44 protein-coding genes and 1 rRNA gene (1 of these 45 running past the window's edge) are annotated in these 57,671 nt (G+C 40.2%); 22 read left to right on the plus strand and 23 right to left on the minus strand.

Annotated elements, in window-relative coordinates; genetic code table 11:
- Positions 1-5 precede the first annotated feature (5 nt).
- Positions 6-123 (plus strand): 5S ribosomal RNA (rrf, locus tag ACE1CC_RS00355).
- A gap of 68 nt (positions 124-191) precedes the next feature.
- Here rrf and ACE1CC_RS00360 read toward each other — a convergent pair.
- The gene (locus ACE1CC_RS00360; protein WP_413268487.1) at positions 192-1,685 is read right to left on the minus strand and encodes a glycosyltransferase family 39 protein; all 1,494 of its coding nucleotides are present in this window, start codon (positions 1,683-1,685) and stop codon (positions 192-194) included.
- A 123-nt stretch (positions 1,686-1,808) separates the two neighbouring features.
- Here ACE1CC_RS00360 and ACE1CC_RS00365 point away from each other — a divergent pair, with 123 nt between their 5' ends.
- Together ACE1CC_RS00365 and ACE1CC_RS00370 are read left to right on the plus strand one after the other, a co-directional pair.
- Positions 1,809-3,665, plus strand: a complete 1,857-nt coding sequence (locus ACE1CC_RS00365; RefSeq protein ID WP_413268488.1) for an ABC transporter substrate-binding protein — start codon at positions 1,809-1,811, stop codon at positions 3,663-3,665.
- Between the two features lie 103 nt (positions 3,666-3,768).
- Complete coding sequence (locus ACE1CC_RS00370) at positions 3,769-7,539, plus strand: hydantoinase B/oxoprolinase family protein (protein ID WP_413268489.1); 3,771 nt, start codon at positions 3,769-3,771, stop codon at positions 7,537-7,539.
- A gap of 154 nt (positions 7,540-7,693) precedes the next feature.
- Here ACE1CC_RS00370 and ACE1CC_RS00375 read toward each other — a convergent pair whose 3' ends face one another.
- The 5 genes from ACE1CC_RS00375 to ACE1CC_RS00395 all read right to left on the minus strand — a co-directional run bounded on the left by ACE1CC_RS00375 (position 7,694) and on the right by ACE1CC_RS00395 (position 16,942).
- Complete coding sequence (locus tag ACE1CC_RS00375) at positions 7,694-9,145, minus strand: mechanosensitive ion channel domain-containing protein (protein WP_413268490.1); 1,452 nt, start codon at positions 9,143-9,145, stop codon at positions 7,694-7,696.
- Between the two features lie 82 nt (positions 9,146-9,227).
- Positions 9,228-11,321 carry an adenylate/guanylate cyclase domain-containing protein gene (locus ACE1CC_RS00380; protein WP_413268491.1) on the minus strand — a complete coding sequence of 698 codons (2,094 nt, stop codon included), beginning with the start codon at positions 11,319-11,321 and terminating at the stop codon, positions 9,228-9,230.
- 205 nt (positions 11,322-11,526) lie between these two features.
- Positions 11,527-13,476 (minus strand): response regulator, encoded by a 1,950-nt coding sequence (locus tag ACE1CC_RS00385; protein WP_413268492.1) that lies wholly within the window; start codon positions 13,474-13,476, stop codon positions 11,527-11,529.
- Positions 13,473-16,121, minus strand: a complete 2,649-nt coding sequence (locus ACE1CC_RS00390; protein WP_413268493.1) for an ATP-binding protein — start codon at positions 16,119-16,121, stop codon at positions 13,473-13,475. Before ACE1CC_RS00390 ends, ACE1CC_RS00385 begins: the two co-directional genes overlap by 4 nt.
- A gap of 14 nt (positions 16,122-16,135) precedes the next feature.
- The gene (locus tag ACE1CC_RS00395) at positions 16,136-16,942 is read right to left on the minus strand and encodes an alpha/beta fold hydrolase (protein WP_413268494.1); all 807 of its coding nucleotides are present in this window, start codon (positions 16,940-16,942) and stop codon (positions 16,136-16,138) included.
- 238 nt (positions 16,943-17,180) lie between these two features.
- Between ACE1CC_RS00395 and ACE1CC_RS00400 the strand changes: the two genes are divergently transcribed.
- Entirely contained in the window at positions 17,181-18,134 is a 954-nt protein-coding gene (locus ACE1CC_RS00400; protein WP_413268495.1) for a GDP-mannose 4,6-dehydratase, read from the plus strand.
- A gap of 146 nt (positions 18,135-18,280) precedes the next feature.
- On the opposite strand, the gene ACE1CC_RS00405 is transcribed toward ACE1CC_RS00400, so the two are convergent.
- Both ACE1CC_RS00405 and ACE1CC_RS00410 read right to left on the minus strand, forming a co-directional pair.
- On the minus strand, positions 18,281-18,874 hold the full coding sequence (locus ACE1CC_RS00405) for a cytochrome b (RefSeq protein ID WP_413268496.1): 594 nt from the start codon (positions 18,872-18,874) through the stop codon (positions 18,281-18,283).
- A 118-nt stretch (positions 18,875-18,992) separates the two neighbouring features.
- Entirely contained in the window at positions 18,993-19,253 is a 261-nt protein-coding gene (locus ACE1CC_RS00410; protein ID WP_413268497.1) for a hypothetical protein, read from the minus strand.
- 29 nt (positions 19,254-19,282) lie between these two features.
- Here ACE1CC_RS00410 and ACE1CC_RS00415 point away from each other — a divergent pair, with 29 nt between their 5' ends.
- Positions 19,283-20,149 (plus strand): CPBP family intramembrane glutamic endopeptidase, encoded by an 867-nt coding sequence (locus tag ACE1CC_RS00415; protein ID WP_413268498.1) that lies wholly within the window; start codon positions 19,283-19,285, stop codon positions 20,147-20,149.
- 55 nt (positions 20,150-20,204) lie between these two features.
- Here the strand turns inward: ACE1CC_RS00415 and ACE1CC_RS00420 are convergent, their stop codons facing one another.
- From ACE1CC_RS00420 to ACE1CC_RS00430, 3 genes are all read right to left on the minus strand, one after another.
- Positions 20,205-21,734, minus strand: coding sequence for an ArnT family glycosyltransferase (locus ACE1CC_RS00420; RefSeq protein WP_413268499.1), 1,530 nt, complete (start codon positions 21,732-21,734; stop codon positions 20,205-20,207).
- 89 nt (positions 21,735-21,823) lie between these two features.
- Positions 21,824-23,509, minus strand: a complete 1,686-nt coding sequence (locus tag ACE1CC_RS00425; RefSeq protein WP_413268500.1) for an alpha/beta hydrolase — start codon at positions 23,507-23,509, stop codon at positions 21,824-21,826.
- 197 nt (positions 23,510-23,706) lie between these two features.
- The gene (locus ACE1CC_RS00430; protein ID WP_413268501.1) at positions 23,707-24,234 is read right to left on the minus strand and encodes a DUF3124 domain-containing protein; all 528 of its coding nucleotides are present in this window, start codon (positions 24,232-24,234) and stop codon (positions 23,707-23,709) included.
- A 144-nt stretch (positions 24,235-24,378) separates the two neighbouring features.
- On the opposite strand from ACE1CC_RS00430, the gene ACE1CC_RS00435 reads away from it, so the two are divergent.
- Both ACE1CC_RS00435 and ACE1CC_RS00440 read left to right on the plus strand, forming a co-directional pair.
- Entirely contained in the window at positions 24,379-25,260 is an 882-nt protein-coding gene (locus ACE1CC_RS00435; protein ID WP_413268502.1) for an SMP-30/gluconolactonase/LRE family protein, read from the plus strand.
- A gap of 3 nt (positions 25,261-25,263) precedes the next feature.
- Positions 25,264-25,761 (plus strand): META domain-containing protein, encoded by a 498-nt coding sequence (locus tag ACE1CC_RS00440; RefSeq protein ID WP_413268503.1) that lies wholly within the window; start codon positions 25,264-25,266, stop codon positions 25,759-25,761.
- A gap of 77 nt (positions 25,762-25,838) precedes the next feature.
- Here ACE1CC_RS00440 and ACE1CC_RS00445 read toward each other — a convergent pair whose 3' ends face one another.
- Together ACE1CC_RS00445 and ACE1CC_RS00450 are read right to left on the minus strand one after the other, a co-directional pair.
- Positions 25,839-27,035 (minus strand): bifunctional sterol desaturase/short chain dehydrogenase, encoded by a 1,197-nt coding sequence (locus ACE1CC_RS00445; RefSeq protein WP_413268504.1) that lies wholly within the window; start codon positions 27,033-27,035, stop codon positions 25,839-25,841.
- A 63-nt stretch (positions 27,036-27,098) separates the two neighbouring features.
- Complete coding sequence (locus tag ACE1CC_RS00450) at positions 27,099-31,058, minus strand: AAA-like domain-containing protein (RefSeq protein ID WP_413268505.1); 3,960 nt, start codon at positions 31,056-31,058, stop codon at positions 27,099-27,101.
- A gap of 439 nt (positions 31,059-31,497) precedes the next feature.
- On the opposite strand from ACE1CC_RS00450, the gene ACE1CC_RS00455 reads away from it, so the two are divergent.
- The gene (locus ACE1CC_RS00455; protein ID WP_413268506.1) at positions 31,498-32,130 is read left to right on the plus strand and encodes a hypothetical protein; all 633 of its coding nucleotides are present in this window, start codon (positions 31,498-31,500) and stop codon (positions 32,128-32,130) included.
- On the opposite strand, the gene ACE1CC_RS00460 is transcribed toward ACE1CC_RS00455, so the two are convergent.
- Entirely contained in the window at positions 32,127-33,479 is a 1,353-nt protein-coding gene (locus tag ACE1CC_RS00460; RefSeq protein WP_413268507.1) for an AAA-like domain-containing protein, read from the minus strand. The genes ACE1CC_RS00455 and ACE1CC_RS00460 overlap by 4 nt on opposite strands.
- Positions 33,480-33,906: 427 nt before the next feature.
- Here ACE1CC_RS00460 and ACE1CC_RS00465 point away from each other — a divergent pair, with 427 nt between their 5' ends.
- The 6 genes from ACE1CC_RS00465 to ACE1CC_RS00490 all read left to right on the plus strand — a co-directional run bounded on the left by ACE1CC_RS00465 (position 33,907) and on the right by ACE1CC_RS00490 (position 42,012).
- Positions 33,907-34,032 carry a hypothetical protein gene (locus tag ACE1CC_RS00465; protein ID WP_413268508.1) on the plus strand — a complete coding sequence of 42 codons (126 nt, stop codon included), beginning with the start codon at positions 33,907-33,909 and terminating at the stop codon, positions 34,030-34,032.
- Positions 34,033-34,056: 24 nt separating this feature from the next.
- Entirely contained in the window at positions 34,057-35,322 is a 1,266-nt protein-coding gene (locus ACE1CC_RS00470) for a PrsW family intramembrane metalloprotease (protein ID WP_413268509.1), read from the plus strand.
- A 169-nt stretch (positions 35,323-35,491) separates the two neighbouring features.
- Positions 35,492-36,304: a hypothetical protein gene (locus tag ACE1CC_RS00475; protein ID WP_413268510.1), complete on the plus strand. Its 813-nt coding sequence runs from the start codon at positions 35,492-35,494 to the stop codon at positions 36,302-36,304.
- Between the two features lie 317 nt (positions 36,305-36,621).
- Positions 36,622-37,254, plus strand: coding sequence for a hypothetical protein (locus ACE1CC_RS00480; protein WP_413268511.1), 633 nt, complete (start codon positions 36,622-36,624; stop codon positions 37,252-37,254).
- Between the two features lie 147 nt (positions 37,255-37,401).
- Positions 37,402-41,667: a beta strand repeat-containing protein gene (locus tag ACE1CC_RS00485; protein WP_413268512.1), complete on the plus strand. Its 4,266-nt coding sequence runs from the start codon at positions 37,402-37,404 to the stop codon at positions 41,665-41,667.
- A 108-nt stretch (positions 41,668-41,775) separates the two neighbouring features.
- Entirely contained in the window at positions 41,776-42,012 is a 237-nt protein-coding gene (locus tag ACE1CC_RS00490; RefSeq protein ID WP_413268513.1) for a CsbD family protein, read from the plus strand.
- A 174-nt stretch (positions 42,013-42,186) separates the two neighbouring features.
- Here the strand turns inward: ACE1CC_RS00490 and ACE1CC_RS00495 are convergent, their stop codons facing one another.
- Entirely contained in the window at positions 42,187-42,354 is a 168-nt protein-coding gene (locus ACE1CC_RS00495) for a hypothetical protein (RefSeq protein ID WP_413268514.1), read from the minus strand.
- A 245-nt stretch (positions 42,355-42,599) separates the two neighbouring features.
- Between ACE1CC_RS00495 and ACE1CC_RS00500 the strand changes: the two genes are divergently transcribed.
- The 6 genes from ACE1CC_RS00500 (at position 42,600) to gvpF (ending at position 47,652) form a co-directional block, all read left to right on the plus strand.
- Positions 42,600-44,762, plus strand: coding sequence for an ATP-binding protein (locus tag ACE1CC_RS00500; RefSeq protein ID WP_413268515.1), 2,163 nt, complete (start codon positions 42,600-42,602; stop codon positions 44,760-44,762).
- A gap of 359 nt (positions 44,763-45,121) precedes the next feature.
- Positions 45,122-45,367: a hypothetical protein gene (locus tag ACE1CC_RS00505; RefSeq protein ID WP_413268516.1), complete on the plus strand. Its 246-nt coding sequence runs from the start codon at positions 45,122-45,124 to the stop codon at positions 45,365-45,367.
- A 24-nt stretch (positions 45,368-45,391) separates the two neighbouring features.
- A complete protein-coding gene (locus ACE1CC_RS00510) occupies positions 45,392-45,586 on the plus strand; it encodes a hypothetical protein (RefSeq protein WP_413268517.1) in 195 nt (64 codons plus the stop codon).
- A gap of 337 nt (positions 45,587-45,923) precedes the next feature.
- Positions 45,924-46,376 carry a gas vesicle protein gene (locus tag ACE1CC_RS00515; RefSeq protein WP_459563774.1) on the plus strand — a complete coding sequence of 151 codons (453 nt, stop codon included), beginning with the start codon at positions 45,924-45,926 and terminating at the stop codon, positions 46,374-46,376.
- A gap of 41 nt (positions 46,377-46,417) precedes the next feature.
- A complete protein-coding gene (locus ACE1CC_RS00520; protein WP_413268518.1) occupies positions 46,418-46,891 on the plus strand; it encodes a gas vesicle protein K in 474 nt (157 codons plus the stop codon).
- Positions 46,892-46,917: 26 nt separating this feature from the next.
- Positions 46,918-47,652, plus strand: coding sequence for a gas vesicle protein GvpF (gvpF, locus tag ACE1CC_RS00525; RefSeq protein ID WP_413268519.1), 735 nt, complete (start codon positions 46,918-46,920; stop codon positions 47,650-47,652).
- An 89-nt stretch (positions 47,653-47,741) separates the two neighbouring features.
- Here gvpF and ACE1CC_RS00530 read toward each other — a convergent pair whose 3' ends face one another.
- The gene (locus ACE1CC_RS00530; protein ID WP_413268520.1) at positions 47,742-47,867 is read right to left on the minus strand and encodes a hypothetical protein; all 126 of its coding nucleotides are present in this window, start codon (positions 47,865-47,867) and stop codon (positions 47,742-47,744) included.
- Between the two features lie 246 nt (positions 47,868-48,113).
- Here ACE1CC_RS00530 and ACE1CC_RS00535 point away from each other — a divergent pair, with 246 nt between their 5' ends.
- Positions 48,114-48,797, plus strand: coding sequence for a GvpL/GvpF family gas vesicle protein (locus ACE1CC_RS00535; RefSeq protein WP_413268521.1), 684 nt, complete (start codon positions 48,114-48,116; stop codon positions 48,795-48,797).
- An 82-nt stretch (positions 48,798-48,879) separates the two neighbouring features.
- Positions 48,880-49,110 (plus strand): hypothetical protein, encoded by a 231-nt coding sequence (locus ACE1CC_RS00540; RefSeq protein ID WP_413268522.1) that lies wholly within the window; start codon positions 48,880-48,882, stop codon positions 49,108-49,110.
- A 207-nt stretch (positions 49,111-49,317) separates the two neighbouring features.
- Here ACE1CC_RS00540 and ACE1CC_RS00545 read toward each other — a convergent pair whose 3' ends face one another.
- The 7 genes from ACE1CC_RS00545 to ACE1CC_RS00575 all read right to left on the minus strand — a co-directional run.
- Entirely contained in the window at positions 49,318-51,141 is a 1,824-nt protein-coding gene (locus tag ACE1CC_RS00545) for an ABC transporter ATP-binding protein/permease (protein WP_413268523.1), read from the minus strand.
- Between the two features lie 186 nt (positions 51,142-51,327).
- Positions 51,328-52,320, minus strand: a complete 993-nt coding sequence (locus ACE1CC_RS00550; RefSeq protein WP_413268524.1) for an MvdD family ATP-grasp ribosomal peptide maturase — start codon at positions 52,318-52,320, stop codon at positions 51,328-51,330.
- Positions 52,321-52,374: 54 nt separating this feature from the next.
- The gene (locus ACE1CC_RS00555) at positions 52,375-53,352 is read right to left on the minus strand and encodes an MvdC family ATP-grasp ribosomal peptide maturase (RefSeq protein ID WP_413268525.1); all 978 of its coding nucleotides are present in this window, start codon (positions 53,350-53,352) and stop codon (positions 52,375-52,377) included.
- 258 nt (positions 53,353-53,610) lie between these two features.
- Entirely contained in the window at positions 53,611-53,751 is a 141-nt protein-coding gene (locus ACE1CC_RS00560; RefSeq protein ID WP_413268526.1) for a microviridin/marinostatin family tricyclic proteinase inhibitor, read from the minus strand.
- Between the two features lie 662 nt (positions 53,752-54,413).
- On the minus strand, positions 54,414-54,917 hold the full coding sequence (locus ACE1CC_RS00565) for a GNAT family N-acetyltransferase (protein ID WP_413268527.1): 504 nt from the start codon (positions 54,915-54,917) through the stop codon (positions 54,414-54,416).
- 277 nt (positions 54,918-55,194) lie between these two features.
- Positions 55,195-55,383, minus strand: a complete 189-nt coding sequence (locus ACE1CC_RS00570) for a microviridin/marinostatin family tricyclic proteinase inhibitor (protein WP_413268528.1) — start codon at positions 55,381-55,383, stop codon at positions 55,195-55,197.
- A 240-nt stretch (positions 55,384-55,623) separates the two neighbouring features.
- Positions 55,624-57,671, minus strand: the end of a protein-coding gene (locus tag ACE1CC_RS00575) for an amino acid adenylation domain-containing protein (protein WP_413268529.1). It continues 3,340 nt past the right edge of the window; 2,048 of the gene's 5,388 nt are visible here — the last part of the coding sequence; its start codon lies beyond the right edge, outside the window — the gene reads right to left on this strand; the stop codon is at positions 55,624-55,626.

Here is a 57,671-nt window from a genome sequence, read left to right on the forward strand (position 1 = left end):
GTTTTCCTGGTGCTGTTGGCGCAATGGAACCACACCGATTCCATCCCGAACTCGGTGGTGAAACGTTGCGGCGGCGAAGATACTTGGCGGGTTGCTGCCAGGGACAATAGCAAGGTGCCAGGGTTTTCTTGATAAACAAAAGCCTCTTTGACATAATCAAGGAGGCTTTTGTTTATGACGATGAATAAAACTTATTTTAGCTGGTAAAGATAAGTCAGCGATTCTGGCTTGCTGAAATAATCAAGTTTTTGCCCAAGACGATCGAGGCTAGGCTTAACTAGAACTTTCCTGGCTCTCCTTAATCCAGAAACTACAAACCAAACCCGCTGTTTATTTTGTAATTGTGGTGTTGTACGTTTAATTTCTTCCCAAGTCTGCTCAGAAAATGTTTCTGGATTAAAAAAATCGTCATAAGGAAGAATATAATACATAGACTTTGAATAACCATATTTTGCTGCATAATATTGAAATTGATCTGGCGATCCTCCAGCAAGAAAAATAGCATCATCAGGTTTTTGATTAGTTTTTATATATTCAAGTATAGGTCTAATTTCGTGTCTAGTTTCGGGACGAAAGAAATATATACTTGATTGGATGACTGGAGGAAAGATTAATAAAATAGCAATTATTAATCCGGTAGCTCTTTTTACCTTTTGAGCATTGGTAAAATGGGAAAATAAGAATGCTGTTCCTTCAGCAATAATTAAGATGAAAAAAGGAGTTAAAAATAAAATTAAGCGAGAACGAAAAGGATATTTATGAAGATATGCAGCTACTAAAGTTACTAGTAATTGAGACATTAAAATTAAGAATATCTGTTTCTTTTTTCTTAATAAAACGATGCTACCTATGATAAATACCACAATAGCAACTTCGTCCATAATCTGAAATCCTAATGGCTGCTCGAAGAACCTTCTAAAGGAATGTATTAGCCAAATAAAATCAAATATAGATTGGGGATATTCAGGTAGCCAAGCATTATGCAAATTTTGATTTTTTGCTATATTTGTCAAGGTTATAAAATACAAAAAAATTAAACCAATCATCCAAATTAAATAGAGTGATAATCGGTTAATTAAAATTTCTTTTCTTCTCAGCGCAGGAGTCAATATAAGATTGGCGATTTCAATTCCTGCCAAGACAAAAATAGCTGGATGAGATAGCCACAAGGCTACTATTCCCAAACCACCAATTAAAATTATTTTGCTTGTTCCCAAAATTTTATTTTGTAAGGATATCAGAAGCAAACAAATCAACAGTGCTACCATGACATCACTAGAATATTGCTTAACTTCAGTAGCATAATAAAGTGGTTCTTTGAGGGAAGCAAATAAAATTAATGCGATCGGTATAGCAATGACAGATACAGTCTTTTTCGCTAATTCGTAGAGAGCAAATAAAGAAATAATTCCGGCAATCAATGGAAACAAGCGAAGAGCATATTCATTGTTTCCAAATAGCTGAACTGCTAACTTTTCAATCCAAAGAAAGCCAGGGGGTGCGGCTTGATTATAATCTAAGGGATGAAGTAGTTCTAGATAAGAGCGATCGACAATATTTAATGCTATACTTGCTTCGTCTCCCCATAAAGAGCGATTGCTCAAATATTGTACACAGCGGATTATAATCCCAAATAAGATGGCTAATAAAGCTAAATAGTTAAGGAGTTTAGGTTTTAATAACATTGCTCACACCTTGGTAGTTGCTATACAAGTCAATATTATCCATGATGAGCTTCCGAAATTCAAGAAAATTTTCTTTTTGTTGTACTCAGTAGGTGTTTAAGAGAGGTAAAGGTATTTACTCTTATGCGTGAAGAATATCAGCAAATTATCGATCGACTTAACATTAACATTGAGTTGTTTTTGGAAAGATTAGCAGCAGTTTCAACTAAAAAGCAACTCAGCGAACTTGATAAAAGAATTATTTGTCAATCTTTATTGGGGCGCAATCCTAAACGTATAGCTGAAATATGTAACGAAGATAAACAAACTATTAGAGATAGACTTTACAGATATATTTATCCGAAAATTGAGGAGATAATTCCACCGGAACAGCCAACTAAAGAAGGTTATTGGACTTTAATTCTTAACTTTTTACTGAATTCGGCTAATGGCTATAAATTGAATCAGACTTTTCAATTAAATAGCGATAATTTTCAGGGAAGTTTTGGTAGGCAAACTTTTCTCCATCCTCCTAATCAAGAGGTGGCGCGATCGCAGATTGCTGGCACAAAACTTTATCAACAAGGACTTTATTATCAAGCATTAATATGCTTTGTAGAAGCTTGGGAAAAAGAAAAGGAAACCTCGGCAACAGGTAATCCAGAGATTCTAATTTATTTAAATAACTGCTTAATTGAATGTCAACAAAACCGCATCAAAGAAAACAATATTAAAGTTTATAAACTAGCTGTAGTTGTTCCATTTTATCATAATCAAGGTCGAGTTGCTGCGGAAATTTTGCGAGGAATAGCTCAAATTCAATTTCAGGTAAATTTACAAAGTCTTGGCGCGGATTATTTGAAAAAATCCCAGTTATTAGGTGATATTATTCCCAGTTCATTCTCTCCTTTAAAAAATTTACGTAGTCAAATAGTATGGCAAATATTAATTGTGAATGACCCTAATAATTTGTACGATCCCTATAATCAAACAGCAGAAGGTTTAGAAAATTTGGCATCTCAACTAAATTTAGTTGCTGTTATCGGTCATTACTCAAGTGAAATGACTAAAAAGGCATTAAACTTTTATGCTAAAAAAGGTTTGCTTTTAGTTAATTCTAGTAGTACTTCTGATGAATTTTCTACTTTACCTATAGAACAAAAGTTGTCCTTTTTTAGGTTGACAACTCCTGATAGGATTAATGCGAAACAATTGGTTAACTACTTAAGCCATAACTGTTTAAATGGTAATCCAGCTAAAGCAGCAATAATTTACAACAAAAATAGTAGTTATAGTACTTCTTATAAAATTGCTGTCGAACAGCAGATTGTTGAACACAAAGGGAAGTTTAAGCTTTTACAAGAATGCAGATGTTTGAGCGAAGATTATTATAAGATTAGAGATTACATGGAAGAGATAAAGCAACAAAATGTTGATATTATTATTCTGATTCCTGATGGAGGAATAGAACCAAATTCTCTCAATAATACAGCTTCAATTAGTCGGCTTAGTTTGCAGAATTGTTTAATTGCTGGTTCAGCTACATTTTACCAAGAAAATGTTTTGCATTGGCAAGATGGGTTGGTTAATTTTAATCAAAGTCAGATAATTGCCTGTATTCCCTGGCATTGGAATAGTCAAAATAATGGTTGTAATAGTTCTAATTCTTTAGCTCAATATTTTTGTCAGATTGGTACTGAGTTATGGGGAGAGGAAAATTTAACTTGGCGCAGTGCAACAGCTTTTGATTCAGTATTTATTATCCTCAGAGTTTTAGAATTACATCATTTGCAAAATCATCAATTATTAATAAATAGCCAGTCTTTGCTTGAGCAAATGGATCGGTATTTTAAAAGACAGAAAAATGTGGAAATGGGAGTAACGGGAAGAATAGAATTTGCTGAAAATGGCGATCGCATTAACCCCCCAGCAGAAATCGTCTCTGTTAAATGGAACGAACAAAAGCGACGCTGGAAATGGGAACATTTAAAATCAATGTAAAAATTTGACTTGGCTACACTTGTCGCAAAAGTCGCTACAACAGTAGTAGATATTTTCTGAATTCCGTTAGTAAACTGCATCTATCCAATTGAGGAAATGCGTCATGTTAAACAAAAATATTACTGGAGGTTGGCAGTTTTGGATCGATCGCGGTGGCACTTTTACCGATATAGTAGCTCGTAGTCCAGAAGGTGAAATCATCACTCACAAATTACTTTCGGAAAATCCAGAACGCTATGCTGATGCAGCTATTCAGGGGATTCGAGATATTTTAGGAATTGAGAATAATCAATCGATTCCGGCAGCAGAAATTGCTGTGGTTAAGATGGGAACAACTGTGGCGACAAATGCGTTATTGGAGAGAAAAGGCGATCGCACCATCCTCTTAATTACTAAAGGTTTCCGCGATGCTTTGCGAATCGGTTATCAAAATCGTCCCCAAATTTTTGCCCGTCAAATTGTACTTCCTGAAATTCTTTATGAGCGAGTTATTGAAGTAGAAGAACGCTACACGGCACAGGGAGAAGAACTGTTACCTGTGCAAATTAATGATGAATTAATTGAGTCATTACAAACAGCATACAATGATGGGATTCGAGGTTGTGCGATCGCCTTTTTACACGGATACCGCTACCCCAAACATGAACAACAAATTGCTACTTTAGCTCAACAAATTGGCTTTACTCAAATTTCAGTTTCTCACCAAGTCAGCCCTTTGATGAAACTAGTTAGCCGAGGCGATACTACAGTTGTTGATGCTTACCTTTCTCCTATTTTACGCAGGTATGTCGATCGCGTCGCCGCAGAGTTGGAAGGCAGGGGAGCAGAGGGGCAAAAAAACTCTGTAGGGGCGGGTTTTGCTGTTAATTCTTCTGCTATGACTACAGACTTATCTGCTAAACCCGCCCCTACAACCTCAAAAAACGAAGCTAAGAACTCCCCTAAACTGATGTTCATGCAGTCCAATGGCGGACTTACTGATGCGCGAATGTTTCAGGGGAAAGATAGCATTTTGTCTGGGCCTGCTGGGGGGATTGTGGGTGCGGTCAAAACTAGCACTATGGCTGGATTTGATAAAATTATTGGTTTTGATATGGGTGGCACTTCTACCGATGTTTCTCACTTTAAAGGCGAGTATGAACGCACATATCAAACCGAAGTTGCGGGGGTAAGATTGCGTGCGCCGATGATGTCTATTCACACGGTTGCGGCTGGGGGCGGCTCAATTTTAGCATTCGATGGTTCCCGTTATCGGGTTGGCCCGGAATCTGCGGGAGCTTATCCTGGCCCTGCTTGCTATCGTCGGGGTGGGCCGTTAACGGTGACTGATTGTAATGTGATGGTGGGTAAATTGCAAGCCCAATTTTTTCCGGCTGTGTTTGGTACAGAAGGAAATTTGCCCTTGGATGAAGAGATTGTGCGTCAAAAGTTTGCTCAGTTAGCAACAGAAATTAGCGAAAAAACGGGAAGTTTTAGTACTTCAGAACAGGTGGCAGCGGGATTTTTAGCGATCGCAATTGATAAAATGGCAACCGCAATTAAAAAGATTTCTGTGCAACGAGGATATGATGTTACAGAATACACGCTTTGTTGCTTTGGTGGTGCGGGAGGACAACACGCTTGTTTAATTGCGGAAGCTTTAGGGATGACACAAATTTTTATTCATCCTTATGCGGGGGTTTTGTCTGCTTATGGAATTGGTTTGGCGGATTTGCGATCGCTCAAAGAACAGGCTGTGGAATTACAATTAAATGATGATGCAATTCCTACATTAACGGAAATTTTAGACAGATTGATTGCAGAAAGTCAAGGGGAAATTATTGCTCAAGGAGTCGATAATTCTTCAATTCAAGTTTTGTGTAAAACTCATCTTCGCTACGAAGGTACAGATTCCGCAATCATTGTGGATTTTAGCAATGTAGAAGTGATGCGCGAACAATTTGAACAGGAATATAAACAGCGATATGGCTTTATTATGCCTGATAAAAACCTGATTGTAGAAGCGGTTTCTGTGGAAGCGATCGGACAAACAACCACTCATCAAGAACCGACTTTTTCAACAGTTAGAAACGCACCTTTAGAACCTGTTGCCCTAGTGCAAATTTACACTAAAGGTAATTGGCATAAAACTCCAGTTTATCGACGCGAGGATTTAGTTCCGGGCGCTCGAATTTCCGGTGCAGCTTTAATAATTGAACCAACAGGAACTAACGTAATTGAACCTGGATGGAACGCAGAATTAACTACCAAAAATCACTTGATTCTCAGACAGCAAAAGGGCAGAGGAGACGATCGCTCGAAAATGGAAAATGTCCCAATCCCCAGTCCCCAATCCCCAGTCCCCGATCCCATTCTTCTTGAAATATTCAACAACTTATTTAGAGCTATTGCTGAAGAAATGGGAATTACTTTGCAAAACACTAGTTACTCGGTGAATATTAAAGAAAGGTTGGATTTTTCTTGCGCTATTTTCGATCGCCAAGGTCAATTAGTCGCCAACGCTCCCCACATTCCCGTACACTTAGGTTCAATGAGTGAAAGTGTTCGCAGTCTCATCGAATCCAAAGGTGATACTTTAAAACCAGGCGATGTTTACATCTCCAACAATCCCTACAATGGAGGCACTCATCTCCCAGATATAACAGCAATTACGCCCGTATTTAGGCAAAAATCTGCCAATCCTCTCTTCTACGTTGCTTCTCGCGGACATCACGCCGATATAGGGGGTATTACTCCTGGTTCTATGCCTCCGCACAGTACATCAGTTGAAGAGGAAGGTGTATTAATCGACAATTTCTTATTAGTTGATGGCGGAGAGTTTCGGGAAAAAAAATTACTAGAACTTCTTACTTACGGTAGTTATCCAGTCCGTAATTCTCAACAAAATATTGCTGATTTACAGGCACAAATTGCTGCCAATGAACGGGGGGCAAAAGAATTGCTTCGCATGGTGAATCATTATGGTTTGGAAACTGTTCAAGCTTATATGCAGCACGTTCAAGATAATGCTGAAGAATCTGTAAGACGAGTGATTGATGTTTTAAAAGATGGCAGTTTCACATATCAAATGGATGATGGTTGTGAGATTGTGGTTCAGGTTTCTATTAATCATGAAAAGCGATCGGCAAAAATCGACTTTACCGGAACTTCCCCGCAACAACCAAGCAACTTAAATGCACCATTAGCAATTTGTAAAGCTGCGGTTCTTTATGTTTTCCGCACCTTAGTTGAAGATGACATTCCTTTAAATGCTGGATGTCTCAAACCTTTAGAAATTGTTGTTCCTCAAGGTTGTATGTTGAATCCAAGTTATCCAGCCGCAGTTGTAGCAGGTAATGTGGAAACTTCACAAGCGATCGCAAATGCCCTTTATGGTGCTTTGGGTGTGATGGCAGCTTCTCAAGGAACAATGAACAATTTTACTTTTGGCAATCAACAATATCAATATTATGAAACTATTTGTGGAGGTTCGGGCGCTGGAATTGATTTTGATGGAACTGATGCTGTGCAAACTCAAATGACTAACTCGCGTCTCACAGATCCAGAAGTTTTAGAATGGCGTTTTCCCGTTCTTGTAGAAGAGTTTTCGATTCGTTCTAACAGTGGCGGAAAAGGAAAATTTCATGGGGGAAATGGTGTGATTCGTCGCATTCGTTTTCGGGAAAAGATGACCGCTGCTATTTTATCAGGTCATCGGATTATTCCGCCTTTTGGGTTAGAAGGTGGGGAATCAGGTGCAGTAGGTCGTAATTATGTTGAGCGCGATCGAGGTAACATTGAATCCTTAGAAAGTAAAGCCGAAATTCTCATTCATCCCGGTGATATTTTTGCTATTGAAACACCTGGAGGCGGTGGATTTGGTCAAGTTACCTGAACAGAGTACGTTGTTGCGCTTTAGCGCTCTACTAGTATAGTAATCACAGCCTTAGATCCCCCCTAACCCCCCTTACTCAAGGGGGGAACTCCGAAAGAATTGATAACTAGCAACTTGCGTTAGTAGCGCTGAAGCGCAACAACGTACCTATCAATTATTGTTGTTTTACTACTTGAATTGCCCTTCTCCGAATTTCGAGAATTTGACCAATTTCACGGGCAAAACTTGGTTGGCGTTCTATCATTTGGTTGACTATAGTTGCAGAAATAATCATTACTTCAAGGTCGTTGACAGCAGTTACCGAAACGGCGCTTGGTTCACCGGAAAAGAGTGCCATTTCTCCAAAAAATTCTCCGGCTTTTAGGGGTAGCACTTCATGTTCTGTTCCCCATTCATCTGTAGTTGTTAATAATGCTTGTCCTGAAACAATGATATATAAATCGTTGCCGGGATAGCCTTGCTGAACTACTTTTTCTCCGGCTCCAAAGTGGTGTAATACTATTCCTTGAGATAGGTTATCTAGGTTTGCTTGTTCTTTGTTAAGCGGTACAAATGCGGGAATAGATTGCAGACTTTCAGCGAATTTTTTCGAGGTGCCTTGTGATTGATAAGTCGGGCCGTGAAAATGATATAAAGTCCGAATGGGAAAGGGAATGGTGAGATTATTTCGTTGTGCTGCGTACCAGATTCTCGTCATAAAGCGATCGCGAATTTCCTCCAACTCGCTATAGCTATCAATAAAAAATTTCACTTCATAAGTTACACTCGAATCGTCGTAGGAAAGAGTAAAAATCTGCGGTTCTGGCTCGCTAAGAATGCCTTGGGTTGATAATGCTGTGCTTTTTAAAACTTGCTTGGCTAAATTAGGCGGATCGCTATAAGAAAACCCGATTTGAATTCGTTGTGCTTGAAGATATAAAGACTGGCTAAAATTACGAATGGTTTCTCCGCTAATTACTTTATGGGGAATGATAATCATTTCGCGATCGAACGTTTGTAACCGCACTGCACGCCAGTTAATATCAATAACTTGTCCAACAGTGTCTCCTACTTTTAACCAATCTCCAACGGAAAATGGACGTTCAAATAATAGCGCAATGCCTGACATAACGCTACCCAAAGTATCTTGCAGTGCTAAACCAATGACGATCGAACTTACACCCAACGCGGTAACTAAACCTGCCAAATCTGCATTCCACACGCTTGCTAGGACGATCGCAGTTCCCAACAAAATTAACAATAACCGTGAAAGATCGACCAATAGTTTAGGAAATCTTGCCCGCCAAGTATTAGCTTCTGCTTGTTCAAATAATATGACATTTAGCAAAGAAAGTGCAGCATGAATCACACAAATCCATAGCAAAGTTTGCACTGCTTTAATTAAATTATCGTTAGGATTCAGCTTGAGAACTTGCTGCATGAATAGCATGAATACTAGAACGGGTAAAATCAAATTTCGCACAACTAACAAAGTTGCTGCGAGGGGTTTACCGCGCCGCTTCAGTCGATGGATTACTTCGCCCAGAACAATTATTGCGAAGGGGAACCCAACTACAAGAGCGATCGACCAAATTAATAAAATACTTTCAATTGTTGTATTGTTCATTTTTTTTGAACCGCGAAGACGCGAAGGACACGAAGGAAACGAAGGAAAGAAAAAGAGAAAGAGACCAGATATTTTTAACTGGTTAATTACCTCCTAGTTCAACAGGTGAGAGCGTACTTTTTAATAGCCACGCATTCAATTTTGATTTACCATTTGTTTCCATATTAGCCATTGGTTCAAACTGATAAAGGTCTTGCAACCGACGATAAACTGTTTGAGAAACTAGAATTCCGCCTGGTGGACAAGCATCTTTCAATTCAGCCGCAACATTAATTGTACTGCCCCAAACGTCGTAAATACAGCGATTTCGACCGACTATTCCGGCAATAATATCGCCTGAGTTGATGCCAATTTGAATGTTGAGTTGTAATCCTCGTTCATGATTGAATCGCCGCACAATCATTAGCATTTCTAGTGCTACATCAATGGCTCGTTTGTCGTGATCGAGATAGGGAATAGAAAGTCCACAAACCGCTAGATAACTATCGCCAATTGTTTTAATTTTTTCTATGCCATAGCGATCGGCGGCTTCATCAAATGCTGTAACTAAATCATTTAAAATTGCTATAGATTCAGATGCGCTTAAGCTGCTTGATAGTTTAGAAAATCCGGTTAAATCTGAGAACAAAACAGCAACATTTGCCACATCTTCAGCAATTTCTTTTTCTCCCCGTTGAAAGCGTTTCGCTACCGAATTTGGGAAAATACTTAAAAGTAATTGTTCGTTTTCCCGATTTTTTTGTTCTACTAAATTAGTTTGATTGCGAAGACTTTGCACAATTTCATTAACAGAATTTGCCAGTTCACCAAATTCATCTTCTGTTTGTAAAGGAGTAATCGCATCAAGTTTCCCCAGTGCTACTTGGCGCGTACTATTAATAAGTTGATTAATCGGTTTCACAAACAAATTAGCTAATGCCATCGCTAACAATGTCACTAATAGCATCAGTAATGTTGCTGAAATTAAGATTTGATATCGGAAGGAATAAATCGGAGAATATGCTTCCGAAAGATCCATTTCGGAAAGGATTACCCAATCTAATCCGTCAATGCGAAGTGGTGCATAAGAACTGAGAACTGGAATGTTTCGATAATCTTTAATAATCCTCGTTCCTTGCTTTCCAGTTAAGGCATCTGCAACGGCTTCTGTTCGCACATACTGTTGTAAAATCGAAGTTTGATATTGGTTAATTCGATCGATCTCTGTCTCACTTACTCCTAGCGATCGCAAAGTCTTTGCATAACCTTGAGGATCTTGTACTAAAAACCGAGAAACCGATCGCATCAGCGCATCTCTTCCTACTAAATAAGTCTCCCCGGTTTTGCCCAAACCATCTCTTTCCCAGTTACGATTACCTGTCATTACATTATTAATTTCATTAACTGGAAGCTGAAAAGCTAACACTCCAATTAGTTCAGATTGATTATAAATTGGTGCAGCAATAAACGCCGCAGGTGCCCCATAAGAAGGAGAATAAGGTGCAAAATCTATAATTTTGGTATAGTCTCTAGCTTTAGATTCTCGCACCATTTGGTACAGTTTTGCCAGGTTAGTATTTTGGTAAGCATCCTTTTGCAAATTTGTGGCAAAGTCAGTTTCTTTAAAGACAGTATAAACGATCGATCCCTGTGGATCGATCAGGAACATATCGTAATAGCCAAACTTCTGAATAATTTTGCGAAAAATTTGGTGATAACGCTCATGAATTTTACTATATTCGCTGTTATCTTGCGGGTTATTTAAAGAATCTTTTTTGCCGACTGGGTTGGGATTAGTAGCAATATAATGATTTTGGAGATATCGAGAAGCGATCGTCTTTGGCAAATAAGATTCTAAAATTGGAGAACCTTCCTCTGCCTTATTCAACCGAGTGAGAAATTCATCCCGATAATAAACTGTTAAATTCCGCTCGAAATTTGGCGGTATCTCGGCAGTTTGAAGTTGATTATAAGCCGCTGTAAATTCCTGCATGGCAGCGATGATCGCCGGATTTTCGCTCAAAGTTTGGGTATGATTGCGAATGTTTTGGAAATAAGATTCAATCTGGTATGCCTTAGAAGCTCGAACGCTAGTAAGCTGATTAAATACTCGGTTCGTTAAGTTAAGTTGCCCACTGCGATATCCCAGATAAGCAGTTACTAAAATCGAACAACTGCTGACAGCCAGCAGCATCATAATTAGTTTAGATTTGATACTTAGAGAAGTGAACGATCGCATAAATTAAGGTAAAATTTACTTCCAAGCCAGAGAAATAGGCTTATGTATCATAAAACACGGTTAGCCAAAATATTGTAGTCAGCGAACAAAAAAAGGTAAAAACCTAAACAAAAAAGTACTATTTCCTTCTAGCTTCTTTCCTTCTGCCCTCTAGCTTCTACAACTAAAGCACCTGGCTTAAGGTAATTAATAAATCTTTAGCTGTAAAGGGTTTTGTTAAGAAAGCATCAACATCTACTCCGGTTGATTCGGACAATTTATCACCAGTAACTAATCCACTAATTGCCACAATTTTCACCTGGGGATTAATTGCTTTAAGAGTACGAATTGCCATTGAACCATCCATTGTCGGCATCATCATATCTATGATTACTAAATTAATATCTTGTGGATGCTGCATATAAAGAGAAATTGCTTCCACACCATTAGTTGCAGTTAATGTTTGATAACCATAAGCTTCTAATGAATTTTGGGTAATTTCTCGAATTGCTGCTTCATCATCCACAATTAAAATAGTTTCTCCATTTCCGGGCGGAAAGTCTAAATCTTCCTCTATTCTTGTTGGTGAAGGTATGAAAGCTGGGAGAAACACTTTAAATTCTGTACCTTGATTAATTGTACTAGAAACTGTGATAAAACCGCCGTGACTTTTGACAATTCCGATCGCAGTAGACAAACCTAAACCAGTACCTTTGCCAAACTCTTTAGTCGTGAAGAAAGGTTCAAAAATGCGATCGATTATTTCTGAAGGAATACCTGTTCCTGTATCGGAAACTGTCAGTAAAACATAAGCACCAATCTTAGCATCAATATGTTTTTGGGTATAACTGGTATCTACAACTAAATTTTGTGCCGAAAGTTTGAGTAACCCTCCATTTGGCATCGCATCACGCGCATTAACACAAAGATTTACTAACACCTGATGCAATTGAGTTTCATCACCAGAAACCGCCCATAAATCTGAGCCAATATGGGTGGAAATTGTGATAGATTTAGGAAAGGTTTCCTCTACCATTTGTTTGATTTGACTAATTAAATATGCAGGAGCAATTAAAGTATGGTTTCCCTCCATTCCTCGCACAAATAGCATAACTTGGCGAATTAAATCAGCCCCTCGCTTAGTATTAGATTCTAACAGTTCTAGCCATTGTTGACTTTGTTTGTCTTGATGTTTCATAGCTAATAATTGCACCGAAATTAGGATCGGAGTCAGTACATTATTAAGATCGTGAGCAATTCCACTAGCTAAAGTTCCTAAACTTTCCATTCGTTGCGATCGCAAAAGTTGTCTCTCTAACTGTTTGCGTTCAGTCACATCTTGAATTAAAACATAAGTTCCCAAAACTTCATCACCATTTCGATCGGGCACATAAGTCACTTCAAGATTGTGTAAACTACCTTCATTAAAGAGATGATTTTCAAATGTAACCAATTGCCCAGAAAGAGCTTGATTTAACTTAGGTGAAATGTCTTGATACACCAGATCGCCAAGTAACTCTTTTATATGTCGATTTTCTATTTTATCTTTGGAAAATTTAAACCATTCTTCATAACCTCGATTCACAAAACGATAGCAATGATTGCGATCGATATACGAGATGAGAACAGGTAAAGAATCAGTTATTAAACGCAGTTGTGCTTCTCGCTGACGCAGTGCTGCTTCTACCTGAATGCGTTCCTGAATTTGTTTTTCTAACTCTATATTTTTCTCTTGAATTTGTCGAGTTAAATTTCGTAAATTGAGATGTAATTGAATTCGCGCCAATACTTCTTCATGTTGAAATGGTTTAGTAATATAATCAACCGCCCCTAATTGCAAACCCTTCACTTTATCAACTGTGTCGGAAAGGGCACTCATAAAAATAATCGGAATATCTTGAGTTGTTTTTTTAGCTTTCAAAGCCTGACAGGTTGCAAATCCATCCAGATCCGGCATTAAAATATCTAGCAAAATTAAGTCAGGAGGAGCATAATCTACTTTCTGAAGTGCGCTTTTACCTCCTTGAGCAACTAATACTTTAAATCCAGCATCCCGCAAAAAATCAAACAAAACGTTTAAGTTTGCTGGTGTGTCATCAACAATTAAAATAGTAGCTGGGGTGGTAATACTCATAACTGTTCTCTGTAGTGGCGAATTAATTCTAAAAGTTGCTGTTCTTCAAATGCTTTAGCAAGCTGATTTAATTGAGTAGTAAAGGGAATCCAGCGATCGTCAGTTTGCTCTAATTGCGTTAAGTATTCTATAATTCCTTGTAAATCGCCCTGCATTGCTAAATCGAGAAGCATATCAAGCTCAGATTTGGCTGAAAGTTCGGCAAGATTTTTGCTAATCGAAGAAAGGACAACCTCGCTGTTTTTTATTTCCTCTTCTCTATTTAGTGTTTCCGGTTCTTTTTCTTCATAAATCCATTCTAGATCGAGATGATTGTGTATATGTTCTAATAAATCTTCTTCTCGTACAGGTTTAGGTAAAAAACTATCATAACCTGCTTGCCGACTTGTTTCTTGATCGAAGTCTAATATACTCGCAGAAACTGCAATAACTGTAATATTTTTCAGGGTGGGGGATTTTCGTAAACGGCGAATTGCTTCAAACCCATCCATTAAAGGCATAACCAAATCCATTAAAATTAAATCAGGCTGAAATTGAGCCGCTTTATTTAGTCCATCTTGTCCATCAACTGCTTCCATAAGCTGAAATCCTAAAGGTTTTAACAGATCAACCAATACGGCGCGATTTTCCCATTGGTTATCGACTACGAGAACTTTTTTGCGATCGCCCTTGTATCCGACAATACTGGGTTTAATCAATGGCAACATCTCACTTTGGTTAGTTGTTTCTGGCAAAGTTAGATCGAACCAAAAAGTGCTACCTTTTCCTAACTCACTTTGCAAGTGAATTTCACTACCCATTAATCTCACCAATTGACGGGTAATAGCTAATCCTAATCCTGTTCCTTCAATCTGTTGTGAGTTTTCCCCTACTTGCTGAAAAGGCAAAAAAATTGCTTCCCTTTGTTCCTCAGCAATGCCAATTCCCGTATCTTCTACTTGAAATCGAATCGTCAAAGATTCTGGTTGTCGATCGACAATACTAACTCTAAATTTTACCTGTCCTTGCTCAGTAAATTTAATCGCATTACTTAACAAATTCAACAATACTTGACGCAAGCGTTTTTCGTCAGCATGAATATATTTTGGTAGAGGTGCAACGGGTTCATAACCAAACGCAATTCCCTGACGAACCCGAACTTTAAACATTTGCACTAAGTTGTCTATAAAGGCGATAAATTGAAAATTACTCGGTTGCAATTCCATCTTTCTAGCTTCAATTTTAGAAAGGTCTAAAACATCATTGATTAAAGTTAATAAATGTTCGCCACTTTGATGAATAATCTCTAAACCTTTTTGTTGTTGTTTTGTTAAATTGGTGTTTTTTTTCAGAATTTGGGTGTACCCAAGAATGGCATTTAAGGGAGTGCGAAGTTCATGACTCATGTTGGCTAAAAATTCGCTTTTGGCGCGGTTTGCTGATTCTGCCATTTCCTTAGCTTGCTGAGTGGCAACTTCGGCTAATTTGCGTTCGGTGATGTCATCAAATACCCAAAGACGACCGGGAACATCTCGTAAATAAATTGGTGTGCTAGAAAGGCTTAATACTTGTGTTTGTGGCTGACTAAAAAACCACTGCCAATCACGAATTTCAATTTCAGGATTAGTAAAAAGACTAATAGCTTGTTTGGCAATTTCTTGCTGATTATCTGCTTTAAGTCTGAGTGTTGTCATTGCTTGCGCGATCGCATAAGGTTCCACTGCACCTTGAGAAAGTCCTAATTGCATCGCTGCATTATGATTCAGCCAACCTTGTTCGCCACTTTCATCAACAAAAACCACACCTTGAGGAATAGTTTCTAAAATCGCTCGCAATCTGGCTTGAATTTTATCTAATCGCAAGTTCATATCTTGAAACCGCAGTAAATTTCTTAATCCACCTAACAAAGATTGGAGAAACTGTTGTAAATCAGGGGAAAAATTTACTGATTCATACCAAAAGAGAACGATCGCACCACCCATTCGATCGCCTTCCTGCAAAGGTAAAACCGCTACAGATTGCACTCCTTTGGCGACTAAAACCGTTGCTGGGTTAGGAATTGCCGGATAATTAGAATAATAAATACATTGTTTTTTGGCGATCGCTTCGGCAAATAAATCTGGCTTAGTTAATTGATCGGGAAGTGCATTAATGGGTAAACTAACTAATGCTTCTGCTGTTACTTCATCTAATTGACGGAGAACAATTGCGCCATCAGCACAAACGAATGTTTTTAAAGTAATTAACGCCTGATTGATGGTTTGTTCGGGACTAGTTGCTGTTTCATCTTCCGTCAGAGTTGCTAATGTTGTTTGCGCTGCCGATCGCCATTCCTGCTGTACCAAACTCTGCCGCACTAAAGGACCGATCGAAGCAACTATTCCCAAAACAATTAGCTGGTGAGTTACTAATTCATCGCCATTTAATAACAGTAACACTGACCAAATGCTGAGAAAAGTAAGAGTAATCGATCGCGATGGCGATCGCAATGTACCATAAATAAATATCAGCGGCGCAATCCACAGTAGCGGAGGACAACCGCTAAATATTTCAAAAATTAATAAAAGGCTTGCACCTCCTAACAAAAAAGGTTCAAACGTCGGCAATTTTTCAGGATGACAATCTGGTAAAGATGCAAATTTGCCATCTTTTTTGAAAAAGTTCACGCTCAAATTATGGCTCAAGCTGCTAAACATTTGGCAATAGTATTTGTCACAACTTCTGGCGCACTGATATGAGGAAGATGTCCCTGAGCATTAATATTAATTAATTTAGATTGTGGCAAGTTCTTTGCCAAATATTCCCCAACAGCTAAAGGAACTGCAATATCGTTGTTAGACTGAAGAATCACTGCCGGAACTTTCAAATTTGGTAGTTCCGATCGGTGATCTGATTGAAAAATTACTCTCGCGACTGCTTGAGCAATATCTGGACGAATGGCGGCTAAAGTGTTGGCAAATTCGATCGCCAATTCCGGTTTTTCGGGATTTCCCATTGCGATCGGTGCAAAACCACTAACCCAGGCATAATAGTTAGTAGACATCGCCGCATAAAGTGCATCCAAATCAGACTGTTCAAATCCCCCAATATAACCCGTAGTCGGATCGTTAACATAACGAGGAGAAGCACCCACAAAAATTAACTGTTTAAAGCGACTTGGATCGACTAAAGCCGCCAATAAACTGACCATTCCACTCACAGAATGACCGACTAAAATTACCTGGGAAAGCTTCAATTGAGCGCACAATTCCAACAAATCTTCAGCATAGCTATACAAAGAACTATATCGGCGTGGACTGTAAGCCGCCATATCCGATTTTCCGGCTCCCACATGATCGAACAAAACTATTTTATAAGATGACTGAAAAGCTGCAACTTGATGCCGCCAAGCAGTTTGATCGGAACCAAATCCATGTGCAAAAACTAGAGTTTGCTCTCCTTCACCTAAAGTAACAATATTATTGCGCTGCCAAATACTAGTTAACATAAATTTTCAATTAAATTAATGTTAATTTATTTCATTTTACCATTTATATAGCACTATATCCATAATGGAGTTTAGCAATTTTACAAAAATCAACTCAAATGGTTGACTTTTAAAAGAGGGAAAAGTCTCAAAAAATTGCCAATTGGGGCAAGAAAGTAGTAATATTTTTAGGGAAACAGCAATTTGGCGAAAGCCATAAATATTGTTTTCCATAATCTCAAGTTAGTAGTTATTAAAAATGAAAACAGCATTAATTTGTGGTATTTCTGGGCAAGATGGAGCATATTTAGCTCAACTACTTTTAAGCAAAGGATACAATGTTTGGGGGACATCAAGAGATGCCCAAGTTTCCAATTTCGATAATTTAGTACGGTTAGGAATTCGGGAATCAGTCAAGCTAGAATCAATGGCTTTGAGTGACTTTCGTAGCGTTTTACAAGTAATTAATAAAGCTAAACCTGATGAAATTTATAACTTGGCAGGACAAACATCTGTAGGGTTATCTTTTGAGCAACCTGTAGAGACAATGGAAAGTGTTACTCTTGGTACTTTAAATTTATTAGAAGCCATTAGATTTACCGGATCGAAAATCAAATTTTATAATGCAGGTTCGAGCGAATGTTTTGGTGATACAGGCGATCGCGCCGCCGATGAATACACCCCATTTCGTCCCCGCAGTCCCTACGCTGTAGCTAAAGCCGCTGCTTTTTGGGAAGTAGCTAACTATCGAGAAGCTTACGATTTATTTGCTTGTTCTGGGATTCTGTTCAACCATGATTCGCCTCTAAGACCTAAACGTTTTGTTACCCAAAAAATTGTCGCCACAGCTGAGCAAATCGCCCAAGGAAAAGCAGAGAAACTTTTTTTAGGAGACATATCTATTCAAAGAGACTGGGGTTGGGCACCGGAATATGTAGAAGCAATGTACTTGATGTTGCAGCAAGAACAACCTGATGATTATGCGATCGCCACTGGAGAAACTAACAAATTAGAAGATTTCGTCGCCGAAGTATTTAGTTATCTTGGTCTGGATTGGCGTGAATATTTAGTAATAGAACAAAGTCTTTTCCGACCTACAGATATTGCCATCAGTCGCGGAAATCCAGCCAAAGCAAAACAATTACTTGGCTGGGAAGCTCAGTACAAAATGAAAGATATCGCCAGAATGATGGTAGATGCTATTCGCAACTAGGGGATCAGGGGTTAGGGGTTAGGGGTTAGGGGTTAGGGAGATGAGGGGATGGGGGGATGGGGGGATGGGGAGATGGGGAAGTTTAACTCAAAACTCAAAAAACGAAGCTAAGAACTCTCCCCACCTCCATAACCCCGCCCTTCTTATTAGGATTGTCTACTTTTTTGCAGTGTTTTTGTGGCTCGTCGCCAGAGCGATCGCACATATTTTTTCTGGTCAATTGTATGTAGCACAATAAACCCTAAAAATGTGTAGGCAATCCAAAAATGCAGACTGCGGGCTAATTCCAAAACAGCGGAATTCACCGGAAAAATATCTGGCAATGTTGTCAACCAAAACAACGAAACATTGTTAGGTTTGTAGGAATTTGAGAGAAAAAACCCACTCAAAGGAACGGCTAACATAAACACATAAATAGCCGTATGAAGCAGGAATGCGCGAATCCATTCCGGCGTGAACTTGGGCAACTTATGTGTATATTTACGCCACCAAACTCGTTGCAGAATAAAAATGCGCCAAGTCAGCAGTGCCATCGTTAATGCTCCCACCGATTTGTGGAAAGTATACAGATTACCTTGCACTGCTCCTTCTGGCGATCGTACCATGCCAAATCCACCAACAAACAATACAAGATAGCAAGCTGCCATCCACCAGTGCATTGACCAAAGTTGCTTAAATGCAGAGTTTAGCCTATTTTTTGGCTTAGAATTTTGCGGCTCGGCTGCAAACTGGGAACTCATTAGACACTTCCTTGAACTTAACTACAATACAAAGCCAGGGTAGAGTTGCCAATGCTTATCAGTGGCGCACCTAAATGCAAATCATTAAAGTGAATAATTTAATGAATCTTAAACTCAACTATAACATCTGTCTCATCAGTTCTTGTGAAAAAAGTTCCTTTCTTGCTGCCCTAAATTTGCCTAAAATAACGATCGCACCTTCAATCCCACAAAGAATATTCAGCAGGATACATCTTATATACATCCTGACGATCGCGATCGTCTTCAAGCAATTGTTCAAGCCGCACTCGACCCCGCAACGGGTGGATATTGTAAGCTTACCTAGCAAAACCGATCGAGCCTCAACAACTGCTAGATGGGATTCGCGCCGCGTTAACATAGCTTTCTGTAGGAATTAACTAAAGTGTGATGAATCTAAAAACTAAAGGATTATTGGCTTATTTGGCGATCGCTTTTCTCCCGGCTTGGCTTTACTGGGCTATGGTTTGGAGAACTGGAATTTCTGCTACTAATCCCGCCTTTCAAGCCGCAGTTTTACCGGGAGCATTTGCTCCAGCATTAGCTTCTTTTATCGTTCGCAAATGGGTGACAAAAGAAGGTTTTACCGATGCCGGACTCCAACTCAATTTTAAAAATAATTGGGGCTATTATTTATTTGCTTGGTTATTACCATTAGCAGTAACAGCCGTAATTATTGCCTTAGCAATTCTTTTCAACTTAAGTCAACCAGATTTTACTTTGCAGCAGTTCTTTACCACCTTAAATTTACCAGATGGTAATCCAAAAACTTCTAATAATATTTTGTTTTTCCTCATACCTACTCTATTGATTCAAGCGATCGTAGTCGCCACACCTATTGTTTGGGGCGAAGAATTTGGCTGGCGTAGCTATTTACAAATTCGCTTACTAGCAGAACATCCGTTAATGGCAGCGATCGCCACCGGGGTAATTTGGGGAGTATGGCATTACCCGCTAATTTTTATGGGCTATGAACGATATGAAAATCAATTTTTGGGACTACTAATTTTTACTGGGTTCACAATATTATTATCGATTATTTTGGGTTGGTTAAGGCTAAAAACCGGAAGTGTTTGGGCTGCTAGCGTAGGTCATGGAGCTACAAATGCTATTGGCGGTTCTCTAACATTAATGCTATTTTCTGGCAGCAAAAATTGGCTGTGGGTTGGCTACAATGGCATCCTAGCTTGGCTTCCTTTAGGGATAGTTTGTGTTTGGATTATTCTTAGGGAATGGGGAACAGGGACTAGGGACTAGGAACTAGGAAAGTAGGGGGGATTCATCAATCGCCCCTACTGAATTTTCTTGCTTATTACTGACGATAAACTTCACCAAAATAAGCTTTGAAATCAGACCAATCATGTTGGAGTGAAACTTGAATTCCTTGGCATAAGTAGATGGGAATGGCACTCTTTATGCCGATCGTATTTTCATGGGTGATGGTATCGACTTTTTCAACTTGTTTAAACAAGGTTTGCAAGTAATTAAAATCACCGCCTACGCTAATAACGAGATTACCTGAATAATCTCTGGGACCCCAAAAGTAATAAGCATGAGCGCCGCTAATTACTTTTGGTATATTGTACTTTTTGCCAAAAAAATCGATCGCAGATGCGTAACCATAATCCCACGTTAAAATTGCTACGTCAGATCGATCGCTTAACACTGGACTGTGATAAACTTTGCTCACTTGGGCTGCGATGTCTTCCCAACCAAGCATTTGTCTAAAATGCCAAGGTGCTTCTATGGAGTTTAGGTCTGTACTTTCGCGATCGGGAAGTGTATAAATTGAGGAATAAAACTTAGAAATCTGGAGTAAGGTTGGCAAAGGCAAAATAGGCAAAGACATCGGAATTAAAAATACGCTACTAGCAGCTAAAACCGCTATAATCGAAGTTTTCCAAAGCTTTCTATTGCGGACAAATCTCTCAACCATAATCGCCCCTGACGCAAACAATATCGGATAAATGGGAGCTAAATAATAAGATTTGCCACCAAGTACAAAAAATATGCCAAAAAGCACCAAAAAAGACCAACCAAAGAAGCGATATAGTTTTCCGTCGGGAGAACGAAGATAATAGTAAATTCCTGCTAACCAAACGGGTAAGGTTAAAGGTTGCATCATCAAAATTGGTTGAATAAATAAATCAACCATAGATTCTGCTAATGGCTTTTTACTAGATAGATTTGCGGCTGCTTGATGTTCAAAAAAAGGCCAATCATGCTGACTTTGCCAGAAAATATTCGGCAAAATCATGACAAAAGCTATTAAGATTGCTGTCCAAATCCATTTTGACCAAAAGAGTTGGCGATAGGGAGTTAGGCATAACCCAACTAACAAGCTAAATCCGAAGAAAACCATTGAATATTTGTTGAGTAAACCAATCCCAACTACGAATCCTACTAGATACCAAAGCTGAGGTAATTTATATTTCAAGCTGAGCAAAATGATCAATGCACATAATGTCCAGAGCAGTGGCTCAAAAGCATTCATCGTTAAAATTGTATGAATGAAGAGATAGTAAGGTGAAAAAATTATTGCCAAACAAGCTAAACATTGGGCAAACTTTCCTCCACCAAGTTCCCGAACTATTAATCCTGTGACTACTACTAATAAAGCGCCAGCAATAGCAGGAAAAAGCCGAATCGAAAATAAGGAATCTCCGAATAGCGATCGGCTAAAATTAGCAAGAACCGCAATTAAAGGCGGTAGTTCTGTATAACCCCAATCCAAATGTTCCCCACAAGCCATATAGTAAAGTTCATCAATCTGATAACCGTACTGCCCATTATTTAAAAAATGCAGCATTAATTTGGCTAACGCCAAAATCCAAATAATCACAATTACACTCCTACGACACCTAGATGAAATTTAAACCTCAATGCAAAATAGAGGTTTTCCAAAGTACTAAATTTGCTTTTACGTCTGACTCATTTACTCTTTTTGGGTAGTAATTTTGGCTCTATTGACCTTAACAAAATCAAATTGTAAGGATCTTCACTAATTGCCTGGGCATAAGAAGCGGAAAGGAAAGGACGATAATCAGAATCATTGGTAAGATAAACTCGGAAAAAAGCTAAGTTTAAAGCTTTTAGATAGGATTTGGCAACCTCTGGTTCCTTAATTGTTACTCTGTCTGCGACATTTTGATCTGGAGATGCCAGGTCACTTAAACTGGAAAAATTAAGATTAAGGTGATCGAGTTTTGTGGCTACAACTAGATATTTGTCTCTGGTTTTCAACCAACTAAAAGCAGGAGCTTGTTCTAATAAAAGTGGGCTGAAAATATCTTTATCAACGGCTCCCCAGAGAATTGGAATGTTGATTTTACTTAAACCTGCTTCACCGTAAAGACTGCTACTACCAGGGAAAAGCACTGACACCGCTTTAATTCTATTGTCCCGAAAGTTGTAAGTTTTTTCCGGTAGTTCTAAAGCTTGACACTGAACTAAAAGTGATAGTTTTACTAAGTTTTTTTTGGGAGTACAATCTTTTTTCAATTGGGCAAAGTTGAACTGGGCTCCCGCCAAAGCAAGTGCTGTATCACCGCCGAAAGAATTACCAAATAGTCCGACTTGTTGCAGATTTAGTTGTCCGTTAAATTCAGATGAATTCAGTCGTTCGAGTTCATCTAACATATAACTTACATCTAATGGTCGATTAATATAGGCAGTTGTTTTAAACATTTGTGGCGATAAACCTTGGAAAAATGCTTGCTGTTGTAAGTCGTCACTATCGGGATGTTGGGGAATGGCAACTGCAAAACCATGAGAGGCTAAATGTTGGGCTAAATATTCGTAGCGATCGAGCTTTGTCCCAATTCCATTAGAAATAACTATTACAGGTATTTTCTCGCCATTTGGTACTTTAGGTAAATAAAGCTCAAGGATAAATTCACGCTGACGATTTGCATCTCGCAGTTTTTTGGTTTGCTGGGAATAACTGAATTTACCGGGTTCTTTTAAGTTTGGGAATTGGGAAAAATCGATCAATGATTCAGCTTTTTTAACTTGGACATTTGTTTCTTGCAGAGCCGCAACCAAAGCATTGGTTTTTGAAGTCAGTGCGGAAACTTCTTGAAATTGTTGCATGATTCTTTTGGTATTCAGCCGAATATTTGTCGGAAATTTACGCAGGAAATTAATCAGAGATAACCCATCAGAATCAGCAGTAGATAAAATTAAAGCAGAGCGAATTCCATATAAGCCATTTTGACCTCCTTCAACTTGAATTAACTCTCCCAAATAAGTCAGAAATCTTTGCCCAAACGAAGAGTAAAAGAATCGGGACATTAAGACTGAACTAAATTGATAGCGGGAGTTTAATACATTACGTAACTGTGCCTTTTGTTCTGGACTAATGCGATTAACAATCAAGGCTAATTCTGGCTCTACTTTTCCTTCTTTAGCAAACTTTTCTAAAGAATCAACAGAAATCGAAAAATCGAGCGGGCCATAATTAAAGTAGATGCGATCGGCGGCTCTAACTGGTAAAGCAGTCAAGATAAATACCAGGGAGCAAGCACCCAACAAGGGAAAGAAAAATCTCCGCATAATCAACTTCCTCAACTGCTGGTGAATATTTGCCAGGTGCTTATCCAACATTCGTTTATTCATTCTTTAGTCGTCTTGCTTTCCGCAATAAGTAGTTTTGCACTCAAACCTATTAATCTTATAAAACAAAACATGAAACAGGCAAAGGTCGATCGCATTACCCACTGGCGCTCGAACTAATACCTCTGTACCTACCAGCACCCAAAGGTAGAGGTGGAACAGTGGAAATGCGATCGGTGTCTCATTAACCGGACATGATATTATTTGCTATTGGTGCGAGTTTTGATAACTCTACCAGGGCTGACCAAAGATACTCCCTGATTGCCACTGGCATTGATCATCACTGCCTCAATTACAGGTTCAGAAACTTGCTTTTGAGTTACCCACTCTACAATAAAACTGGCTCCTGCACCACCAGTGGTGTCTTCTTGATCGACTATAAAATTCGTGGAAGCCAATCGGGGAAGTTCTACGGGTTGCTTTAAATATTTGCGGACAAGCTTACCGTTACTATCGTAATAGTTGACAGAGGCAATAATTATTGGGTGAGTCAGGTCAGTGTTGCGAACACTAAGCGTACTGGTTAACTCCATTGTTCGACCACGCTCCCAGATGTAGATATGAGAGTAAATGGGAACATAAACGGTTTGACCTCCAATAATTTTCACTCGGTTGTCAAGGGTGACAGCTTTCAGTTGAGTGACAGGTTCTCTTGGCTTTTCTGGTGCTGTGCAAGCTGTTAGCAATACTAACAGTGGCACGATGTAACTACACAGGTATCGCTTCATTGAGTTTGGAATTAGGAATATGGCAAAGGTTGAGTCGAGGGAGGGGATGGGGGGATACTTAAAATGAATATATCAGGTTAAAAACTCAAAACTCTCCCAGTTCCGGGTTCCATAACAAAATCGAATCATTTGGCAACAATTGTGATGAATCAATCGTCTGTTCAAAATGTACTTTCTGCTCGTGCCCGTTTGGGTGAAAGTCCTGTGTGGGATGTTGAGAATCAACGACTTTTTTGGGTCGATATCTATAATCATCGGGTTCATTTGTTCGATCCAGCGACTCGACACGATCGCTATTTTGATGTCGGTAATGTGGTTAGTGCGATTCACAAAGCAGGTAGCGATCGCCTACTTTTAGCACTTTCTAATAGCCTTGCTTTTCTCAATTTGCAAACAGGTGAAGTCACGCCTATTCACCAAGTTGAATTTCCCCATCCCGACACACGCTTTAATGATGGCAAATGCGATTCCCAAGGACGCTTTTGGATCGGTTCCATCAGTGAAGCACCGGGACAAGCAGCGCTATATCGTTACGATCCTGATGGTTCTTGGCAGGTAATGGAAACAGGGTTAACCATTTCTAATGGATTAGGTTGGAGTCCCGACGAGTCAACATTTTATTTGACTGATTCGGCGCAACATAAAATTTACGCTTACAACTTTGAAGCGGCGACGGGAACGATTAGCGATCGGCGTGTATTCATTGATTTGAGCGACGAAGCGGTAGAACCTGATGGATTAGCGATCGATTCTGAAGGCAATCTTTGGTCTGCACTTTGGAATGGTTGGTGTATTGCTTGCTTTAACTCAACAGGTGAAGAAATCTTCCGAGTTAAAATGCCAGTGCAACGCCCCACTAGTGTTGCTTTCGGTGGAACTAATCTCACAGACCTTTATATTACATCGGCTGCGATCGGGCTGAGTCAAAAAGACATTCAACAGCAAATTAACGCCGGAGATTTATTTTGCCTGTCAACTAACTCTCCGGGAATGCCTAGCCACCAATTTTTCAATTCATCAATGTAGAATATGAACCGTAAAACTTTATTTATTGTCACTTTAATAGTTGGCTCAGTTGGAATTACATCCCTCAATTCTGTAGTAGCACAACAAACTGCAAAAAAACCTACTTCATCTTATGAAATGGTTCAATCCTCTTCACTCAAAGGGAGTTGGCGACTGGCAAACATGGCAGAATCAAACTTGCCAACGCCGATGGTTCCCCCCCAAGAAACTGAACTAACAGCAAATTTTTCCCAAGGACGCATTACTGGTTCGGGTGGATGTAATCGCTTTATGGGTAGTTATGAAATTAAGGGCGATCGATTAACTATTAATCAACTTGCGTCAACTTTCAAAGCTTGTCAAGAACCGATTATGAATCAGGAGTCCAAATATATGAAAGCACTGCAAGGTGCCCAAAGATTTGAGTTAGATGATAAGGGTCAATTAACAATTTATTATCAGAGCGAACAAGAATCAGGCGTTTTGCGATTTACTTCTAAAAGCGTCCGAGGGTTGTGGTAATTTTGGGGGTTAGGGGGTAGGGGTTAGGGGTTAGGGAAAAACTCCTTAAGCCCCTGGAACCCCCCCTGCTACCCTGCTTATTTAGACGTAAACAAGCGGAAATAAAGAGATTGAGAAAACTCCTTAATTGGAAAGGCGATATAAGTAATCGGGTTAATGGTAACAATAATGTCCCGAAAATCTCGTTTAGCTAAAGCTACGATCGCCCAAGCTATCCATCGAGCAGACATTACACCATAAGGATTAAGTTGACTCTTAAATGGCCCTAATATTAACTTCCGAATCACGCAAGGAGCATCTAAGCGACGCAGAGTAATTAAGTCTCCGAGAGTTCTTTTAGACAACTCATACAACGGACTAAATGCTGGATTTACTTCGGCTTCGGATGTGTTAATCCAGAGTTCTTTAATCGCTTTGTGGTCGGATTCGGTGACAGTTTCTAGAAATAATTCCCCTAATTTTACGGCAGAAATAGTGTTGATTTCGTAAGCTTTTATAATCGCTTCGGGGGAGCGATCGCCATGTACATTCACACCATGATTAACGATCAAAATATCAACGGTTTTCAGACGGTTGATTAACTCTGATTCTGCTCCTAATTCCCAGTAACATACATTAATTCCTGGCTTAAATTCAGCAGATTTATTAGTAGTGAAAGCCACTACTTTAGCACCTTGCAAGGAAAGTTCTTCAATTAATGCTTGTCCTAAAGTACCAGAAGCTCCGGTAATTCCTACTACTTTTCCCTTCAAAGATAGAGCAGTTCCCAACATTTTATCTGTCAATGTAAAGTAACCACAAAAGTAAGCATTGCCCTGATCGAAATGATGTCGCCAGTGATAAGTACGATTCACTGTCCATTGGGAAGGTATTTCGACGAGATCTCCTTGTTTATGAGCAAAATCAGTGACGAGCAAAAGTCCTTGGGAGCGTGCGATCGCAGGAATCACAAAGACAAAAGAATACAAAACACCGAGCCACATTCCATATATTCCAAAGCTCTGAGCTATTCCTGCTGCTAAAGCCGTTACTTGGACCATTACCAGAGACTCAGGTACATCATTGTACAATTGTGCTTTCTTATAAGCCTCAAAGCTAGTCATGCTCAAATCACGGCGATAGGCTTTGTGATGCAGGTTATGGAAGCTTTGTAAAGGTTTCCAGTAGTGCCCTGCGAGGTGATAGGCATCCCGTACCACTTCGGCAAATAGGACAGAGAGCAGTCCCAGCAGTATTTGGATTAGCAGTTGAGGGTATAGCAGTTGGAAGTCCATCCGGGTTCGTAAAGTTTTTTAGTTATTTGTAAACGAGGTTTATGGGTTAATAGTAATACTGAATCATTTACAACGGCTGGAATTTTTTGTGCGATCGCCTTCACCCAGTCTACTGTTAGCCGGATTCCGATCGCCTAGCGAACCGTTAGGTTTATCGCGCAAATAATCCCTTGTCCAGGTACAACCAAAATTCAAAATCTGGTTAATATCTAACACTCGATCGATCTCCCAAACAATCACCACATCATCCAACCCCGTCGAAGCTAACATTGCCCCTCTATTCTCAGTCGCTGGATAAAAAGCTACATCCAGCGCCCTTTCCTCATGTCCTTCTAGGGTTGCAAGTGTTGTTCCGTCTAGTTTCCAGAGTTTGATAGTTTTGTCCCAACTGGCAGAAGCGAGGACAACACCCCAGGCTTTTGGGAGTCCAGAGTTGGCGGGAATGAAGGTGATGGAGTTGATGCGATCGCTATGTCCCCGCAAAGTCCGAATCAGTTTCCCATCCAACGACCAAAGTTTAATCGTTCCATCCTCACTCGCAGTAGCGAAAATCTGACTATCTGGACTAAAAGCAACATCCCAGACATTATATTCATGAGCTTTCAAATTAAGTTTAAGTTGAAACTGTCCTGTTCGGTCCCGTTGCCAAAGTTCAATTTTTCCTTCTCCACCAGCAATCGCTAACCATTTTTGATCCAAGCTAAAAGCAACCGCATTCCAATGACTTTTTTGCTGAGTCAGAGATTGGCGTAAAGTGCCATCTCGATGCCAAAGTTTTGCTGTTCCCTCCCAACTTACAGAAGCTAGAACAGTTCCATCAGGACTAAACGCCACATCAAACGCTTTATCATTATGCGCCTTGATAGTTCGCACTAACTTACCATCAGCAGTCCATAAACGGAGAAACCCATCATTGCTAACAGATGCCAAAGCTTGACCATCAGCACTAACATCCACCGCCCACACCTCATCATCACCCGAAGTTAGAGTTTGCTGAAGTTTTCCCTGACGACTCCAACGCTTAATCGTACCATCAGCACTTGAGGAAATCACAGATTTGCCATCAGGCGCAAAAGCCACATTCCACACCGAAGCGCGATGTCCTCGCAACACCGTCAAGAAATCTGACGAAAGTTGCCAGATGCGAACTAGCTTGTCTTCTCCACCAGAAACTAAGCTTTTTCCATCGGGGCTAAATACCACTTCCCAAGTCCCACTAGGATGACCTGACAAAGTTTTAGTCACCGCAGCAGATGGATTCCAGATTTTAATTGTGTCATCCCAACTGCCAGAAGCCAAGGTTTGCCCATCTGGACTGAATGCTAAACTGATGACGGCGCTATGGTGTTCTGATGCTTTGTGCAGAAGAGTTCCCTGCATATTCCACCAGACAATATTGCCATACCAATCTCCCGCTACTAAGGTTTGACCATCGGGGTTAAAGGCTACACTGATTAAGCGATTTTGTCCTTTTTCTGAGGGAATGGGGTTTTTTAGCGTCCGAATTTTGGTGCCATCGAGATTCCACAGGATTATTGTATTATCCCAACTGGCAGAAGCGATCGCCTTTCCATCAGGACTAAACGCCACATCCCAAACGAAATCACGATGTTCATTTAAGGATCTAACCAAAGTTCCATCACTGCGCCAGAGTTTTACTAGGTTATCTTCTCCCGCTGAAGCAATCCATTGTCCATTGGAACTGACGGCGATCGATCGCACCACACCCTGATGAGCTTTCAGAGTTTTTAACAGTTTACCATCCCGATTCCATAACCGAACTGTGCCATCATCCCCAGCGGAAATCAAGGTTTTTCCATTGGGGCTAAACACCACATCCATCACCGCACCTTGATGACCTTTGAGAGTTTTCCCCAAAGTGCCATCGTTTTTCCAAAGTATAATTGTAGATTGTTGATAGGTGGAAGCGATTGTTTGCCCATCTGGACTAATGGCGATTCCGTACACTCTCCCTTTTTGTCCATTCAACCGATTGCGTTCAACTACTTGAAACGCTGCCCGACGCAAGTTATGATTGACAGATCTAACTAACTCAGAGGGAACTCCCAGTAAGGTTTTCAGGCGAGTCTCAGCTTTCATCGCCGTGACTAAAGCATCTAAGCGATTTCCAGAAGCAAATTCAGCTTCGGAGGCGTTTGCGATCGCTTCTACCTCGCGCCAGTTAGCTTTCTGTTGTTGAAGCACAGCGTAAAATCCCAATCCACTGGCAATTACAAACGCCAAACTCACAGTTCCTAAAAGCCATCTTTGCAAACGACTCGCCCGTTGTTCTTGCACTAGCCGTTTTTCCACTTCTTGCAATCGTTTGATTTCTTCGGCTTTTTTCAGGTTATCTAGATCGGTGCTAACACCAAACCATTTGATAATTTCATTGCTGCTATCTCGAATGGGAATTGCCCGATTTAAAAACCAGCGGTATTTCCCTTCTCCATCTTGCATTCGCAATTCTACTTCATAAGGTTCTCCCGTTTCTAGAGCTTGTTTCCAAGCAGCGAGACTTGGCGATCGATCTTCAGGATGCACAACTTCTAAGCGTTTCCAATCAGTAATCCCATCCAGGGAACGCCCCAAAAATACCTCACCTGGTTGATTAATATAAGAAAGTCTACCATCCGGCTCAACAATCCAAACCATTTGGGGCACAGCTTCCGCAAGTTGCCGAAAAAACCTTTCGCTTTCCTGTTGGGCGATTAATTGTTGTTCGATCAGTTGTCGTTCTAGTTCCTGACTCGCAGCGAGAAATTGATAATCCAAATCGCTCAAACTTTTTTCCTGTGCCCACCGTTGCGCGTCGAGGAGAAATTCTCCGCGCAACAGTTGGGAAACATCGCTGCGCCCGGAAGTTACCCAATTATCGATCGCATCCGCATAAGGACGAAGATAGCTTAATTGCTGTTTTACCCAATTTAAATCAAAAACTTTTTGATAAATTGGATTTTTGATCGCTAGTCGATCGCCCTGACGCACCACCAATCCTGACAACAACAATTCCATCTGTTCCCGACTATCATCAACAAGAACAATTTCCCCTTGCAAAAGTTGTTGATAAATTCCCAGCAATCTTCCCGTGCGGTTTTGATTCCAGAATAAGCGATCGCGAATCGTCCGCAAATGCACAGGTTCATCGTGCGTTTCCCAGTTCTCTAAAACATGAGTTTTCACCAATTCTTCCACCCAGTATGACTCCATCCCTGGCGGAACTTGCAACAAAGTTGCCCCAGTTTGTTCAATTACATAAATTACTAATTGACAAAGTTTTTGGGTGAGAAAAGGTTGTCCGCCCGTCCAGTGTAAAATTGCTTTTAGGGTAGCGATCGGTTCTTCCACCACAGGTTTAAGTCCTTCTGCTAAAGGCGTTGCTTCCGTTGCAGTAAATCCATCTAATTGAATCGCTTGTCCAATATTAAAAGGTGTGCGTTGTTTATCCGCAATTAAATCTGAGGGAGTTGTCACCCCGAATAATGCCATGTTGAAGCGTTGATAGCGGGAGTCGTGCGATCGCTGATTATAGCAAGAACGAATCCAAGCAAAAAAATCATCCGTTGAGAATTCCAAACTCAACAAACTATCGATTTCATCAATAAAAATATAAATCGGATTTGTGGGAAATTCTCCAAATAAAATCTCTTCTACAAACACTGTCAGACATTGAATTAATGATAAATCTTGATATGTTTTGAAGAATTCCCGATAATTTACTTTTCCCAGTAATCCGAAACTTTGCCACAAACTAACGATAATGCCACGATACCATTGTTCGGGGGTAATGCGATCGCTCCCCAAGCGAGTCATATCAATATAAGCACATTGAGCACCTTCTTGCTGAAGTTGTTCTTTCACCCGCACCAACAACGATGATTTTCCCATCTGTCGCGCATTGAAAACATAGCAAAACTCCCCAGTTTGAAGAGTCTGATAAAGTTCCTTATCAGCTTGTCGCACCACATAATTAGGTGCATCCGCCTGAAGACATCCGCCAACTTTGTATCGAAAAGAATTCATCAGCGATCGATCTATTCGTAGGGTGCGTTAACGCCAGTGTAACGCACCATCCCACTAAAATCTTGCACCAATTCCGAAATCCGCCTGGAAATCAATTTCCAGGCTAATAGCTAAACTCCTCCTAAGAGACAAATTGTTTCTTTCATCGCTAACGGGCATTCCCGCCCGTGAACCGCTCTAAAGAGGACTAAAATACTTATAGGACTTACGCACTGATACTAAATATGGTGGGATGGTGCGTTACGTTAACACTAACGCACCCTACGAATAGTGACTAAAGAATAGCGGGGTATTTAAACCGGATTTGGTATAAAATACTTAATAGAATTGTGATGCTTTCAGTCCATTTTAATGGACTTTCGCTATTAGCCTGCGAATTGATTCGCAGGCGGACTAAAAACGCAAGTGCAAGATATCACTTTAATATATTTCCAACTATATGACGCAACTCAAAATTCTCGATCCAGAACAATCCTATACTTTTCGTTCCTATTATGAATTGCCTTACGATACAGATCGCATTTTAGCCGAATTTGGCTACAGTTACGTTAATCAACGCTTGAAACTACCTCAATCTTCTCGAAAAAGTGAGCGTCTTCCTGCTATCAAACAACAAATTGAAGAGATTTTGCCTTTAGTAGTTCTCTCCAGCGAAACAGCAAAACGAGAATTGTTAGTTGCACCATTATTGATCGAAGTTGCCCGTTTTTCTCAATGTCAGTTACGGATTGAATATTCCCTGAAAGTTAACGATTGGATGAAAGGAGAATTAGATTATTTATTACGACTCAATCAAGAATTAGTGGTAATTGAAGCGAAAAAAGATGATTTATCCAAAGGATTTACACAATTAGCTGTTGAGTTAATTGCGATCGCTCAAGCCGAAGAAAAAAAACAAGTATACGGTGCAGTTACGATCGGTAACGCCTGGGTTTTTGGCTACCTGAATCAACACAACAAGCACATTATTCAAGACATTACACTTTACCGAGTTCCCGATGACTTAGAAATATTAATGGCAATTATTCTCGGAATTCTCGAAGCCGATCTAAATTCATCAATACAACTCTAATTAAACAGATAATTTTGAAAAAACGATCGATAAAGTTCGCAACTCAACTGCCATCCATTAGCACTAGGATTAATCAATCCCATTCCTTCTAATTTATAAGCGAGAATCGAGTCAATAGCAATTGCAGTTTCTCCATTCGCCAAAAGTTTTAAACAATCAATCCATTGAGAATTTTGGTTAATTTGTGCCAGCATCCTTTGTAAAGGATTATGATAAATTCCTTTCAGAGTACAAGCAGATTCTAATAGTTCATTTAATGTCATTCCCTGTTGTAAATGATAGAGGGCAATTGCCACTAGAGAAGGATTACCACCAGTCAAGGAAAGGACGCTTTTGCACTCATTTATATCATTATCGATCGCACCATAAACACTCGCCAAACTTTCCACTTCCTCTAAATTAAACTCCGGTAACGGTATAGGCAACCCAATATTAAAAGGTGATTGATTAATATCCAAAGGTAAATAAGCATCTGTGGAATAAGCAACTACCAACCGGAGTTTTTTCCAAACTGGATCTTGCTGTGCTTCTTCGTGCCACGATCGCAATAACGGTAACAGATTTTTTGCTGTATCATAGTACTCGAAAATCCGTTCAATTTCGTTAATTATTAATACCAAAGGAGCGTCAAATTGCGCCAGAATCGACTCGCGCATAAACAAAGTTGTACTCAATTTACTTCCCAGTAAATCATCCCAATATTGATCGATATTAGAATCTAACTTTAACTTGAGAGAAATTACCTTACAAAACCATTGCAAAAAACTGTGAGTATTTGCTAAAGTTTCGCTATCTGCTTGTTGCAGATCGATCGCCACTGTCGCATATCCCATAAGATTAGCATAATCGATAATTCGTAAAACCAAAGAACTTTTTCCAAATCCGCTAGGCGCTTTAATCCGAATCACACAACCTGGTTGTTGGATTTCTTGAAAAGTGCGATCGTCCACTCCCGATCGACTCACATAAAGGTTAGAATCAATTGGCACAGGCCCACTAGGATAACGTATTTGTGTAGTCGTAGGAAATGACTCCTTTTCTGTTATCAACCTAGTATTTTCCGCCTCTTCACCCACCTGTTGAAGATCGCTTTCCCACAAATCTAAATTAAATGCGTTAAATAACAGGTGTAAACTACGACGATCGACCCCCGTTTTTCCTGTCCACAGGCGACTTAGGGTACTGGTAGAAATACCTGTGCGATCGCTCAATTGTTCCGCTGTAAACTGCTTCCCTTGATTCTCTTCCGTTTCCACAACCCGAATTGCTTGATTCAGACGACGCAACCCACTGGTACTGAGTCCAACTCCCCGTTTCCGTTTTCCATGAGATTTTTTTACTTGATTCATGGACGTAATATTTTCTGGCTACCCTAAAAACATTAAATCACTTAACCAAAACCTTAACTGATTTAACTGATATCTATTCTACCATACAATAAATAAAAGTCTAGATTAACATTTGTGTTTTCAAGTCCCAAAAACTTTGCAGATGCTTAAATGACTTAAATGAGCTAATTTATGCGGTATCAATTAGCTTATCTGACGTTTCTAAGTTAAACGATTGACCAAAATTTATAATTAAAAATACTCATTTATTATCTGAATTAAATGAAAAAAAACATCAATTACAAGCCAGATTTTTCCCCTAGATTTTTAGAAATATTTCTATGTTTATTCACGCCTCTTGCTATATTCTTAATGCGATGAAATAAAAACGAAATTAGCTCGTAAGTCAGTGTACAAATAGCTTGTTTTCATGTATGCGGAGTAACTTGTGAAAATCAACTGGAACAACAAACTCATAGCATCTGCCAGTATTGGGTTAGCGATCGCCTCCCTCAGCCCGATCCTTCCCGCCCAAACCGATACCGTTCAAGCGTTATCCAAAGGCAATGAATAACTTTGAACAGCGATCGAGGTGCTTATGCCATTAACCAACCGAGCCAGAATCCTCTATGATTCACCGTTAAGTCACCCCCGCAAAGCGATACCGATCGTTCTCTTTCTGGCAGTGCTGGTAATTATCAGTGCGCGAGTCCTGATTCGCAATTTTTTTGGCGGTATGTCTCCTGCGGGTTTTCAAATCTTTCTCCTTAGTCTGGCAGGAACACTACTAATCTCAATTATTCCTCTGGCAATTTTGTGGTTTTTAGATCGGCGCGAACCAGAATCAAAGTGGCTTTACCTAATTGCCATTCTCTGGGGTGCCTTGATCGCAACTGCGCTAGCCTACCCAATTAACACCTGGATAATTGAAAATATTGCCAATCTGGTAAAAACAACCCCCATCCTTCAGACTATTTATGGTTCTGATGCCAAAACAGTTATTGGCGCACCTTTGGCAGGTCCAATTGTCGAAGAAACCACCAAAGGATTAGGGATTTTGCTTTTATTCTGGCTTCTCAAATCCGAATTTGATGGAGTGCGGGATGGGTTTATTTACGGTGCGCTAGTAGGGATTGGCTTCAATCTGCTGGAAGCGCCGTTTTATGTGGCGAAAGGATTTATCGCTACAGGGGATGTGCCGCTATATTTTCAAATGGCCGATCGCTTTGCCCTCTTTGGTTTAGCCGGACACGCTCTGTACTCAGGTCTATTTGGTATGGGACTTGGTTTAGCTCGCCAAACAACTCGTAAATGGCTGCGGTATGCGGCACCCGTAACTGGTTGGTTGTTGGGTTTTGTAGGGCACTTCCTCAATAATGGGATCGGTCTAATTCTTTTCTTAGCGATCTATCTGGTGACGGGTAAATCGATCGCTGCACATGAACCTGCCAAACCAGCCGTTTCTGCGGTTGTTGAACCTTTTCTCAACCAGTGGTTTCAGCATAGTGCCATCAGAGCGATCGGCTTTTTCCCATTCTTTCTGATAGTGGGGGTAATGCTCTGGCAAAGCGGTAATTGGGAGTTGCAGGTGATTCGAGATGGACTGGCAGATGAAAAAGAACCAGTGATTACGCCTGGGGAATATGAGGGGGTGAAGGGCGATCGCTTATTTGCCACTCGTCGCATTCCTGGGTTAGATCGACGCACATCAAAAGCGATCGTCCGGGCACAGAACGAACTGGCAATTCGCAAATGGCGGGTTAATCATGACGGAAAAGATGTAGAAACCGATCCTCTAGTTGCCTCCTGGCGTGAGGAATTGGCACGGTTGCGAGAGCGCATCAAGACTGCGGTTATTTCATGAAAAAACCATTAGTTCGAGCCATTACGATCGCGCAGCATTGCCTAGTTGTAGGGTGCGTCAGAAGCCGAAATTTAGCGATCTCTCTCCAAAATTTTGCCATCTGACGCACCCTACTAAACGTAACTAGCAACTTGAGTTAGTATCACTTTTTTTCTATTAGGAGTAACCAATGAAAATTAACTTGAACCAAAAATTGACCGCATTAGGGACTGTAGGATTAACCATTGCCACTTGGCTTTTACCCTTCATACCCACAGCTTCAGCAGAAACCCTTGCCAGAGCCCAAGGTCGTTGCAAACTAACCGAAGAAAGTTCTCAATATCCTAGATTTGACGGGTATTGTGTCATCAAACAAAAACAACAAGGCAGCACAATCATCTTCGTAGTTGAACTAGACGACGGATCTCAGTATCGGTTTTTTGGCCCAGATAGAGAATCGCTGCAAGTAGAAACCCACGATGAAGTCCACAACGTCCGCTTTAGAGATGAACCTGACAGAGGAGTATTTACTTGGGAAGAAGATGGAGCCAGACACCGTTTATCCGTCAGGTTAGACAGTCAACATTCTCCCAACGTTTCCCACGATGGTAATCATGGCGCATCAGTAGGTGAAGTGGTTGCAGGTGCGGCTGTTGGGGCATTAATCGTCGGACTGATTAGCGGCAGTAATCATAATCGTTCCTCTTCCAGAAATAACTCAAATTCCAGAGATACCTCAAATTTCAGAAATACTTCAAACACCGCCCAAGTTCGCGTGGGTGAATCTGTATCAAACTTAGAAGATTTGGTAGGCGCAAGAGCCGGACAAGCCGAAAATACTTTGCGCGATCGCGGTTACGTTTGGGTGAAAGCAACTCAACAAGCAGACAGCGCCTATAGCAACTGGAGAGAAACCCGCACCGGAAACTGTGTCGCCATTAGAACCACCGATGGACGGTATGCAGCTATTGTTTATGCTCCCAAGGCAGATTGCGATCGCTAACCCCCGCTTCGATCCCCCCTAACCCCCCTTAATAAGGGGGGAACCGGATTCCCAGTCCCCCTGATCAAGGGGGCAACCGGATTCTAAGTCCCCCTTATTAAGGGGGATTTAGGGGGATCGGATTCCCAGTCCCCCTGATCAAGGGGGATTTAGGGCGATCGAATTCCAAGTCCCCCTGATTAAGGGGGATTTAGGGCGATCGAATTCCAAGTCCCCCTGATCAAGGGGGATTTAGGGCGATCGAATTCCAAGTCCCCCTGATTAAGGGGGATTTAGGGGGATCTCCAAAGCATGAAAACACACCCTAAAAAATAACCATGAAAATCAAAACCATTCTCCTAACATCTATTCTCTCTATCACATCCCTGGGCATTACCCTTGCTGCCAAAGCCGACACCGTAACCGCCCGTTGCGATGTTTACCCCAAAGGCGAAGATCGGGCCACTTCTACAGGCCCTTGTACCTTTTCCCAAAGACAAGGTTTTGTCAGCATTCAACTGGAAAATGGTAGACGCTACGAACTACGTCCAGTAGGCAATCAACCAGGTAACTATCAAGATCAAAACGGGCAACGTGCCTTTCGGCAATCAGGACTAGGCGACAAAGGACAGATTTATCGCCTTGCCAATCAATCAATCTACGTTTACTGGGATACAGGTTCTAGCAATGATAATCAATCCAACTCATCTACAACCAGTAGTTCCTCCCCCACCCCAGTCACCGTAATCACCAAAAAAACTCCTAACGAAATCACTGTTCGGATTACTGAAGGAGAGTTCAAATATTCAGGAGTGCTCAGACGGACATCCGGCAACACCTTTATCGGATCGGATAGACGAGTGCGAGTCATTTACGATCGCAAAGCCGCCAGAATCACAATCATCAACGTCGCCACCGGAGACGAGTTCTACAACTACACATTCACCGACGTAGACGAAGGTCGTTTATAGAATCCTTCGGGTGCGTCAGACACTACATTTGCTTGGGAGAATCAGGATTTGAACTTCTGACGCACCTACCCATCGCGATCGCAATTCTTTTTATTCACAGTAAAGTAAATTATTTCTGCAATTTTTCATTATTCAAAGGAGTTCACAATGACTGAAGTTATTTGGGCAAAAGGTTTCGGTAGTACTGGGCCTGATGCTGGCTACGATATTGCCACCGACAGTAGCGGCAACCTCTACAGCATAGGTTTTTTCAGTGGCAGCGTCACCTTCGGGAATACGACCCTGACTTCCCAGGGAAACAGTGATGTATACATCACCAAACAGGACAGCAGTGGTAATGTGATTTGGGCAAAAAGTATCCCTGGAACTGACAGCAATAGTCCCAAGGCTATAGTCACCGACAGTAGTGGCAACCTCTACGCCACAGGTGTTTTCTCTGGCAGCGCTACCTTTGGGAATACGACCCTGACTTCCACCAACAGTAAGAATGACATCTTCGTAACCAAACTGGAGAGCAATGGCAATTTCACTTGGGCGAAAAGTTACGGAAGTGATAATAATGACATAAGCTACGACATCGCCACCGACAATAGTGGCAACCTCTACACCACAGGCTATTTCGGTGACAAGGCCACTTTTGGGAGTACGACCCTAACTCCCCAAGGCGGCTTTGACATCTTCGTAGCTAAACAGGACAGCAGTGGCAATGTCGCTTGGGCGAAAAGTTTCGGTGGTGCCAGCGGCGATGCTGGCAATAGCATCGTTACCGACAGCAGCGGTAATGTCTACACCACAGGTAATTTCACTGGCAGCGCCACCTTTGGGAGTGTTACCCTGACTTCCCAAGGCGACGCTGACATCTTCATAACTAAATTGGACAGCAGTGGTAATGTTGCTTGGGCGAAAAGTTTTGGTTCTATCGGTACTGACACAGGTTCCAGCATCGCCACCGACAGTAGTGGCAACCTCTACACCACAGGTGTTTTCTCTGGCAGCGCCACCTTTGGCAGTGTTACCCTGACTTCCAAAGGTAGCACTGACATCTTCGTAGCTAAACTGGACAGCAGTGGCAATGTTGCTTGGGCGAAAAGTTTTGGTTCTATCGGTAGTGACGGAGGTAACAGCATCGCCACCGACAGTAGTGGTAATGTCTACACCACAGGTATTTTCACTGGCAGCACCACCTTTGGGAGTGTTACCCTGACTTCCAAAGGTAGCAATGACATCTTCGTAGCTAAACTAGACAGCAGTGGCAATGTCACTTCAGCGATCGGTATGGGGGGTAGTGGTGCCGATCAAGGCAGAAGTATTACCACCGACAATAGCGGCAATGCTTACATCACAGGCGCTTTCAATGGCAACGCCAGTTTCGGAACTAAACTTCTAACTTCTAAAGGAAACTTAGACACCTACGTAGCCAAACTCAGCCTGTTACCCATTGTCACCCTTGGTTCTACCACACTTGCCAGAGAACAAGGTCACATTAACGGTACCTTTACCATTAACTTAGACACACCAGCCCCACAAGGCGGTTTAACTGTCAACTATAACATTGGCGGAACAGCCACCCGTCCTGCTGATTACAATCTAGCTAAAGGCAACGGCATCACCACAGTTACGCCCAACAGTTTTACTATTGCTGCTTTCCAAACCACTGCAACCTTAAATGTCGTCCCTGTTGACGACACTGATGTTGAGCCAACTGAAGTCGTCCAACTCACCTTAACCAGTGGTAGTAACTATAAGCTCGGTACCATCACTCAGGCTATTGTCCCCATTCTCGATGATGATGTAGCGGCTCCGATTATTCCCCCAGTTATCACCATTGCCGCAGGTACAAATCCCAGCGAAGCAGGTAGCAGCAACGGCACCTTTGTCGTCACCTTAGACAAACCCGCACCCGCAGGCGGTTTAACCGTCAACTATGGTGTAGCCGGAACAGCTACCAATAACACCGACTACCACCTAGCCACAGGCAACAATCTTACCGCCATTACACCCACCAGTTTTACTATTGCAGCCGGACAAACCACTGCCACAATAAATGTCAACCCATTTGATGACAACGTAGTTGACCCGAATGAAACTGTCCAACTCACGTTAAATAATGGAACTGGCTATACGGTTAGTGCTAGCAATAATGCCACTCTGACCATTGCCGATAATGATGTTACTCCCCCCGTTATTCCAAATCTCCCGACTCTCCCGACTATTACTATTGCGCCAGGGACAAATCCTAGTGAAAGAGGTACGATCGATGGCACTTTCCTCGTTACCTTAGATAACCCTGCCCCCGCAGGTGGTTTGACCATCAACTACAGTGTGGCGGGAACAGCTACCCGCACTACTGATTACACTATTGCCAGAGGCGACAAAATTGCCAACCTAACTACTAACAGTTTTACGATCGCAGCTGGAGAAACCAAAGCTACCTTAAACGTTACTCCTGTAGACGATGGAGTGAAAGATCCAGGAGAAACCGTCCAACTCACGTTAAATGCTGGAACTAACTACAATGTCGGTGCTACCAAAAACGCCACCCTCTCCATTGCCGATGATGTCCGCACCCTCACCATTGCCCCAGGCACAAATGCCAACGAAAGAGGTAGCAACAACGGTACTTTTATCATTACTTTGGACAGCCCCGCCCCCGTAGGTGGTTTGACGATCGACTATAAGGTAGGGGGAACTGCCACTCCCACCACTGATTTCTCTTTGACACCGGGTAACAATATTTCCAGCGTAGCTGCCCAAACTTTTACTATTGCGGCGGGACAAACCACTGCTACCATAAACGTCAGCCCCGTTGAAGATACCGTGTTTGACCCGAATGAAACTGTCGAACTCACCTTGGAAAGTGGTGCTAGTAACTACACTTTAGGGGCTACTACTAAAGCCAGTGTGACCATTGCCGATAATACACCCACTGTTAACGTTACCTCTCAAGGTTTTGCCGGAGAAAGAGGTCTAGTCAACGCCACTTTTATCATTATCTTGGATAGTCCCGCCCCCGCAGGTGGTTTGACGATTAACTATGGTTTAGCCGGAACTGCTACTCAGAATACTGATTACAACTTAACCACAAGTACTAACATTATCAACCTAACTGCTAATAGTTTTACCATTGCAGCTTTCCAAACTACCGCTACCTTAAACGTTGCCCCACTTACTGACAGTGTATTTGATCCCAATAAAACTGTTCAACTGGTTTTAAATAATGGAACTGGTTATAACCTTGGCAGTGCTGTTAATGCTAGTATTGCGATCGCCGATCTAGAAGATTGTTTCTGTGATTATATTACGGCTCCCGATCTGAATAATTTGCCCGGTGTATTCATCAATTTAAATCCATTTGACGATCTCCTAGATGGTAATGATAACTCTAATTTTCAGGTCGGCAACTTTAGAAATGATGAGATTTTCGGTTTTGCTGGCAATGATTTTCTCCTTGGTGAAGGAGGTAATGATAATTTAGTTGGTGGAACCGGAAACGATCAAGTTTTTGGTAGTACCGATGACGATTGGGTTGCTGGTGGAGAAGGCGACGATTTTCTCAATGGGAACCAAAATCAGGATTATGTTCAGGGTAATGAAGGTAATGATACGGTGCGCGGCGGTCAAGATACTGATTTCGTGCGCGGCGGTCAAGGTAATGACATCATCTACGGCGATAAAGGCGATGACATTTTAGCTGGTGATAAAGGCGACGATACTGTATTTGGCAATGGTGCTAATGATTTATCAGGAAGTACCGATGATGATGTGATCTTTGGCGGTGAAGGTAATGATTTGCTTCACGGTAATACTGGCAAAGACTTTATCTTTGGTGAGGATGGTAATGACACGATTCGTGGTGGTCAAGGGCAAGATTATCTGTTCGGAGAAGCCGGAGATGATCTGGTGTTTGGCGATTTAGGTAACGATTTTATCTGTGGTGATGAGGGCAATGATACCCTCGTCGGGGGTAATGGAACAGGGGTTTCTGATACTGATATTGATGATATTTGTGGGGGGAAAGGTGATGATTTAATCTTTGGCAATCAAGGGACAGATTGGCTAAGTGGTGATAGTGGAAATGATTCTCTTTATGGTGGTCAAGGAAATGACACTTTGATTGGTGGTGATGGGAATGATTTCCTCAGTGGTGATTTGGGTAATGATTCTCTGACTGGTGGTAATGGAAGTGACCAATTTGTGTTAGCTGCTGGTAAGGGTGGTGATGTGATTACTGATTTCCAAGATGGGGTAGATTTCTTGGCTTTATCTGGTGGGTTGACTTTCGCACAATTGGCCTTTACCCAAAGTGGAAATAATACGGTAATTACTCAGCTGGTTAGTAATGAGTTGTTGGCAACTTTGAATGGAATTGCTGTTAATTTAATTACTCAGGCTGATTTTGTTTCTTTGCCTTAGTTTGGTACGTTGTTGTGCTAAGCGCGAATCCAGCGCAACAACGTACTACTTGACATTTTTTCCTGGTGCATATAGCTTGATAATTAGATTATTTTCTGAAGAGGAATTATGAGCATTGAAGACAAAATTAAAGCGGCGGCTAAAGATGCGGAAGGCAAATTACAAGCAGCTGCGGGTGAGTTGACTGGCGATCGCAAAATGAAAGCGGAAGGAGAAATCAAACAAGCGCAAGCAGCGGCTTTGAATACAGCGGCAGATATTAAAGATCAAGCCCAAAATTTGCTGGATGGAATTAAGAATGCTGCTAGTGATGCGCTCGACAAAGTGAAAGAAAAACTAGATTAGGTTGGTTCAATTCTCATTAAGCAAATTAACTGGCGATCGGCTAATTGTTTATTAAACATCTCCAAAAAACCTTGTAGAGACGTTATATATAACGTCTCTACAAGGTTTTCAGGTAATGCACCTTGTAATTCTGGAAATGTCTATTGTTTAGCATTAGCCGATTATTTACAGGACTTACTGCAGTTTGTGACGCGAATCTTCTAATTGTCTTTGTCGTTTTAATTCTTCTGCTTCTTGTCGTCGTCTTGCTTCAATTTTCGCCCGTCTCTGACGTTGAGCTTCTAATAGTTTTTGTTTCCATTCGGCGATTTCTGCTTCCGAAAATTTGGGTGTGCCACTCATAATCCTTATCTTATATCTAATCTTAATTGAAGTTTTAATTAACTAAGTTCACTATTTATTTTACCCATTTTAGAACTAAAGCGGTCAAAAATCAATTCTTTGTAACTACTGTGCTAACTGCACCACAAAATGCTCAGCAAGTTCTGGCTTTTCCTGATCTGGTTAAAAACCTCAATTTATTTGGCTCAAAAAAGTGATATTATAACTACACTAAGAACTATGAAAAGCATTTTATAAGTGAGAATATGAAATTACACCTGCGATTTATCTTAATTGTTCCTTTTGTATTACAAATTTTTACAGTGGTGGGATTAACAGGATGGCTTTCTTTACGCAATGGACAAAAGGCAGTAGAAAATATTGTGATTCAATTGCAGCGGGAAATAGGCGATCGCATCGAACAACACCTCCATAATTATTTACAAAAACCCTATATCGTTAATCAAAACGTTTTAGATGCAATTAATCTAGGATATCTCAATCCTGAAAAACCCCGCAGTATGGACAGATACTTTTTACAAAAAATTAAATTGTTTGCGGGAGTTAGTGTGATTCAAGTTGGCAACGAGAAAGGCGAATTTTATGGAATCAACAACTTTAATGAAGAAGGTTTGATCATTTCGATTGTCGATCGCGCCACAGGTTACAACATGAACGGCTACGCCACCGATAGCCAAGGGAAACTGACGCAAAAGTTAATCGGTTCCATACCAAACTTCGACCCGCGTCGTCGCCCTTGGTATCTTGCCGTCGCTACCCAAGGTAAATCAATCTGGAGCGATATTTATGCTTTTCGCGGAAGACCTCAACTTGCCATAACTCTTGGGACTCCCATTTACAATCAAAACCACAAGCTAAGGGGAGTTGTAGCTACAGACCTAGTTTTGTTAGATATTAATCGATTCCTGAGTAAGTTGAAAATTGGCAAGTCAGGACAGACTTTTATTTTAGAACGTTCCGGGCTATTGGTTGCCAGTTCCACAAGGGAACATCCTTTCTACTCGACAGGTAAAAACGAAACATTACAACGACTTCCAGCTATTAATAGTCAAAATAAGTTAACAAAATTGACGGCGAAATTTTTACAAGAACGCTTTGGTGATTTCAGCAAAATTAGTGGGAGAGAGAAACTAACTTTAGAGATAGATGGCGCACGGGAATTTTTACAAATAATACCTTATCAAGATAAATCAGGATTAGATTGGCTAATCGTGATAGTTGTGCCAGAAAAAGACTTTATGGCAGAAATTAATGCCAATACTCGCACTACCATTTTGCTGTGTATTGTCGCATTAGGCATCGCTACAGTGTTAGGAATTTGCACTTCTCGTTGGATTTCTCTCCCTATATTGCACTTGATTCAATCCGCAGAAGCTATGTCTCGTGGCAATTTAGACCAACAAGTTTCTAAAGGCGTGACGATCGCAGAACTTAATACACTGTCTAATGCCTTCAATCTCATGGCAAACCAATTGAATGCTGCTTTCGCAAATCTAGAACAAAAAGTTCAAGAACGTACAACTGAACTGATGGAAGCTAACCTTGATATTCAAGAAAAAAACCAACATTTGCAACAAACTCTGCAAATGTTGCAGCAGACTCAAACGCAATTAATCCAAGCCGAAAAAATGTCGAGTTTGGGACAAGTAGTAGCAGGGATTGCCCATGAAATTAATAATCCGATTACTTTTATTTCAGGAAATATTGAACACGCCCGCGAATATACCGAGGAATTATTTGAATTACTGGCGCTTTACGAACAAAATTCTCCCAATTTACATCCAGCGCTCGCCAAAAGATTAGCAGAAATGGATCTGGAATACTTGCGTGAGGACTTAGAAAATCTGTTTAATTCTATGGAAAGAGGGAGCGATCGTATTTCTAAAATTATCCGGGGTTTGCGTAATTTCTCTCGCCTTGATGAATCAGAAAGGAAGGCAGTAGACTTACACGAAGGACTGGATAGTACGTTAATGATTTTGCAACATCGCTTAAAAGCTAGTAGCGAGTACTCGGAGATTGAAATCGTCAAAGATTATGGGAAACTTCCCCTAGTTAACTGCCATGCTAGCCAAATTAATCAAGTGTTTCTGAATATTCTGACTAATGCGATCGATGCTTTAACTCAGTTTCCCGGTATTGATTATCCCAGAATTCAAATTACTACCAAAATGTCGGACGCACAAACAGTAAAGATTTACATTGCTGATAATGGGCCGGGAATGGATGAAAGTGTTCGCCAAAAAGTTTTCGATCCATTTTTCACCACCAAACCTGTTGGTCAAGGAACTGGTTTAGGATTATCAATTAGTTACCAAATTATTACCGAGCAACATCGAGGACAATTACAATGTTTTTCCCAACCGGGGAAAGGTGCAACTTTGGCGATCGTCCTGCCAATTTTGTAAGGACACAGGAGATTCTCTTAGTCCTTCGTCCTTAGTCCCTAGTCCCCTGTCTTTAGTCCCCGAATTTAGCATAATTCTACAGGGGATTGACGGCGAAAAATACGTATATTAGGCATGATTGAGTTTGACCGAACTCGATCTAATTGTCTCCAGCATAGTAGGGTTTTTCTAGAGATCGATCGCTTCTGACTCTCCTTAATATATGCTGCAATTCTTTCAAGTCTGCCCTAAGAAGTAAAAAACTGCTGCAAAATTTACATCTTTTGATACAAACTGAAATCGCCACAAGGTAGATGATCGAAGCTTGCGAAATTTGGCATATATAGAATTGAAATTTAGGAAATACTTTTTATCGACTTATGTTTGACCTAATGCAAGCGGCTGTTAAACCATTAATTAATAACACTGTTACGCCTTTAACCCTTAACTGGAAACTGCTGGATGTTGCTTACGAATTATATCTGGAAGCACCGCAAGATTCCTATCCATTAATAAGCTTAAAAGAACTTTCTCGAAAAACAGGCGCAAGTATGCTCGAATGTCGTAATGCAATTGTTGAAGCAAATAGATTGGGTAAATTTCCCAATTGTAGCCTCGAATCTTAAGTATCGACTGAAAGCTTTCAAACGATGGATTTGGAAGCTATTCGTCACACTTCTTGGCGAGAACAAATTCCCCTAAGTCCGAAAAGTGTATTGCGTTTAGTTGAACGTCCTCTGAATCGGTGGATTTTTGAGAATTATCCAGATTTTAATTTATTAGCAGGAAAGCGCTTAGTTATTGATTTAGGACAAAATAATTTACTATCAGTCTTAGAAGGATGAGGTTAGATGCAGAAATCTTAAAAATCATCAAAAAAATTAATGTTTTCTTAAGATTTCTGGGGGATGAAGAATAAAACTACAAGTGAGGAATTTATAAAATTTTATGGCGGTTAAATAAATAAAAATAGCTAAGGAATATGTCATTTTTAAACTTTTATTTTGGGGAGGTTTACAAATTTAAAAGCAATTGATAGGATTGATGACAATATTGGGGGTGGAGCGGTCGCGAAACTACCAAATTAACTATAATAAGGTGAGGTAAAAAACAATTAACCTACAAATTAACCGCAGTACAGCCAAAAAATCGGTTGTATATCATTAGAGAGTCGAACTAATTGTGACTTATTCGCCAATACAACCAACTTCTAAGATGAACTCTGGGAGAGCAATTGCCACTTCTACCCAAGGCTCAACTTTAGCAGATATTCTCGAACGAGTTTTGGATAAGGGAATTGTGATCGCTGGAGATATTTCTGTATCGGTTGCTTCCACCGAACTGTTGCATATTCGCATCAGGTTGTTAATTTCTTCCGTTGACAAAGCTAGGGAAATGGGCATTAATTGGTGGGAAAATGACCCTTATTTGAGTAATAAAACCCAGAATTTATTGGAGGAAAACAAACAACTTCAAGAACGGTTGCAAAGTTTAGAAGCAAAAATGCGATCGCTAAAAGCCGCTACAATGAGTCAATTGGAATTACCGCCATCTCCAACGGAAAAAGTTACTCGTAGCGAACATAGAAAGCGTCGTTCTAGTAAAGCAGAAACGCCTTTACCGCAAGAAGAGTAAACGATTCGAGGTTTGATAAGTAAAAATTTCTGAAAATCTCTATGGAATTAGTTAGCACACCATTTGAAAGTTCTGATGAAATATCTCCCAAAACTCACAAACTAAACAGCAAATCAGGTTTAGCTTCTTTATTGTTAACGGTGGTGGAACTAATTCGCCAATTGATGGAAGCGCAAGTAATTCGGCGGATGGAAGCAGGAATTATCAGCGATTTAGAATTAGATAAAGCCGCAGAAAGTTTGCAAAAATTAGAAGAACAAGTGGAACAATTGTGCGAGATTTTTGAGATCGATCGCGAAGATTTAAATGTAGATTTAGGCGAATTTGGGACTCTTTTACCCGCACCCGGAACTTACTATCCGGGAGAAAGTACTCATAATCCTTCGGTGTTGGAATTGTTAGACAGGCTTTTAAACATTGGAATTGTTTTACATGGCGATGTAGATTTAGGATTAGCTAATTTGAATTTAATTCACGCTAAATTACGTTTAGTTGTTACTTCATCAGGTGATTAAGGCTTATTTATTTGGAGGAAAAGCTGATGAGTTCAGGTTTTTATCTTTACGGCATTTTACCCGCACCTCTTGCGGAAACAGTTAGACTGGAAGGATTGGATAAAGCACCAGTTCAAAGTCAGGTTATCGATGGATTTAACTTTTTGTATTCGGAAGCAAAACAAGAGAAATATTTAACTTCTAGACGGAATCTTTTGTGCCATGAAAAGGTGTTAGAACAGGTGATGAATGAAGGTTTTCCTAACCTTTTACCGCTACGTTTTGGATTGGTAGTGAAAGATTGGGAAGCAGTTACCAATAACTTGATCAATCCTTATAAGGAAAAATTGGAACACTTATTTGTCAAGTTAAGTGGACAACGAGAAGTTAGTGTTAAGGTATTTTGGAATAGTAATTCGGAAATGCAAGGGTTGTTAGTATCGAATCCTAGTTTAAAACAAAAACGGGATATGTTGGAAGGGAAAACTTTAAGAATGGAGGAAGTTATCGAAATAGGAAAGTTAATAGAAGAAGGTTTGCAACTTCGCAAGGAAGAAGTTATTAATACGTTTCGCAATGAATTGGATATTTTAGCAGAAGAAGTCATTGAAAATGATACAATGACGGAAGAAATGATTTATAATGCGGCTTATTTGATTCCTTGGGATAGCGAAGCGAACTTTAGTGAAAAGGTGGAAGCGATCGATCAAAAATTTGGCGATCGTCTACGAATTCGGTACAACAATTTTACTGCTCCTTACACATTTGCTCAACTTGAATAATCAGTTAACATCTCCCAAAAAAAATATAGAAACCTTGTCTAGGTTGTAGAGACGTTGTATACAACGTCTCTACAACCTATATAACGTCTCTACTCAATAAATTGCAGTTCTTGTTGAATATGCAGCCGTTCTATAACTAACTTATACAGCTTCAGTTGTTCGGATGCCTCTGATATCATGTCCGGTCGATTACCCACCCTGTAGAGACGTTGCATGCAACGTCTCTACAGGGTCGTGGAAAAAAGGTATTATGGCTGATCAACCGGACATAATATGATTTATTACGAGGCATTGTGCTAAGTTTGGGATGAAATACTTTGCCGGAGTTAGAATTTTGCATTTATTTATCGAAATAACTATAATATTATAGCTATTAGTCAGCTATAATGGTAGTTGTTAACGGGTTGTAAAAATTATTTGCTAAACTTCTTAGTTAATCTAAATTGTTAATGCTAATAAATATGGAATCATCCAACCTTTATACTTACTGCTTTTTAAATACCCCAAATGCCGCGATCGAATTACCGATCGGCATTAATCAGCCCGGATTTTTAGTTAGCAGTGCAGGTGTGGCGGCTTTAGTGGAAGCAGAAGTTGATTTAGAATCAATTAAAGAAGATGACCAAAAACTGATTCAAGCAGTTGTAGAGCACGATCACGTAATCTGCCAAATTTTCTCTCACACCACAGTTTTACCATTACGTTTCGGCACATCTTTTGCATCACAAGAAAGTTTACTAAATCATTTAGAATCTCATGCTCAAGAATATCTCGAAAAGCTGCAACAATTAAAGGGAAAAGGGGAATATATCTTAAAATTTACTTCCCGAACTTTAGAAGATGAACCTATTTCCAACGAAGCCGGAGGAAGGCAATATTTTTTAGCTAAAAAACAACGCTACCAAGCACAACAAAACTTTTACACCGCCCAAGCTGCGGAATGGGAAAATATGGTTTCTCAAATCACGGAAATTCACAAATCAGCCGTAGTAGTTGAACCTCAAAATGATCAAGCAAAGATTTATTTGTTAGTCAGTCGTCAAGAGGAATCGTTACTCGCTGAACAATTTCTCAGTTGGCAAAAAGCTTGTCATCGTTGGGAACTCTCTTTGGGAGAAGCTTTACCACCTTATCACTTTATTTAGTAAATTTCAAAATGGATATCCAACTAGTCAACAAGGAGATGTTTTAGAGAACTTTTATTCGTTAATTTTACAAGCCGAAAATATGGCAGCACAAGGTATGATGCTTTGTACTCTTGGCTTAGGGGATGCTGCTGATTTTAATTCAGGGTTATTGGTGAGTTTAAGCGATCGCGGCCAAGGTACTTTTATCTATGCCTCGCAGCCTATTTTATTAACTCTAGTAAATGATCCGATGCAAACTGGAGAACTCCTTAGCCAAATTCAAGCAGCCGCCCTAAAATATGGGCAAATTAATATTGCTGCGTATCTTTGAACAATTAAAAACATTTTAAAATCAGCCCTAAAACAATGGGCAAATACTGTCGGGCAGACAGGAATCAACGCCTCTGGAGAGAATGATCCCGGCTTGGATGGGGAAACTCAGCCAAGTAAATCAACTCAGCGAAAGAGGAAATCTCAGAAGTGATTCTCTTAATCCCCGTGCGTTCACGCCAGGGAGGATGTCAAGACTTCAGTCGTTCTAACGAGTCAGGACGGTATTTCCGTTGGATGTGCCATTAGATTTAGGATTGGTGGTCTTTGCTTTTTGCTTTTGATAATCAGAGATAGAAATAAGTTGCCATTGAGAATTTTCTCCTAACTCCAATACCCATTTATGGTAATTAAACAGGCTTTCTCGATGTCCTACACTAATAAAAGTTGTTTCCGTTTCTTGTAACTGCTGATATAAATTTCCTTCATTTTTCAAATCTAAAGCACTGGTGGCTTCATCTAATATGGTAAATCTGGGAGAAGTTATGAGTATTCGTGCAAAAGCAATGCGCTGTTGTTCTCCCAAAGATAAGATATTTTCCCAAGGTACTTCTTTATCAAAACCTTGGATTCGTGGCAGTAAATTTTGTAAATTAACTTGTTCTAAAACTGATTCGAGTTCTCGATCGCTCATTTCCCGATCGGTATTGGGATAAAGTAACTGTTCGCGCAAAGTTCCCAAAATGATATAAGGACGTTGCGGTAAAAATAACATCTCTTCTAGAGGAGGTCGGACTAAACGACCAGTTCCAGCATTCCACAAACCTGCGATCGCACGCAATAGAGAACTTTTCCCTCTGCCACTTGGCCCAACAATTAATAAACCTTCTCCCGGAGGTACAGAAAGTGATAACTTTTCTACTATCACTTGTTCATAATCGGGTGTTTGTAAAGTTAAATTCTCGAAACCTAAACGATTGTCTTCTAGAGTTTTAATCGTACTTACATTTTGGGGTTTTTGGCTAACTGATTCTAAAGCATTTGATAATTCTGATAATCTTTCAGCGTAACTGGAAAATCGTCCTGAACTACCAAATTCACTAATTAATTGTCCCAAAGCATTAGAGAATAAAAAACTACATAAACTGGCTTGTTGAATTTCGCCAAAATCAATTTTATCGGTAATAAATAAAGGTGTGAGTATGAACATTGAAAATACAGTAATAGCCGACTGATATGCCCTGTTAAAAGCATCTTGATTTCTCTCCCAATTTAATCTGCGTTCAATAGTAGATACTACATTACTAAATCTACGCTGGATGATTTTTGATTCTTCAGTCTCTCCCTGAAAAAATGCTATTGATTCAGCATGATTCCGAATATGAGTTAAACAATAATTGTAATCGGCTCTAAATTTAAGTTCCTCTTGATTAATATTGTTCATTTCTTGATTCAAGTAGATGGCAATAAAGTTGCCCGCTATTGTATAAATAATCAAAATAATTGTAATTATGGGAGAAATTGACCACATAATTATTAAAAAAGTTATCATTTCCAGCACTTTCTCCAGGAAAGTAGCTGAGAAACTGAGGAAATATTTAGTGATGGGTTCAATTTCTTGTGCTATACGTTGATCTGGGTTATCTAGAGCCGATTTATAGTTGATTTGATAATAAGCTTGATTGCTTAAGTATTTTCCTAAAATGTGATTATTTAGCCATTTGTACCAATCAAGAGCAATTTTTTTTCTAATAAATCTAGAAAATGCTACTAGGATAGTTACTAGCACAATACCCAGTGTGGAAACCCATAAAGTATCAATATACTTAGAAAGGTTTCTCTCTTCAATAACAATATTGATTACATAGCGATTCCAGTAGCTATTAAAGGCAGTTAAGCCCACCAGACCAAGTATTAATAATATCATCAGAATCAGCATTCCCCACGATCTGATCACATCGGAAAATACTCTCCCTTCTGCCTCTGTTGGATACCAATAAGGTTGAGCGATCGCTCTGACATCCTCCCAAAACTTAAAAAAACCGGAAGAAGTATTCTTTTGGGGTTGATTATTAAGAGCTTGAGTTTGCATATTCCAGAAGTATAGGTTTTCTCGTCCTCACTTAACTAAAAAAGCAAGGAGGGCGACGAAACTTATTATATCTGCATTTTGAGTTATTTCAATCTAATTAGGTTTGTTGTAGCGACTTTAGTCGTACATTCAAGTTTGTTGTAGCGACTTTAGTCGTACATTCCTTTCATAAAAGGACTAAAGTCCTCACAACAAACCTATTTTTTCTCTACCAACTAAAATCTCAGCAATTGCTTCAGAAATCGGAAAATTTGGTGAATATATTTCCATCCAGAAAAACTCCCCAACCGGGTTAACCTCAAGGAATACGTGCCGACCATCGGGTGTTACGAGAATATCAATTGCTCCATAGTTTAACCCAAAGTAAGCCATGAGTTTGAGCAGCTTTTTCTCAACATCTTCTGGCAAATTATAAGGTTCCCAATTTTTAAGTAAAGCTCTACCTTCTTTCCGCCAATCATAAGTAGACCCTGCCAACTTTTGCGAGTTTACTGCTGCTGTAAATACCTGATGTCCCACAATTGTTATCCGTAACTCTAATGCTTTTGGAACATTTTCTTGAAATGTCATTGGACAAAAGCGTAGTCCTTCTAAATGTTCTAAATCTTCATCTGTTACCGGAGTTGTGAACACTACATTCTCTTGACCTTGCTCACCGTAAATCGCAAAGGTAGAAAGCATTTTGGTAATAATACCCTGCTCCCGACATTCTTGGGCAAATTGTTTCACCGCCTCTGGATTATTTGAAGTTAGGGTGCGTGGTGTTAGTAGTCCGATTTCCCTGGCGACTTTTAACTGGAGTTGCTTATTCTTAGCTACATCCACATTGGACATTTTATCGAAATGAAATGCTTCGAGACTAGCGATCGTTCCCCTAACTGTAGCGCGACATTCTTCTATTGAAGCATCTCTAAATTGCTTATCCATTGAGTCAGGAATTTTCTGCCCATAACGCATCCGGCGATACCAAACAGAGGAAACTTCACTCAAATCTAATTTCTGTTCGCCATCAGTAATAATTACCTGTTCCGCATCACTATATTTAATATCAAGTTGCACTTCGGTAGGAAATCTGTCTGTGTCAAAACGAAAAGCTTTTTCTCCTTTAGATTCGATCGCTTTCATTACCAAAGGAATACTTTCGTTGTCGTTGCTGTAAGTAATAATTAAAACTGTCATTTGATTGAAGATTTTAGTTGTTTAGCTTGATTTGTGGAACAGGTTAGATCAATTTTAGGAAATTAGAGCGTCTGCGATCGCACCAGAAATCGGCAAATCCAAATCTTTCTCCAACATTCCCCATTCTCCGCTCGGATTAATTTCCAAAAACACATATTCTCCCGCTGGTGTCACAATAAAATCAAAGGCTCCAAACAGCAACCCAAATTTACCCATAAACGCTTTCAGACAACCAACAATCTCTTCAGGAAGTTGATGATGTTGCCATTTCCCAACATCAACACCTGGAGAACGCCAATCAACTTTTTCTCCTGCATAAACAGACGCATCTAACGCCCCCACAAATACATTACCATTCACATACACCACCCGCAATTCCAACTGCTTAGGAATCTCTTCTTGAAAAACCATTGGGCAATAGCGCAGTGACTCAGCATCATGTAAATCTTCTTCTTTAACAACACTCGTATAAAGAAAAAAAGAAGTTTGTTCCATACTCCGGGAAAGCGCAGTTAATAACTTACTCACCATTTTTCCCTTAACTTGTTGGAAAAACTCCCTTGCTGCTTCCGCTTTATTAGTAATAAGAGTCTGAGGAATCACAAAACCTACTTCCGAAGCAACTCGCAGTTGGCGCAGTTTATTATGTGCCACATTAATCCGTTCTAAATCATCTACCCAACGAGCTTCTCTCAAGCTATCCCAAAAACCATCCAATGTTGCCCGTGATTCTTTAATGCAAGCTTCTCGAAACTGAGGAGCTAATTCTTCACCAAATTTTGGCTCCCATATCCGGCGCATCCACACAGCTTTCACCTGCTCTGTACTGATAGAATCTGCGCCATATTCCAACCAGTGATAACTTTTTGACTTGTCAAATTGTGCTGTTAATTGTACTTCTAGGGGAAACTTATCTGTGTCGAAGCGAAATGGTTGCACCCCTTTCTTTGACAAGGCTTCTGCTACTCTATCTATTGTGAAGAAATCTCCACTGTGGGTAATTAGTAAAACAACATCACTGGACAAGGACATAATATATTTCTTTTGCGAGTGTTCTTCGATCGATATTTAGGAATTCTCCCAAATCAATCATTTAATTTTAATTTATTTGTGATTCTCACACTCTTAACTTTTATTGAGAGCAGCTACTTGGGAAAACCTTACTGTGTTGTGAAGGCATGATATTTACCATTTGAGTTAACTTTAAGATGGTAAATATCAGGCTTTCAAAAGTAGTTAGCAGTTATCTGTTAACTTCTACTACCTTCTTTTCCGATCAAGCAATTAAACTTAATATTCTTCCCAATCAGAAGGATACTTCAGAGTTGTAGGAAGAGGAGCCTTCTCTGACTGTGCAGACGCTTGCACTTCTAAGAAACGAGCGAAAAATGGCACTACTGTCACATCAACTGTTTTGATCTCTTTAGCCATGAGCTTTTCTCCTAAGAGACTTGTGAATAATTTGAAATTATCAGTCTTTTTATTAGAATACAACAGCTATTTACATAACTTAATTAATCTATAATTAATCTATAACTTAGTTAAATTTAATACCAACAAAGCGGGATGATTGCGATTTTAGAGCTAAGTTTAAAATCGCAATTATTATATGTTCAGGTAGTAGTATTTGTTAGTTATGTGAATCGCTCCTACTCCCTTCTTTCCAACTCAAATATCTAAACTTAAAAATTTTCTTAAAAATCTCCCAATCAGAAGGATATGATGTGATATTATGTCCGATCGATTACCCATAATTAGGAGTAGGGACACGGCATAATTAACTTTATCTGTTTGTCCAAAATATTTATGATGCCGTGTCCCTACGCAACAACGTGGTGAGTTTTTATTGTGGGTAATTCAACGGACATGATATGAAAGGATTTTCTGGCTGTGCAGGCTTTTTCTAAGCAATAGGCGTAAAAGGATACAGTTGTGATACCTATAACCTTTGCTATTTTTGTGGACATCTTATTTCTCCGACAAACTGCTTTGCCAATTTTAACTCCTGTTCGTAGAATAGTCAAGTCAGAGACAACAATGTAATTTTTTGAATTTATGAGTTTAATCGTTCCTCATAAATTCGCTCTTGATTTTTAACTTTTGTTCAATTTCCAAATTAACCCTTTATTGCGTGTTTCGATATGCTGCATTCCGATTTTTTCTAGCACTCGCCTAGAAGCTATATTATCTGCATCACATCCAGCAGTAATTGTTTGTACATTTGGTTGACAAAATGCCCAATCAATAACTGCTGTCGTTGCTTCTGAGGCATATCCTTGCCGCTGATAAGATGGAACTATCTGATAGCCTATTTCTGAACTCATATCGAATGGGATTTTGAGCATAATGTGACCAATAAGTATATTTTCTGCTTTATGAATGACTAGGAATCCCCATCCCCATTCATTTTGTAACGGGTAGTTGCGGAGAATATCTGCGATTCCGGGCAGATTTTCCCGCAATTGTTCATCAGGCCAATCAGGAGCAATTTTTACTCCCAAAATATCTGCTAATTTATCTGTGCCAATTATTGCAGCTTCTACCCTTTCCAGGCTAAAGGGTACTAAATACAATCTGTTAGTAACAATATTTTCCATCTGATGTATTTGATGACAGAACAGGTGTATAAAAGTTTTGTTTTGAGCGGTTTCATCGCTCAATATTAGGAACAACCCAAAACTCAATCATTACAATTTAAATTTTTTATAACTTTATTTTAAATACTCGCTCCAAACTGATAATAAAAATTTTCTTGATTAGGAACGCACGATCTTACTATATTTAATTTTACTTTAAGATAGCAAAGATCGTGCTTCCAAGAGTAGTTGACACTTGTGCGCTTTTACTCCTTGTTTTCCGAGCGAAAATCGGGATTTAAAAATCTTCCCAATCCGAAGGAAACTTGAAAGTAAATATAAAAGGAGGAACAGGAGGAGTTGGAGGAGTTGGAGTCGGTTCTTGTGGAGTTTCAGTTTCATCAACCGAAGAAGATGAAATAGAATCATCTAAGAACCGAGCGAAAAAAGGTACAGCTTTGCTGTTTGTTACTATTTCGTTAGACATGATATTTTTCCTTGCAAACTGCTTTGCCAACTTTAATTATCGATCGGCTAAGTAAATTAGTCAAGCAAGCTCTAACAATTCCATTTTTTCGCCTTAAACCAACTACCACAATTTAGAAAATCGACAAAAAACTTATTAAAAGAAATTCCTCACTTCCTGGATTTTTCCTAATAAAGGAGGTGCGAAATTTTCAGCTTTTTTGGTAATATAAAGAATCCGCCCCTTTGAAGCGAATTCTTTTTAGACAAAGAAAGTTAATTCCCGATTCTTGATTGTCAAATGTACTTGCTCGATGCAAGCATTCAACCGTTCTGCTAAAACCTGAACATGAGGTAAACGCAGGATCGTAACATGATCGCCTGGAACAAATTGGACATCCACTGGTTGGCTAGAAAAAGCATTCCAACCCAAAGCCTTATCTCTAGCATTTTTTGTATATTCAAGAATTTCCGGGTCGGAAATCTCAGACTCATCCACCGCAAAAACCTCCCTAGAGCGAAACACAGTAACGGGAGCAGCATGAAACTGCTGTGGGACATAAGGAGTCATACTCTCAGCCCGGTAAACTTGCAACACCTGGGACAAATAAGTTGGGTCAGCATCAGGAGCTAAAAGATCGGCCATTTTCAAGGAATCCAAAACATATTGAACTTGTGCCTCTGGAGCCAAAGAGCGAAGTTGTTGAGCATCCAAATTTAACTCTTTACCATAGACAGCTTTCATGGAGTAATCAAAACTTAGCATCCATGAAACATCATCCAACTTTTCTAGCTGTTCTAAGTAGGATGTTGGTATTCGTTGTGGTGCTGTAGCATCAAGAATAGCCAGCAGAGCTACCTCTTCTCCCCGATCGATCAACTGGAGTGCCATTTCATAAGCTATTTGACCACCAAAAGAATGTCCAGCCAGAAAATAAGGGCCTTGAGGTGCAACTGCCTGCATAGCCTGAATGTAGCGAGCAGCTTTCTCCTCAACAGAAGTCATGGATACCCATTTTTGCTTGTCATAAGCTGCTTGGAAGCTGTAGAAAGGTTGGTCTGGAGGAAGACAACGAGCCAAATTATACAAGTAGAACGGATAGCCACCCGCCCCCGGCACACAGAACAAAGGTGGACGCTCACCCATAGGCTGAATTGCTACTATTGGAGAATCACTCTTAGTATCAGCATCCTTTTGCACCGCAATTGCTAACTGTTCGATCGTCGGATTTTGAAACAGAGTAGCCAAAGGGATATCCTTACCAAACTGTTCCTTAAGTTGAGCCATTAAGTAGGGAGCTAACAGAGAATGACCACCCAGGTCAAAAAAGTTATCTTTTACCCCCACCAGGTCAAGTTTGAGAATATTTGACCAGATGTGTGCGAGTTTCAGTTCTACGGGGTTTCGGGGTAAAACAATTGTATCCGAATTACTGTGACCAGAAGGTTCGGGTAAAGCGCGACGATCGACCTTACCGTTAGGCGTTAATGGTAGAGCTTCCAGGGTCACAAAAGCACTGGGTATCATGTAATTGGGTAGCTTCTGTTGGAGAAACTCACGCACTTGCGGCACTAATTTCTCGACCAACTTGCCTTGTAAGGGATTGTTTGTATACTCAGTCCAGGATTTTTTGGCAAGAGTCTCACTATTCCAAAAAGCGATCGATTTTTGTATAGAACTATTCGAGCAAAATACCACATCGAATGAACCATCCTGACTACCCTTCCACCAACTCAGATGAACCCTGTAGCCAAGACGCTCTCCCAACTCCCAAAACTGTTCCGGGTTAACACCAGTAGTAGGCTGTGTGAAGAGCAGTTGCCGCAGTTCCTTTACTGTCTCGACCTCTTTTGGATTTTTCGCCCATTCCCAAATTTGTAGCGCTTGCGACACTCGTTGATTGGGTACATTTCTAATTCCCAAAATGTGGGGCTGTTGTCGGGCGAGTTGTTGTTCAATTTGGGAGAAGGAAAGCTGGTTTAGATGCCAGTCTAACCAAGGAACAGCAGTTGTTTGAACTTGAACACCCAAATGCAGCGTCACATCATAGCGGAATTGAGAGAGTTCGTTTTGAGCATAACCGCGTTTGGGCTGAATTTCTAAAGAGCCAATTTGAGGAAAGCGTTGTGTTAAAGCGATAAAGAATCTGGGGTCAATCAATAATTCTTCTTCAGTGGCGATACTTTGACGGACTTGCTGCTGCCAAGAGTCCACACTTCTGTCCTCAGTCGCTTGAGCTAACTTCACCGCTGCATGATAAGGTTCCAGTAAAGGCAAGCTGCGGACATCCCCAACGAAGATTGCACCTT

Origin of the sequence: Floridaenema aerugineum BLCC-F46, from assembly GCF_041929345.1 — a bacterium.
GTDB classification, from domain to species: domain Bacteria; phylum Cyanobacteriota; class Cyanobacteriia; order Cyanobacteriales; family Aerosakkonemataceae; genus Floridanema; species Floridanema aerugineum.

Bases quoted from the DNA above. Each gene is read 5' to 3' on its own strand.
- ACE1CC_RS00540 (WP_413268522.1), top strand. From the start codon at position 48,880: ATGGCAGCACAAGGTATGATGCTTTGTACTCTTGGCTTAGGGGATGCT.
- ACE1CC_RS00405 (WP_413268496.1), bottom strand. From the start codon at position 18,874: ATGAGTTCCCAGTTTGCAGCCGAGCCGCAAAATTCTAAGCCAAAAAAT.
- ACE1CC_RS00475 (WP_413268510.1), top strand. From the start codon at position 35,492: ATGAAAATTAACTTGAACCAAAAATTGACCGCATTAGGGACTGTAGGA.
- ACE1CC_RS00435 (WP_413268502.1), top strand. From the start codon at position 24,379: ATGAATCAATCGTCTGTTCAAAATGTACTTTCTGCTCGTGCCCGTTTG.
- ACE1CC_RS00425 (WP_413268500.1), bottom strand. From the start codon at position 23,509: ATGAATAAACGAATGTTGGATAAGCACCTGGCAAATATTCACCAGCAG.
- ACE1CC_RS00460 (WP_413268507.1), bottom strand. From the start codon at position 33,479: ATGAATCAAGTAAAAAAATCTCATGGAAAACGGAAACGGGGAGTTGGA.
- ACE1CC_RS00375 (WP_413268490.1), bottom strand. From the start codon at position 9,145: ATGAACAATACAACAATTGAAAGTATTTTATTAATTTGGTCGATCGCT.
- ACE1CC_RS00510 (WP_413268517.1), top strand. From the start codon at position 45,392: ATGGATTTGGAAGCTATTCGTCACACTTCTTGGCGAGAACAAATTCCC.
- ACE1CC_RS00500 (WP_413268515.1), top strand. From the start codon at position 42,600: ATGAAATTACACCTGCGATTTATCTTAATTGTTCCTTTTGTATTACAA.
- ACE1CC_RS00445 (WP_413268504.1), bottom strand. From the start codon at position 27,035: ATGGACTTCCAACTGCTATACCCTCAACTGCTAATCCAAATACTGCTG.
- gvpF (WP_413268519.1), top strand. From the start codon at position 46,918: ATGAGTTCAGGTTTTTATCTTTACGGCATTTTACCCGCACCTCTTGCG.
- ACE1CC_RS00495 (WP_413268514.1), bottom strand. From the start codon at position 42,354: ATGAGTGGCACACCCAAATTTTCGGAAGCAGAAATCGCCGAATGGAAA.
- ACE1CC_RS00535 (WP_413268521.1), top strand. From the start codon at position 48,114: ATGGAATCATCCAACCTTTATACTTACTGCTTTTTAAATACCCCAAAT.
- ACE1CC_RS00560 (WP_413268526.1), bottom strand. From the start codon at position 53,751: ATGGCTAAAGAGATCAAAACAGTTGATGTGACAGTAGTGCCATTTTTC.
- ACE1CC_RS00505 (WP_413268516.1), top strand. From the start codon at position 45,122: ATGTTTGACCTAATGCAAGCGGCTGTTAAACCATTAATTAATAACACT.
- ACE1CC_RS00485 (WP_413268512.1), top strand. From the start codon at position 37,402: ATGACTGAAGTTATTTGGGCAAAAGGTTTCGGTAGTACTGGGCCTGAT.
- ACE1CC_RS00450 (WP_413268505.1), bottom strand. From the start codon at position 31,058: ATGAATTCTTTTCGATACAAAGTTGGCGGATGTCTTCAGGCGGATGCA.
- ACE1CC_RS00455 (WP_413268506.1), top strand. From the start codon at position 31,498: ATGACGCAACTCAAAATTCTCGATCCAGAACAATCCTATACTTTTCGT.
- ACE1CC_RS00570 (WP_413268528.1), bottom strand. From the start codon at position 55,383: ATGTCTAACGAAATAGTAACAAACAGCAAAGCTGTACCTTTTTTCGCT.
- ACE1CC_RS00365 (WP_413268488.1), top strand. From the start codon at position 1,809: ATGCGTGAAGAATATCAGCAAATTATCGATCGACTTAACATTAACATT.
- ACE1CC_RS00565 (WP_413268527.1), bottom strand. From the start codon at position 54,917: ATGGAAAATATTGTTACTAACAGATTGTATTTAGTACCCTTTAGCCTG.
- ACE1CC_RS00520 (WP_413268518.1), top strand. From the start codon at position 46,418: ATGGAATTAGTTAGCACACCATTTGAAAGTTCTGATGAAATATCTCCC.
- ACE1CC_RS00415 (WP_413268498.1), top strand. From the start codon at position 19,283: ATGAATCTAAAAACTAAAGGATTATTGGCTTATTTGGCGATCGCTTTT.
- ACE1CC_RS00430 (WP_413268501.1), bottom strand. From the start codon at position 24,234: ATGAAGCGATACCTGTGTAGTTACATCGTGCCACTGTTAGTATTGCTA.
- ACE1CC_RS00480 (WP_413268511.1), top strand. From the start codon at position 36,622: ATGAAAATCAAAACCATTCTCCTAACATCTATTCTCTCTATCACATCC.
- ACE1CC_RS00490 (WP_413268513.1), top strand. From the start codon at position 41,776: ATGAGCATTGAAGACAAAATTAAAGCGGCGGCTAAAGATGCGGAAGGC.
- ACE1CC_RS00380 (WP_413268491.1), bottom strand. From the start codon at position 11,321: ATGATGCTGCTGGCTGTCAGCAGTTGTTCGATTTTAGTAACTGCTTAT.
- ACE1CC_RS00395 (WP_413268494.1), bottom strand. From the start codon at position 16,942: ATGTTAACTAGTATTTGGCAGCGCAATAATATTGTTACTTTAGGTGAA.
- ACE1CC_RS00385 (WP_413268492.1), bottom strand. From the start codon at position 13,476: ATGAGTATTACCACCCCAGCTACTATTTTAATTGTTGATGACACACCA.
- ACE1CC_RS00410 (WP_413268497.1), bottom strand. From the start codon at position 19,253: ATGTTAACGCGGCGCGAATCCCATCTAGCAGTTGTTGAGGCTCGATCG.
- ACE1CC_RS00555 (WP_413268525.1), bottom strand. From the start codon at position 53,352: ATGTCCTTGTCCAGTGATGTTGTTTTACTAATTACCCACAGTGGAGAT.
- ACE1CC_RS00440 (WP_413268503.1), top strand. From the start codon at position 25,264: ATGAACCGTAAAACTTTATTTATTGTCACTTTAATAGTTGGCTCAGTT.
- ACE1CC_RS00360 (WP_413268487.1), bottom strand. From the start codon at position 1,685: ATGTTATTAAAACCTAAACTCCTTAACTATTTAGCTTTATTAGCCATC.
- ACE1CC_RS00470 (WP_413268509.1), top strand. From the start codon at position 34,057: ATGCCATTAACCAACCGAGCCAGAATCCTCTATGATTCACCGTTAAGT.
- ACE1CC_RS00400 (WP_413268495.1), top strand. From the start codon at position 17,181: ATGAAAACAGCATTAATTTGTGGTATTTCTGGGCAAGATGGAGCATAT.
- ACE1CC_RS00550 (WP_413268524.1), bottom strand. From the start codon at position 52,320: ATGACAGTTTTAATTATTACTTACAGCAACGACAACGAAAGTATTCCT.
- ACE1CC_RS00530 (WP_413268520.1), bottom strand. From the start codon at position 47,867: ATGCAACGTCTCTACAGGGTGGGTAATCGACCGGACATGATATCAGAG.
- ACE1CC_RS00545 (WP_413268523.1), bottom strand. From the start codon at position 51,141: ATGCAAACTCAAGCTCTTAATAATCAACCCCAAAAGAATACTTCTTCC.
- ACE1CC_RS00370 (WP_413268489.1), top strand. From the start codon at position 3,769: ATGTTAAACAAAAATATTACTGGAGGTTGGCAGTTTTGGATCGATCGC.